At 68.6% G+C, this 55516-nt stretch carries 61 protein-coding genes; 10 read left to right on the forward strand and 51 right to left on the reverse strand.

Annotated elements, in window-relative coordinates; genetic code table 11:
* The coding region (locus tag ADK64_RS23675) for an NAD(P)H-hydrate epimerase (protein WP_107093065.1) at positions 1-909 on the reverse strand (909 nt) is incomplete at its 3' end.
* Positions 910-955: 46 nt separating this feature from the next.
* Positions 956-1327, reverse strand: coding sequence for a holo-ACP synthase (locus ADK64_RS23680; protein ID WP_053661869.1), 372 nt, complete (start codon positions 1325-1327; stop codon positions 956-958).
* 85 nt (positions 1328-1412) lie between these two features.
* Here ADK64_RS23680 and ADK64_RS23685 point away from each other — a divergent pair, with 85 nt between their 5' ends.
* Complete coding sequence (locus ADK64_RS23685; RefSeq protein ID WP_053661870.1) at positions 1413-2192, forward strand: SDR family NAD(P)-dependent oxidoreductase; 780 nt, start codon at positions 1413-1415, stop codon at positions 2190-2192.
* A gap of 11 nt (positions 2193-2203) precedes the next feature.
* On the opposite strand, the gene glmS is transcribed toward ADK64_RS23685, so the two are convergent.
* Positions 2204-4051, reverse strand: a complete 1848-nt coding sequence (glmS, locus tag ADK64_RS23690; RefSeq protein WP_078992800.1) for a glutamine--fructose-6-phosphate transaminase (isomerizing) — start codon at positions 4049-4051, stop codon at positions 2204-2206.
* A 219-nt stretch (positions 4052-4270) separates the two neighbouring features.
* Here glmS and coaA point away from each other — a divergent pair, with 219 nt between their 5' ends.
* Entirely contained in the window at positions 4271-5239 is a 969-nt protein-coding gene (coaA, locus tag ADK64_RS23695; RefSeq protein WP_053661930.1) for a type I pantothenate kinase, read from the forward strand.
* Positions 5240-5311: 72 nt separating this feature from the next.
* Here the strand turns inward: coaA and glmM are convergent, their stop codons facing one another.
* From glmM to rplM, 3 genes are all read right to left on the reverse strand, one after another.
* A complete protein-coding gene (glmM, locus tag ADK64_RS23700; RefSeq protein WP_053661872.1) occupies positions 5312-6670 on the reverse strand; it encodes a phosphoglucosamine mutase in 1359 nt (452 codons plus the stop codon).
* 151 nt (positions 6671-6821) lie between these two features.
* A complete protein-coding gene (gene rpsI / locus ADK64_RS23705) occupies positions 6822-7334 on the reverse strand; it encodes a 30S ribosomal protein S9 (RefSeq protein WP_053661873.1) in 513 nt (170 codons plus the stop codon).
* 42 nt (positions 7335-7376) lie between these two features.
* Complete coding sequence (rplM, locus tag ADK64_RS23710; RefSeq protein ID WP_053661874.1) at positions 7377-7820, reverse strand: 50S ribosomal protein L13; 444 nt, start codon at positions 7818-7820, stop codon at positions 7377-7379.
* A gap of 298 nt (positions 7821-8118) precedes the next feature.
* On the opposite strand from rplM, the gene ADK64_RS23715 reads away from it, so the two are divergent.
* Positions 8119-8994: a hypothetical protein gene (locus tag ADK64_RS23715; protein ID WP_053661875.1), complete on the forward strand. Its 876-nt coding sequence runs from the start codon at positions 8119-8121 to the stop codon at positions 8992-8994.
* 1 nt (position 8995) lies between these two features.
* On the opposite strand, the gene truA is transcribed toward ADK64_RS23715, so the two are convergent.
* The 36 genes from truA to ADK64_RS23895 form a co-directional block, all read right to left on the reverse strand.
* Positions 8996-9850 (reverse strand): tRNA pseudouridine(38-40) synthase TruA, encoded by an 855-nt coding sequence (gene truA, locus ADK64_RS23720; RefSeq protein WP_053661876.1) that lies wholly within the window; start codon positions 9848-9850, stop codon positions 8996-8998.
* A gap of 74 nt (positions 9851-9924) precedes the next feature.
* Entirely contained in the window at positions 9925-10419 is a 495-nt protein-coding gene (gene rplQ, locus ADK64_RS23725) for a 50S ribosomal protein L17 (RefSeq protein WP_053661877.1), read from the reverse strand.
* A 117-nt stretch (positions 10420-10536) separates the two neighbouring features.
* Complete coding sequence (locus ADK64_RS23730; protein ID WP_053661878.1) at positions 10537-11559, reverse strand: DNA-directed RNA polymerase subunit alpha; 1023 nt, start codon at positions 11557-11559, stop codon at positions 10537-10539.
* A gap of 144 nt (positions 11560-11703) precedes the next feature.
* A complete protein-coding gene (gene rpsK, locus ADK64_RS23735; RefSeq protein WP_003956432.1) occupies positions 11704-12108 on the reverse strand; it encodes a 30S ribosomal protein S11 in 405 nt (134 codons plus the stop codon).
* A gap of 67 nt (positions 12109-12175) precedes the next feature.
* Positions 12176-12556, reverse strand: coding sequence for a 30S ribosomal protein S13 (gene rpsM, locus ADK64_RS23740; RefSeq protein WP_053661879.1), 381 nt, complete (start codon positions 12554-12556; stop codon positions 12176-12178).
* Between the two features lie 194 nt (positions 12557-12750).
* Complete coding sequence (gene rpmJ / locus ADK64_RS23745) at positions 12751-12864, reverse strand: 50S ribosomal protein L36 (RefSeq protein ID WP_003998809.1); 114 nt, start codon at positions 12862-12864, stop codon at positions 12751-12753.
* A 59-nt stretch (positions 12865-12923) separates the two neighbouring features.
* A complete protein-coding gene (gene infA, locus ADK64_RS23750; protein ID WP_003948620.1) occupies positions 12924-13145 on the reverse strand; it encodes a translation initiation factor IF-1 in 222 nt (73 codons plus the stop codon).
* Between the two features lie 162 nt (positions 13146-13307).
* Positions 13308-14144, reverse strand: a complete 837-nt coding sequence (map, locus tag ADK64_RS23755) for a type I methionyl aminopeptidase (RefSeq protein ID WP_053661880.1) — start codon at positions 14142-14144, stop codon at positions 13308-13310.
* Positions 14145-14244: 100 nt separating this feature from the next.
* Positions 14245-14907 (reverse strand): adenylate kinase, encoded by a 663-nt coding sequence (locus ADK64_RS23760; RefSeq protein ID WP_053661881.1) that lies wholly within the window; start codon positions 14905-14907, stop codon positions 14245-14247.
* A complete protein-coding gene (gene secY, locus ADK64_RS23765) occupies positions 14907-16220 on the reverse strand; it encodes a preprotein translocase subunit SecY (protein ID WP_053661882.1) in 1314 nt (437 codons plus the stop codon). The genes ADK64_RS23760 and secY overlap by 1 nt, the downstream gene beginning before the upstream one ends.
* A 244-nt stretch (positions 16221-16464) precedes the next feature.
* Entirely contained in the window at positions 16465-16920 is a 456-nt protein-coding gene (rplO, locus tag ADK64_RS23770) for a 50S ribosomal protein L15 (RefSeq protein ID WP_023547373.1), read from the reverse strand.
* A 2-nt stretch (positions 16921-16922) separates the two neighbouring features.
* Positions 16923-17105, reverse strand: a complete 183-nt coding sequence (rpmD, locus tag ADK64_RS23775; protein WP_003974250.1) for a 50S ribosomal protein L30 — start codon at positions 17103-17105, stop codon at positions 16923-16925.
* Positions 17105-17710, reverse strand: coding sequence for a 30S ribosomal protein S5 (gene rpsE, locus ADK64_RS23780; protein ID WP_015658456.1), 606 nt, complete (start codon positions 17708-17710; stop codon positions 17105-17107). Before rpsE ends, rpmD begins: the two co-directional genes overlap by 1 nt.
* A 39-nt stretch (positions 17711-17749) precedes the next feature.
* Positions 17750-18133, reverse strand: coding sequence for a 50S ribosomal protein L18 (rplR, locus tag ADK64_RS23785; protein ID WP_053661883.1), 384 nt, complete (start codon positions 18131-18133; stop codon positions 17750-17752).
* A 3-nt stretch (positions 18134-18136) separates the two neighbouring features.
* On the reverse strand, positions 18137-18676 hold the full coding sequence (rplF, locus tag ADK64_RS23790; protein ID WP_053661884.1) for a 50S ribosomal protein L6: 540 nt from the start codon (positions 18674-18676) through the stop codon (positions 18137-18139).
* Positions 18677-18700: 24 nt separating this feature from the next.
* A complete protein-coding gene (rpsH, locus tag ADK64_RS23795) occupies positions 18701-19099 on the reverse strand; it encodes a 30S ribosomal protein S8 (RefSeq protein WP_007384075.1) in 399 nt (132 codons plus the stop codon).
* Positions 19100-19309: 210 nt separating this feature from the next.
* Positions 19310-19495 (reverse strand): type Z 30S ribosomal protein S14, encoded by a 186-nt coding sequence (locus ADK64_RS23800; RefSeq protein WP_003948630.1) that lies wholly within the window; start codon positions 19493-19495, stop codon positions 19310-19312.
* 5 nt (positions 19496-19500) lie between these two features.
* Positions 19501-20058, reverse strand: a complete 558-nt coding sequence (gene rplE, locus ADK64_RS23805) for a 50S ribosomal protein L5 (RefSeq protein ID WP_053661885.1) — start codon at positions 20056-20058, stop codon at positions 19501-19503.
* A complete protein-coding gene (rplX, locus tag ADK64_RS23810) occupies positions 20058-20381 on the reverse strand; it encodes a 50S ribosomal protein L24 (RefSeq protein WP_030671805.1) in 324 nt (107 codons plus the stop codon). The genes rplE and rplX overlap by 1 nt, the downstream gene beginning before the upstream one ends.
* A 2-nt stretch (positions 20382-20383) precedes the next feature.
* On the reverse strand, positions 20384-20752 hold the full coding sequence (gene rplN, locus ADK64_RS23815; protein ID WP_003998823.1) for a 50S ribosomal protein L14: 369 nt from the start codon (positions 20750-20752) through the stop codon (positions 20384-20386).
* Between the two features lie 98 nt (positions 20753-20850).
* Entirely contained in the window at positions 20851-21138 is a 288-nt protein-coding gene (gene rpsQ, locus ADK64_RS23820) for a 30S ribosomal protein S17 (protein WP_003992363.1), read from the reverse strand.
* The gene (gene rpmC, locus ADK64_RS23825; protein ID WP_003974259.1) at positions 21138-21362 is read right to left on the reverse strand and encodes a 50S ribosomal protein L29; all 225 of its coding nucleotides are present in this window, start codon (positions 21360-21362) and stop codon (positions 21138-21140) included. Before rpmC ends, rpsQ begins: the two co-directional genes overlap by 1 nt.
* The gene (rplP, locus tag ADK64_RS23830) at positions 21362-21781 is read right to left on the reverse strand and encodes a 50S ribosomal protein L16 (protein WP_007443989.1); all 420 of its coding nucleotides are present in this window, start codon (positions 21779-21781) and stop codon (positions 21362-21364) included. The genes rpmC and rplP overlap by 1 nt, the downstream gene beginning before the upstream one ends.
* 5 nt (positions 21782-21786) lie before the next feature.
* The gene (rpsC, locus tag ADK64_RS23835; RefSeq protein WP_003998826.1) at positions 21787-22608 is read right to left on the reverse strand and encodes a 30S ribosomal protein S3; all 822 of its coding nucleotides are present in this window, start codon (positions 22606-22608) and stop codon (positions 21787-21789) included.
* Complete coding sequence (gene rplV, locus ADK64_RS23840) at positions 22608-22955, reverse strand: 50S ribosomal protein L22 (protein ID WP_003974262.1); 348 nt, start codon at positions 22953-22955, stop codon at positions 22608-22610. Before rplV ends, rpsC begins: the two co-directional genes overlap by 1 nt.
* 44 nt (positions 22956-22999) lie before the next feature.
* The gene (rpsS, locus tag ADK64_RS23845; protein ID WP_003948639.1) at positions 23000-23281 is read right to left on the reverse strand and encodes a 30S ribosomal protein S19; all 282 of its coding nucleotides are present in this window, start codon (positions 23279-23281) and stop codon (positions 23000-23002) included.
* A 12-nt stretch (positions 23282-23293) separates the two neighbouring features.
* Positions 23294-24130, reverse strand: a complete 837-nt coding sequence (gene rplB, locus ADK64_RS23850; RefSeq protein WP_018543909.1) for a 50S ribosomal protein L2 — start codon at positions 24128-24130, stop codon at positions 23294-23296.
* Positions 24131-24170: 40 nt separating this feature from the next.
* Positions 24171-24590, reverse strand: a complete 420-nt coding sequence (rplW, locus tag ADK64_RS23855; RefSeq protein WP_053661886.1) for a 50S ribosomal protein L23 — start codon at positions 24588-24590, stop codon at positions 24171-24173.
* A complete protein-coding gene (gene rplD / locus ADK64_RS23860) occupies positions 24590-25243 on the reverse strand; it encodes a 50S ribosomal protein L4 (protein ID WP_053661887.1) in 654 nt (217 codons plus the stop codon). Before rplD ends, rplW begins: the two co-directional genes overlap by 1 nt.
* Positions 25244-25251: 8 nt before the next feature.
* Positions 25252-25896: a 50S ribosomal protein L3 gene (gene rplC, locus ADK64_RS23865; RefSeq protein WP_020135811.1), complete on the reverse strand. Its 645-nt coding sequence runs from the start codon at positions 25894-25896 to the stop codon at positions 25252-25254.
* Positions 25897-25913: 17 nt separating this feature from the next.
* On the reverse strand, positions 25914-26222 hold the full coding sequence (rpsJ, locus tag ADK64_RS23870; RefSeq protein ID WP_003948644.1) for a 30S ribosomal protein S10: 309 nt from the start codon (positions 26220-26222) through the stop codon (positions 25914-25916).
* Positions 26223-26662: 440 nt separating this feature from the next.
* The gene (locus ADK64_RS23875) at positions 26663-27628 is read right to left on the reverse strand and encodes a hypothetical protein (protein ID WP_159046320.1); all 966 of its coding nucleotides are present in this window, start codon (positions 27626-27628) and stop codon (positions 26663-26665) included.
* Positions 27629-27749: 121 nt separating this feature from the next.
* Complete coding sequence (locus tag ADK64_RS23880; RefSeq protein ID WP_159046321.1) at positions 27750-28286, reverse strand: hypothetical protein; 537 nt, start codon at positions 28284-28286, stop codon at positions 27750-27752.
* Positions 28286-30442: a hypothetical protein gene (locus ADK64_RS23885; protein WP_053661890.1), complete on the reverse strand. Its 2157-nt coding sequence runs from the start codon at positions 30440-30442 to the stop codon at positions 28286-28288. The genes ADK64_RS23880 and ADK64_RS23885 overlap by 1 nt, the downstream gene beginning before the upstream one ends.
* A gap of 47 nt (positions 30443-30489) precedes the next feature.
* Positions 30490-30897: a hypothetical protein gene (locus tag ADK64_RS23890; RefSeq protein ID WP_234384683.1), complete on the reverse strand. Its 408-nt coding sequence runs from the start codon at positions 30895-30897 to the stop codon at positions 30490-30492.
* Between the two features lie 194 nt (positions 30898-31091).
* Positions 31092-32330 carry a hypothetical protein gene (locus ADK64_RS23895; RefSeq protein ID WP_053661891.1) on the reverse strand — a complete coding sequence of 413 codons (1239 nt, stop codon included), beginning with the start codon at positions 32328-32330 and terminating at the stop codon, positions 31092-31094.
* A gap of 183 nt (positions 32331-32513) precedes the next feature.
* Here ADK64_RS23895 and ADK64_RS23900 point away from each other — a divergent pair, with 183 nt between their 5' ends.
* On the forward strand, positions 32514-33521 hold the full coding sequence (locus ADK64_RS23900; protein WP_063789943.1) for a hypothetical protein: 1008 nt from the start codon (positions 32514-32516) through the stop codon (positions 33519-33521).
* 85 nt (positions 33522-33606) lie between these two features.
* Here the strand turns inward: ADK64_RS23900 and tuf are convergent, their stop codons facing one another.
* From tuf to rpsL, 4 genes are all read right to left on the reverse strand, one after another.
* The gene (gene tuf, locus ADK64_RS23905; RefSeq protein ID WP_053661892.1) at positions 33607-34800 is read right to left on the reverse strand and encodes an elongation factor Tu; all 1194 of its coding nucleotides are present in this window, start codon (positions 34798-34800) and stop codon (positions 33607-33609) included.
* Positions 34801-34958: 158 nt separating this feature from the next.
* Positions 34959-37085 carry an elongation factor G gene (fusA, locus tag ADK64_RS23910; RefSeq protein WP_053661893.1) on the reverse strand — a complete coding sequence of 709 codons (2127 nt, stop codon included), beginning with the start codon at positions 37083-37085 and terminating at the stop codon, positions 34959-34961.
* A gap of 39 nt (positions 37086-37124) precedes the next feature.
* The gene (rpsG, locus tag ADK64_RS23915; RefSeq protein ID WP_003992340.1) at positions 37125-37595 is read right to left on the reverse strand and encodes a 30S ribosomal protein S7; all 471 of its coding nucleotides are present in this window, start codon (positions 37593-37595) and stop codon (positions 37125-37127) included.
* Positions 37596-37597: 2 nt separating this feature from the next.
* Complete coding sequence (gene rpsL / locus ADK64_RS23920; protein WP_003948652.1) at positions 37598-37969, reverse strand: 30S ribosomal protein S12; 372 nt, start codon at positions 37967-37969, stop codon at positions 37598-37600.
* Between the two features lie 455 nt (positions 37970-38424).
* On the opposite strand from rpsL, the gene ADK64_RS23925 reads away from it, so the two are divergent.
* From ADK64_RS23925 to ADK64_RS23950, 6 genes are all read left to right on the forward strand, one after another.
* On the forward strand, positions 38425-39237 hold the full coding sequence (locus ADK64_RS23925; RefSeq protein WP_078992801.1) for a Crp/Fnr family transcriptional regulator: 813 nt from the start codon (positions 38425-38427) through the stop codon (positions 39235-39237).
* Between the two features lie 640 nt (positions 39238-39877).
* Positions 39878-40744 (forward strand): hypothetical protein, encoded by an 867-nt coding sequence (locus tag ADK64_RS23930; protein WP_053661894.1) that lies wholly within the window; start codon positions 39878-39880, stop codon positions 40742-40744.
* The gene (locus ADK64_RS23935) at positions 40741-42933 is read left to right on the forward strand and encodes a hypothetical protein (RefSeq protein WP_053661895.1); all 2193 of its coding nucleotides are present in this window, start codon (positions 40741-40743) and stop codon (positions 42931-42933) included. Before ADK64_RS23930 ends, ADK64_RS23935 begins: the two co-directional genes overlap by 4 nt.
* 29 nt (positions 42934-42962) lie before the next feature.
* The gene (locus tag ADK64_RS23940) at positions 42963-44411 is read left to right on the forward strand and encodes a hypothetical protein (protein WP_053661896.1); all 1449 of its coding nucleotides are present in this window, start codon (positions 42963-42965) and stop codon (positions 44409-44411) included.
* Entirely contained in the window at positions 44408-44944 is a 537-nt protein-coding gene (locus tag ADK64_RS23945) for a Pycsar system effector family protein (protein ID WP_053661897.1), read from the forward strand. The genes ADK64_RS23940 and ADK64_RS23945 overlap by 4 nt, the downstream gene beginning before the upstream one ends.
* A gap of 52 nt (positions 44945-44996) precedes the next feature.
* A complete protein-coding gene (locus ADK64_RS23950; protein ID WP_053661898.1) occupies positions 44997-46130 on the forward strand; it encodes a M48 family metalloprotease in 1134 nt (377 codons plus the stop codon).
* 56 nt (positions 46131-46186) lie between these two features.
* Here the strand turns inward: ADK64_RS23950 and ADK64_RS23955 are convergent, their stop codons facing one another.
* The 5 genes from ADK64_RS23955 to rplJ all read right to left on the reverse strand — a co-directional run bounded on the left by ADK64_RS23955 (position 46187) and on the right by rplJ (position 55295).
* Complete coding sequence (locus tag ADK64_RS23955; protein ID WP_053661899.1) at positions 46187-50086, reverse strand: DNA-directed RNA polymerase subunit beta'; 3900 nt, start codon at positions 50084-50086, stop codon at positions 46187-46189.
* Positions 50087-50188: 102 nt separating this feature from the next.
* A complete protein-coding gene (gene rpoB, locus ADK64_RS23960; protein WP_053661900.1) occupies positions 50189-53677 on the reverse strand; it encodes a DNA-directed RNA polymerase subunit beta in 3489 nt (1162 codons plus the stop codon).
* 258 nt (positions 53678-53935) lie between these two features.
* Positions 53936-54100, reverse strand: coding sequence for a hypothetical protein (locus tag ADK64_RS46080; protein WP_159046322.1), 165 nt, complete (start codon positions 54098-54100; stop codon positions 53936-53938).
* A 158-nt stretch (positions 54101-54258) separates the two neighbouring features.
* Positions 54259-54648 (reverse strand): 50S ribosomal protein L7/L12, encoded by a 390-nt coding sequence (gene rplL, locus ADK64_RS23965; protein WP_053661901.1) that lies wholly within the window; start codon positions 54646-54648, stop codon positions 54259-54261.
* 116 nt (positions 54649-54764) lie between these two features.
* A complete protein-coding gene (rplJ, locus tag ADK64_RS23970; RefSeq protein ID WP_053661902.1) occupies positions 54765-55295 on the reverse strand; it encodes a 50S ribosomal protein L10 in 531 nt (176 codons plus the stop codon).
* Positions 55296-55516 lie beyond the last annotated feature (221 nt).

Genomic DNA, 55516 nt, shown 5'->3' on the forward strand with positions numbered 1-55516 from the left:
CCCCCCCCCCCCCCAGGCCTCCCCCCGCCCCGCCTTCGCCGGCCCCTGATCGGACACGAGCGTCTCCGGGAAGCGGGCGATGACCGCGTCCCCGGCCGGACCGACGTACCGTACGGCCCCCGCCCCGCCCCGCAGCGCCCCGGACACGGCGAGCACGGCCGCCCCCGGATAGCGCGCGGACCCGGCCGCGATCCCGACGACGCCCCGCCGGTACTTGTCGCTCTCCGCGCCCGGCACGGGCAGCAGCCGCGCCACATCGGCGTGCTGCAAGGCCTCCAGCTCGCCCTCGCCCGGCGGTTCCAGCCCGATGTCGACCAGCCGTACGACACCTGCGTACTCCCGCGCCGGATCGACCAGCAGTCCGGGCTTGTACGCGCCGAAGGTCACGGTGAGGTCGGCCCGGACCGCGGCCCCCCGCACCTCCCCGGTGCCGGCCTCGACCCCGCTGGGCAGATCCACCGCCACCACGGCGGCCCGCGCGCGCCCGGCGGCATCGGCCAGGGCCGCCGCCTCGGGCCGCAGCCCGCCCCTGCCGCCGATCCCGACGATCCCGTCCACGACGAGGTCGGCCCGCTCGATCGCCTCCTCGACGGCGGCGCGGGCCACGACACCGCCCGCCCGGCGCAGCGCCGCCAGCCCACCGGCGTGCGCGCGCTCGGGCGCGAGCAGGACGGCCGTCACGCCGGCCCCGCGCCGGGCCAGCCGCGCCCCCGCGTACAGGGCGTCCCCGCCGTTGTCCCCGCTGCCGACGAGCAGCACCACCCGGCTGCCGTACACCCGCCCGAGCAGCTCCGCACAGGCAGCGGCCAGCCCCGCGGCGGCCCGCTGCATCAGCGCGCCCTCCGGCAGCCGCGCCATGAGGGCCCGTTCGGCCGCCCTTACCGTCTCCACGCTGTACGCAGTACGCATGGCACCGAGTCTGCCCCGCAACCCCCGCCCGTTACACCCGGACCGCTCACCCCTCGGCGACCACCACCGCCGAGGCGACACCGGCGTCGTGACTCAACGACACGTGCCAGGACCGCACGCCCAGTTCCGCGGCCCGCTCGGCCACGGTCCCACGCACCCGCAACCGGGGCTGCCCGCTGTCCTCGACGTACACCTCGGCGTCGGTCCAGTGCAGCCCGGGCGGCGCCCCCAGGGCCTTCGCCAGCGCCTCCTTGGCCGCGAACCGGGCCGCGAGCGAGGCGATCCCGCGCCGCTCCCCGCTGGGCAGCAGCAGCTCCGCCGCCACGAACAGCCGGTCGGCCAGCCCGGGCGTACGCTCCAGCGACGCCCGGAACCGGTCGATCTCGGCGACATCGATCCCCACTCCGATGATGCTCATGCCGGGCAGCCTACGGTCGCCCGGCGGGACCGCGTCCCTCGTTCGCCCCTGTGCCGCCGGTCGCGTGCCGTCTACGCTCCGGCCCATGACATCCCAGACCTATCTCCGCGACCTGTTCTCGCTGGACGACCGCACCGCCCTGGTGACCGGAGGCAGTTCCGGCATCGGCCGGGCCATCGCCGGGGCGCTGGCGCGGGCCGGCGCCCGGGTGGTGGTCGTGGCCCGGCGGAAGGAACAACTCACCGACACGGTCGACGAGTTGAGAGCCGCCGGCGGGCGGGCGGCCTGGGTCGCCGGCGATCTGGGCAGCCGGGACGGGGTGCGTGCGGCGGCCGAGGAGGCGGCCGAGGTCTTCGGGGAGCCCGACATCCTCGTCAACTCCGCCGGAATCAACCTCAGGCCGCCGATGAGCGAACTGGGCGAGGACGTGTGGGACGCCACCCTGGCCGTGAACCTGGAGGCGCCCTTCCTGCTGGGGCGGCGGTTCGGGCCCGGCATGGCCGAGCGGGGCTTCGGCCGGATCATCCACGTCACCTCGCAGCAGGCCCACCGCGCCTTCGTGCAGAGCGGTGCCTACGGCGTCTCCAAGGGCGGGCTGGAGTCGCTGGCCCGCTCGCAGGCGGAGGCCTGGTCGCCGTACGGCGTCACCGTCAACACGCTGGTGCCGGGCTTCGTGATGACGCCGTTGAACGAGCGGCTGGCCGTCGACCCCGAGAAGGTGGCGGCGCTGGCCGCGCGCACGATGACCGGCCGCAACGGTCTCGCCGAGGACTTCGAGGGCGCGGCCGTGTTCCTCGCGAGCCGCGCCTCCGCCTACGTCACCGGCCACTCGCTCTTCGTGGACGGCGGCCTGTCGGTGCACTGAGCCGCGGGGGCTCACTCCACCGTGACCGACTTGGCCAGGTTGCGCGGCTGGTCCACCTCGTTGCCCCGCGCGGTGGCCAGCTCGCACGCGAAGACCTGGAGGGGGACGGTGGCGACCAGGGGCTGGAGCAGGGTCGGGGTGGCCGGGATACGGATCAGGTGGTCGGCGTAGGGGACCACCGTCTCGTCGCCCTCCTCCGCGATCACGATCGTGCGCGCCCCGCGGGCCCGGATCTCCTGGATGTTGGAGACGATCTTGTCGTGCAGGACCGAGCGGCCGCGCGGGGAGGGTACGACCACGACCACCGGCACGTCCTCCTCGATCAGCGCGATCGGCCCGTGCTTCAGCTCGCCCGCGGCGAAGCCCTCGGCGTGCATGTAGGCGAGTTCCTTGAGCTTGAGCGCGCCTTCGAGGGCGACCGGGTAGCCCACGTGCCGGCCGAGGAAGAGCACCGTGTCCTTCGACGCCAGCGTCCGCGCGAGCGCCCGCACCGGCTCCATGGTCTCCAGGACCCGCTCGACCTCCACCGAGATCCGGGAGAGGTCCTTGATGACGGCCTGGATCTCGTCGCCCCACTTGGTGCCGCGCACCTGGCCCAGATACAGCGCCACCAGGTAGCAGGCCACCAGCTGGGTCAGGAACGCCTTGGTGGAGGCGACGGCGACCTCGGGGCCGGCGTGCGTGTACAGCACCGCGTCCGACTCGCGCGGGATGGTCGAGCCGTTGGTGTTGCAGATGGCCAGCACCTTGGAGCCCTGCTCACGGGCGTGCCTGAGCGCCATCAGGGTGTCCATGGTCTCGCCGGACTGGGAGATGGCGATCACCAGGGAGCGGCCGTCCAGGATCGGGTCCCGGTAGCGGAACTCGCTGGCCAGCTCCACCTCGCACGGGATGCGCGTCCAGTGCTCGATGGCGTACTTGGCGATCAGCCCGGCGTGGAAGGCCGTACCGCAGGCGACGATGACGACCTTGTCGATCTCGCGCAGCTCGGAGGGCGAGATCCGTACCTCGTCCAACGTCAGCGAGCCCGACGGATCGATCCGGCCGAGCAGTGTGTCGGCGACCGCCTTGGGCTGCTCGGCGATCTCCTTGAGCATGAAGTAGTCGTAGCCGCCCTTCTCGGCGGCGGAGGCGTCCCAGTCCACGTGGTAGCTGCGGACCTCGGCCGGGCTGCCGTCGAAGCCCGTCACCGTCACGCCGTCGCGGCGCAGTTCCACCACCTGGTCCTGCCCCAGCTCGATCGCGGAGCGCGTGTGCGCGATGAACGCGGCGACGTCGGAGGCCAGGAACGCCTCGCCCTCGCCGACGCCCACGACCAGCGGCGAGTTGCGGCGCGCGCCCACGACCACGTCCGGCGCGTCGGCGTGCACCGCGACCAGCGTGAACGCTCCCTCCAGCCGCCGGCACACCAGCCGCATGGCCTCCGCCAGGTCGGCGGTCGCCGAGAACTCCTCGGCGAGCAGATGGGCGACCACCTCGGTGTCCGTCTCGGACGTCAGCTCGTGGCCCCGCTCGGCCAGTTCGCCGCGCAGGAGCGCGAAGTTCTCGATGATGCCGTTGTGAACGACGGCGACCCGGCCCGCGTTGTCGAGGTGGGGATGGGCGTTGCCGTCGGTGGGGCCGCCGTGTGTGGCCCACCGGGTGTGGCCGATGCCGGTCGCGCCCGCCGGCAACGGCCGTTCGAGCAGCTCCTTCTCCAGGTTGACCAGCTTCCCGGCCCGCTTCGCCGCGGCCAGCCCGCCGTCCGCCGGCACGGCGACTCCGGCCGAGTCGTACCCCCGGTACTCCAGCCGCTTCAGCCCGGCCATCACGACATCGAGCGCCGACTGCGACCCTACGTATCCCACGATTCCGCACATGCGCCGCAGCCTACGACCCCGGAACGGCCCGATCAGGCCTCCGCCTGCCCGAAATCGGAATTTCCCACCGTCGTACGAACCTCTTCTTGCGCTCGAACCGCTCCGCACGCTCGAACGCCCCTCGACACCCGGTCGGCCGGACCGGGCGCGTGACGGACCCCACCCGCCACCGAGTTCAAACTCCGTTAACAATGGAATGTGATCTCACCGGTCTCCTCGATGCCCCGGAGCGCCCACCGGCACAGGCCGGAGGCGACTCCCTACGTCGATCTCACCCGCGCCGAGTGGAGCGCGCTGCGCGAGAAGACGCCGCTGCCGCTCACCGCCGAGGAGGTGGAGAAGCTGCGCGGTCTGGGCGATGTCATCGACCTGGACGAGGTGCGGGACGTCTACCTCCCGCTCTCCCGGCTCCTCAACCTCTACGTCGGCGCCACGGACGGACTCAGAGGGGCGCTGAACACGTTCCTCGGCGAAAAGGGCTCCCAGTCGGGCACCCCGTTCGTCATAGGTGTCGCCGGCTCCGTGGCCTGCGGCAAGTCCACCGTCTCCCGCCTGCTGCAGGCCCTGCTCTCACGCTGGCCCGAACACCCGCGCGTGGAGCTGGTCACGACGGACGGCTTCCTGCTGCCCACCCGGGAGCTGGAGGCCCGCGGCCTGATGTCGCGGAAGGGATTCCCCGAGTCCTACGACCGCCGGGCCCTGACCCGTTTCGTCGCCGACATCAAGGCCGGCAAGGACGAGGTGACGGCGCCCGTCTACTCCCACCTGATCTACGACATCCTCCCGGACCAGCGCCTGACCGTCCGCCGCCCGGACATCCTGATCGTCGAGGGCCTGAACGTCCTCCAGCCCGCCCTGCCCGGCAAGGACGGCCGCACCCGGGTCGGCCTCGCGGACTACTTCGACTTCAGCGTGTACGTCGACGCGAGCGCCGAGGACATCGAGCGCTGGTACCTCAACCGCTTCAAGAAGCTGCGCCAGACGGCGTTCCAGAACCCGTCGTCGTACTTCCGCAAGTACACCCAGGTCTCCGAGGAGGAGGCCCTCGACTACGCCCGCACCCTCTGGCGGACGATCAACAAGCCCAACCTGGTCGAGAACATCGCCCCCACCCGCGGCCGGGCCGCCCTGGTGGTCCGCAAGGGCCCCGACCACAAGGTGCAGCGACTGAGGCTGCGCAAGCTGTAGTTGACCGGAAGGGGTGCGGGGAACCGTGCGACGAGCCACGCCGCGCGGTTCCCGGCACCCCCTGCCCGAACATCAGCCCAATGCCGACTTCACCGCATCGGCGAGCCGCCCGGCGACAGACCGAGCCTGATCGATGTCCGCGGCCTCCACCATCACCCGCACCAACGGCTCGGTACCGGAAGGCCGCAACAACACCCGCCCGGTCGCCCCGAGTTCCCGCTCGGCCTCGGCAACGGCAGCGGCAAGGTCGGCAGACGTACCCACACGCGACTTGTCCACGTCCGGGACGTTGATCAGCACCTGCGGCAGCCGCTCCATGACAGACGCCAGCTCCCGCAGCGTACGACCGCTCTGGGCGACCCGCGCCGCCAGCAGCAGCCCGGTCAGCGTGCCGTCACCGGTGGTGGCGTGGTCGAGGATGATCACGTGCCCGGACTGCTCGCCGCCCAGGGCGTACCCGTGCTCCTTCATCTCCTCCAGCACGTACCGGTCGCCCACGGCGGTCTGCACGAGCCGGATCCCGGCCCGCTCCATGGCCAGTTTGAAGCCGAGGTTGGACATGACCGTCGCCACGACCGTGTCGGACCGCAGAGCGGAACGCTCCCGCAGGTCCAGCGCGAGCACGGCGAGGATCTGGTCGCCGTCGACCTCCTCGCCGGTGTGGTCCACGGCCAGGCAGCGGTCGGCGTCGCCGTCGTGGGCGATGCCGAAGTCGGCGCGGTGCTCCAGGACGGCGGCCTTCAGCTGGCCCAGGTGGGTCGAGCCGCAGCCGTCGTTGATGTTGAGCCCGTCGGGCTCGGCACCGATGGTGACGACCTCGGCGCCCGCCCGGGAGAACGCCTCCGGCGAGACCCCCGAGGCCGCGCCGTGCGCTTCGTCCAGGACGATCTTCAGCCCGTCGAGCCGGTTCGGCAGCGCGCCGAGAAGGTGGCTGACGTACTGCTCGAAGCCCTCCTCGTACGACCGCACGCGCCCGACGCCCGCGCCGGTGGGCCGCTGCCAGGGCTCGCCGTGCCGGTGGGACTCGTACACCGCCTCGATGCGGTCCTCCAGCTCGTCGGCGAGCTTGTGGCCGCCGCGGGCGAAGAACTTGACGCCGTTGTCCGGCATGGCGTTGTGGCTGGCGGAGAGCATCACGCCGAGATCGGCGCCGAGCGCGCCGGTCAGATACGCCACCGCGGGGGTCGGCAGGACGCCGACGGTCAGGACGTCCACGCCGGCGCTCGCGAGGCCCGCGACCACGGCCGCCTCCAGGAACTCACCGGACGCGCGCGGATCCCGCCCGACCACCGCCTTCGGCCGGTGGCCCGCGAAAGTGCCCGCCTCTGCCAGCACGTGCGCCGCGGCCACGGAGAGGCCGAGCGCCATCTCGGCGGTCAGATCCGCGTTGGCGACACCGCGCACACCGTCCGTGCCGAAGAGTCGTCCCACTTGTCCTCCTGAGGAAACATGCGATCACACAAGCCGCTGAGCGGCTGAGCGTCTTGTGTCGTTATACGCCCTTGGCTGGGATAAACGAACGCCCCGACGGCACATGTGGCGTGCCGCCGGGGCGTTCGGAGTACGAGCAGGCAGCTGCTGTTTAGCGCTTGCTGTACTGCGGGGCCTTGCGGGCCTTCTTCAGACCGGCCTTCTTGCGCTCGACCGCACGGTCGTCGCGCTTGAGGAAGCCGGCCTTCTTGAGCGCGCCGCGGTTGTTGTCGACGTCCGCCTCGTTCAGCGCACGGGCGACACCGAGACGGAGCGCACCGGCCTGACCGGAGACACCGCCACCCGCGATGCGGGCGATGACGTCGTAACGGCCCTCGAGCTCGAGCACCTTGAAGGGCTCGTTGACTTCCTGCTGGTGCACCTTGTTCGGGAAGTAGTCCTCGAGGGTGCGACCGTTGATCTTCCACTTGCCGGTGCCCGGGACGATCCGGACGCGGGCGATGGCGTTCTTGCGACGACCCAGGCCGGCGGCCGGCTGGGGCTCGCCGAAGCGGGAGGCCATGGACTCCGAGGTGTACTCACCCTCGACGGGGACCTCGGACTCGGTGGTGTAGCTCTCGATGTCGATCTCTTCGATCGGCTGCTCGGCAGTGGTCTCGGCCACGATTCTCCTCAGATTCTCTTCAGTCTTAGGGGGTGGCCGGACTTACTGCGCGACCTGGGTGATCTCGAACGGCACCGGCTGCTGCGCAGCGTGCGGGTGCACGTCACCCTTGTAGACCTTCAGCTTCGAGAGCATCTGACGGCCCAGCGTGTTCTTGGGGAGCATGCCCTTGACGGCCTTCTCGATGGCCTTCTCGGGGTTCTTGTCCAGCAGCTCGTCGTAGCGGACGGAGCGCAGACCGCCCGGGTAGCCGGAGTGGCGGTACGCCATCTTCTGGGTCCGCTTGTTGCCGGAGAGGTGCACCTTGTCGGCGTTGACGATGATGACGAAGTCACCGGTGTCGACGTGGGGCGCGTAGATCGGCTTGTGCTTGCCCCGCAGGAGGGACGCGGCGGTGGTGGCGAGACGGCCCAGGACAACGTCCTGAGCGTCGATGACGTGCCACTGGCGCGTCACATCGCCGGGCTTGGGGCTGTACGTACGCACGGTTCGTAGCCTTCGCTTCGAGTGAATGGTCCTGAACAGGTCACCGAAACGATCACGACAGCCTCGACCGCACCGCGGTGACGCAAACCGCGTGCTGATCGCTGGTCATCGGCCCGGTGGACCGGTGTAAGGGCCCGTCCCGTGAGAATGAGCAAGCCAATACACAACGAAGAAGCAGGTTACCTGCCAGCCCCCGGACGGGTCAAAACGAGTCCCTTCCCCCACATGTCGACGGACAAACGCGGCATGCCGCCCGACGCGCTCCGGCACCCCACGGCCCCCGTCTAAGATGCGCCCCATGAGTTACGGGCAGGGGGGACCCCAGTCTCAGTGGGATCCCTGGAAACCTAATTCCCAGCAGCCATGGACCAACGGCGGCGACGACGGGACTCCGGACTGGGCCGCGCTCGCCGAGGCCTCCGAGACCCGGAACAAGCGCCGCAAGCTGCTGTTCATCGGCGGCGGCGCGCTGGCCACCGTCGCCGTCGGCACCGCCGTGGCCCTGGCCGTCGTGTCCGCGAACGGGGACAACCACGCCTCGGGCAACCCGACCAACCTGCCCGCCAGCGCCTCCGTGCCGAGCGGCTCGGCCACGCCGTCCTTCGCACCCACCAGCGCCCCGCCGCCGCTGGACCCGAAGGACTTCATATCCAGCTCCAAGAAGGACACCGCCCCGCTCAGCGCCGGCACCCTCTTCCCGGGCACCCAGCTGACCATGGGCGACACCGTGTACAAGAAGGGCGCCACGGCCGACACCACGAGCTGCGCCACCGCGGCCGGCGGCAAACTGCCGAAGATCCTCACCGCCAACGGCTGCACCCGGCTGATCCGCGCGACCTACACCCACGGCGGTGTCGCGGCCACCGTCGGAGTCGCCGTCTTCGACTCCCAGGCCGAGGCCACGAAGGTCAAGGCCCAGGCCGCCAAGAACGCCATGGTGCGCGCCCTGCCTGGCAAGGGCGTCAAGGACTTCTGCAACGCCGCGGTCTGTCTGACCACCACGAACGCCGTCGGCCGCTACGCCTACTTCACGACGGTCGGCTTCACCGACGGCAAGAACGTCACCGGCAAGGACACGCAGGTCTTCACCACCGGCACCAACCTGCAGGATTTCATCTTCAACCAGATCTACCGCCGGGGGCAGGCCCAGGCGTCCGCGGCGGCGAACCAGTAGCTCAGCAGCACCCCGCCGACGGAAGCGAGCGCTTGTTCCGCGCCTCCTTGTTGCGCGCGGCCAGCAGCTCGTCGGCGGGGTAGCCGACCTCCTCCAGGGTCAGCCCGTGCGGCCGTACGACATGGACGGCGGAGTCCCGCACACCCGCGGCCAGCACCTTGCCGGGCCACTCGGGCCCGCGGTGCCCGTCCCCGACGAACAGCAGCGCGCCGATCAGCGAGCGCACCATGTTGTGGCAGAAGGCGTCGGCGCGCACGGTCGCGGTGATGATCCCGTCGGACCCGCGCACGAGGCTCAGCTCCTGCAGCGTACGGATCGTGGTCGCACCCTCACGCCGCTTGCAGTAGGCGGCGAAGTCGTGCTCGCCGAGCAGCGCCCGCGCGGCCTCGTTCATGGCGTCCACGTCGAGCGGCCAGTCGTGCCACAGGACGTGGCCCCGCAGCAGGGGGTCCACTCCCCCGGGACTGTCGGTGACCCGGTACGCGTAGCGCCGCCAGATCGCCGAGAAGCGCGCGTTGAAACCCTCGGGAGCCTCCGTCAGGCTCCAGACCCGTACGTCCTTGGGCAGCCGCCCGGCGAGCCGCTTCAGCAGCTTCTCCCGGTGCTCCGCCCACAGCTCGGCCGGCAGATCCACATGGGCCACCTGCCCGCGCGCGTGCACACCCGCGTCGGTCCGCCCGGCCACGGTCAGCTCGTACGTCGTGTCCTTCGTACGCGTCACCGTCCGCAGGGCGTCCTCGATCTCCGCCTGCACGGTCCGCTTGCCGCCGGCCTGCTTGGCCCAGCCGTGGAAGTCGGCGCCGTCGTAGGACAGGTCGAGGCGGATACGGACGTGTCCGGGCTGTACTTCACTCACTCCTGGATCCTCTCAGGTACGCAAAAGCGGGCCCGCCCGGTGAAGGGCGGACCCGCTCAGCTCAAGGCAGAGCCTCAGGCGTCCTTGGACTCCTCGGCAGCGGCCTCCTCGGCCGGAGCCTCGGTGGTCTCCGCGGCCTTGGCCTCCTCGGCCTCCTTGACCGCACGCTTGGTGGCGGCCTCGGCCTCGCCGGTGGCCTGCTGCTGCACCGTCAGCGCCTCGACCAGCTCGATGACGGCCATGGGCGCGTTGTCGCCACGGCGGTTACCGATCTTGGTGATGCGGGTGTAGCCACCCGGACGGTTCTCGTAGCGCGGGCCGATCTCGGTGAAGAGCGTGTGCACGATGCTCTTGTCCGTGATCACCTGGAGCACCTGACGGCGGTTGTGAAGGTCGCCCTTCTTCGCCTTGGTGACCAGACGCTCGGCGTACGGACGCAGCTTGCGCGCCTTCGCCTCGGTGGTGGTGATGCGGCCGTGCTCGAAGAGGCTCTTCGCGAGGTTCGCGAGGAGCAGCTTCTCGTGCGCGGCGCTGCCGCCCAGACGGGCACCCTTGGTGGGCTTCGGCATGGTTCTTCTCCTGTGTGTCTGCCCCGGCCGTATCAGGTACCGAAGTCAGTATCCGAGCAGGCGGTCGCCTGTCGGAGATCCGGGGTCCGTCGCAGCGGACCCCGGAGTGGGTGGAGATCAGTACTGCTCGGTCTCCACGAAGCCCGCGTCCGCGTCGTCGTCGGCGCCGAAGGCGTCGGCAGCGGCCGTGGGGTCGAATCCGGGCGGGCTGTCCTTGAGCGCCAGGCCCATGCCGGCCAGCTTCGCCTTGACCTCGTCGATGGACTTCGCACCGAAGTTGCGGATGTCCAGGAGGTCGGCCTCGGAGCGGGCGACGAGCTCACCCACGGAGTGGATGCCCTCACGCTTGAGGCAGTTGTAGGAGCGGACCGTGAGCTCCAGCTCCTCGATCGGCAGCGCCAGGTCGGCGGCAAGGGCGGCGTCCGTGGGGGACGGGCCCATGTCGATGCCCTCGGCGTCGATGTTCAGCTCGCGGGCGAGACCGAACAGCTCGACCAGGGTCTTACCGGCGGAGGCCATGGCGTCACGCGGACGCATCGCCTGCTTGGTCTCGACGTCGACGATCAGCTTGTCGAAGTCGGTGCGCTGCTCGACACGCGTGGCCTCGACCTTGTACGTGACCTTGAGAACCGGCGAGTAGATCGAGTCGACCGGGATACGGCCGATCTCCTGGCCCACCTGCTTGTTCTGCACGGCGGAGACGTAACCGCGACCGCGCTCGACGGTCAGCTCCATCTCCAGCTTGCCCTTGCCGTTGAGCGTGGCGAGGACGAGGTCGGGGTTGTGCACCTCGACACCGGCCGGGGGCGCGATGTCGGCGGCGGTGACCAGACCCGGGCCCTGCTTGCGCAGGTACATCACGACCGGCTCGTCGTGCTCCGAGGAGACGACCAGCTGCTTGATGTTGAGGATCAGGTCGGTGACGTCCTCCTTGACGCCCGGCACGGTGGTGAACTCGTGCAGGACGCCGTCGACGCGGATGCTGGTGACAGCAGCGCCGGGGATCGACGACAGGAGCGTACGGCGGAGGGAGTTGCCGAGGGTGTAGCCGAAGCCCGGCTCCAGCGGCTCGATCACGAACCGGGAGCGGAACTCGTCGACGACCTCTTCGGTCAACGAGGGACGCTGAGCGATCAGCATGTGTGGATCAGATCCTTCTTTCGTGGACGCCCGCTATTTGACGCCCGACGGAAACCGCACCCCTGAAAAGTGCGGGTATTGCAAGGGTACGGGCGGCACGGCCCGAAGGAGCCGTACCGCCCGAATCCGACAAGCAGCCAGACCTCAGACGCGGCGGCGCTTGGGCGGACGGCAGCCGTTGTGCGGGGTCGGGGTGACGTCCTGGATGGAGCCGACCTCGAGGCCCGTGGCCTGCAGGGAGCGGATCGCGGTCTCACGACCGGAACCCGGGCCCTTGACGAACACGTCGACCTTGCGCATGCCGTGCTCCTGGGCGCGGCGGGCAGCCGACTCGGCGGCCATCTGCGCGGCGAACGGCGTGGACTTCCGGGAGCCCTTGAAGCCGACGTGGCCGGCGGAGGCCCAGGAGATCACGTTGCCGGACGGGTCCGTGATCGAGACGATCGTGTTGTTGAACGTGCTCTTGATGTGCGCGTGGCCGTGAGCGACGTTCTTCTTTTCCTTGCGGCGCACCTTCTTGGCAGCGCCCTGACGACCCTTGGGGGGCATCTATAACTCCTACAGGGAGGTGGTCGGTCCTACAGCGAAGACCGCTGGACGGCGAGTCCGCTGCGGACTACTTCTTGCCCGGCTTCTTCTTGCCGGCGATGGCGCGACGCGGGCCCTTGCGGGTACGAGCGTTCGTGCTGGTGCGCTGACCGCGGACGGGCAGACCGCGACGGTGACGCAGACCCTGGTAGCAACCGATCTCGACCTTGCGGCGGATGTCGGCCTGGATCTCGCGACGAAGGTCACCCTCGGTCTTGATGTTGCTGTCGACGTACTCGCGGATCGCGACCAGCTGCTCTTCAGTCAGGTCACGGACGCGGGTGTTCGGGTCGACGCCGGTCGCAGCCAGCGTCTCCTGCGAGAGGGTCCGGCCGATGCCGAACACGTAGGTGAGGGCGACCTCCACGCGCTTTTCGCGCGGGATGTCAACACCGGAAACGCGTGCCATTCAATGGCTCCTGGTGATCTTCGGAGGTCTTCCGCAGAACCGGTTCCCAGCCGCCGTATCAGGTACGAACTGGGTCCTCGGCCTCCGAACCGAGGGTGTCGAGCCGCGTCGGGCTCGGGTTCTGCGTATGAACAAATTCAGCTCGCGTCGCGCGAAGACTCTGCGATAGCGGTGCAGAGGGAGATGGTCGTGCGTCAGCCCTGGCGCTGCTTGTGGCGCGGGTTCTCGCAGATGACCATGACCCGGCCGTGACGGCGGATCACCCTGCACTTGTCGCAGATCTTCTTGACGCTCGGCTTGACCTTCATTGGTGAGGTTCTCCGGGTCAGTGCCATCGCTCCGGGCGGGCCCGGGGCGCGGGCAAGATCTACTTGTACCGGTAGACGATCCGGCCACGCGTCAGGTCGTACGGAGACAGCTCCACCACGACCCGGTCGTCAGGGAGGATACGGATGTAGTGCATACGCATCTTGCCGCTGATGTGTGCCAGGACCTGGTGACCGTTCTGGAGCTCGACCTTGAACATGGCGTTCGGCAGAGACTCGACGACAGTGCCCTCGATCTCGATGGCACCTTGCTTCTTGGCCACGCTTCGCCCTTCGAATCGACTACCTTGATCGACTCTCTCACTCACCCCGGGAGGCGAGTGCGCAAGCATGCGGACATGCGGGTGCACGAGAGCCGACGAGTCAGTCTACGTCGGCGCACCCGGAAAGGCGAATCGAGGAAGTCTGCCCCAGGCCGGAGATCATTACGCCAGCGGGTCCGGCGCGGCCGTGATGCCGTACTCGGCGAGCTTCGCCTTGCCGCCGTCGGGAGCGGTGAGGACCAGGGGGCCCTCCGCCGTCAGGGCGATCGAGTGCTCCCAGTGGGAGGACCAGGTGCCGTCCGTGGTGATGACCGTCCAGTCGTCCGACAGGACCTCCGTACGCGGGGTGCCGAGGGAGACCATCGGCTCGATCGCGAGGCAGATGCCGGGGACCAGCTTGGGGCCCTTGCCGCGGCGGCGGTCGACGTAGTTCAGCAGATGCGGGTCCATGTGCATCTCGGTGCCGATGCCGTGGCCGCCGTAGTCCTCGATGATCCCGTACTTGCCGCCGCCGGGCTTCGGCTGGCGGCGGATGTAGGTCTCGATTGCCCGGGAGATGTCGACCAGGCGGCTGCCCTGCTTCATGGCTGCGATGCCGGCCCACATCGACTCTTCGGTGACCCGGGACAGCTCGACCAGTTCCGGAGCGTGGCCGGAGCCGACGAAGGCGGTGTAGGCCGCGTCGCCGTGCCAGCCGTCGATGATCGCGCCGCAGTCGATGGAGATGATGTCGCCGTCCTTCAGGACGACGTCGTCGGAGGGGATGCCGTGGACGACCACGTCGTTGACCGAGGTGCAGATCGTCGCGGGGAAGCCGCCGTACCCCAGGAAGTTCGACTTCGCACTGTGCTCGGCGAGGACCTTGCGGGCGACGTCGTCCAGGTCCTTGGTGGTGGCGCCGGGGACCGCGGCCTCACGGGTGGCCGCGTGGATGGCGGCGACGACCAGGCCCGCCGCACGCATCTTGGCGATCTGCTCCGGCGTCTTGATCTGCACCATGGGGGGCCTGCGCTCTCCGTCACTCACGTGGGCTGGGTTATCTGTACAACAGTACGGCCGCGGCACCCCGGAGGGCACCGCGGCCGGAAGGGGCCGAATTCTACTGCTCGGCCTTCTCGCGCTTGAGGGCCTCCAGCGCCCGCTGCGTGATCTCGTCCACGGGGCCCAGGGAGGAGATGGTCACGACCAGGCCCTGTGCCTTGTAGTAGTCGATGATCGGCTCGGTCTGCGTGTGGTAGACCTCGAGCCGCTTGCGGACGGTGCCCTCGGAGTCGTCGTCGCGCTGGTACAGCTCACCGCCGCAGACGTCGCAGACGCCCTCCTTCTTCGGCGGGCTGTACGTCACGTGGAACACGTGCGACGAGTCGTTGCGGCAGATGCGACGGCCGGCGATCCGCTTGACGACCTCGTCCTCCGGGACCTCCAGGTCCAGGACGGCGTCCAGCTTGATGGCCTCCGTCGTCAGCAGCTCGTCCAGCGCCTCGGCCTGCGAGACATTCCGCGGGAAGCCGTCCAGCAGGAAGCCGTTCTCCGCGTCCGGCTGCTCCATGCGGTCCTTGGCCATCGCGATGGTGACCGAGTCCGGCACCAGCTCGCCCCGGTCCATGTAGGACTTCGCGTCCATGCCCAGCTCGGTCTGCCGGCTGATGTTGGCCCGGAACAGGTCGCCCGTCGAGATGTGCGGGATTTTCAGCTCTTCTGCGAGGCGGACGGCTTGCGTTCCCTTACCGGCACCCGGCGGCCCGACGAGGACGATACGCATCAGCGGAGGAACCCTTCGTAATTGCGCTGCTGGAGCTGGCTCTCGATCTGCTTCACCGTCTCGAGACCGACACCCACGATGATCAGGATGCTGGTACCGCCGAACGGGAAGTTGTTCGTCGCCCCGAACCCGACCAACGCCATTGTTGGCACGAGAGCAATCAGACCCAGATACAGCGAACCCGGCCAGGTGATCCGGTTGAGTACGTAGCTGAGGTACTCAGCGGTCGGTCGGCCAGCCCGGATGCCCGGGATGAAGCCACCATACTTCTTCATGTTGTCGGCGACTTCCTCGGGGTTGAAGGAGATCGCCACGTAGAAGAACGCGAAGAAAACGATGAGCAAGAAGTACAGAGTGATGTAAATCGGGTGGTCGCCCTTGGTCAGGTTGTTGGTGATCCAGGTCTTCCAGCTCGAGTTGCCGCCCGCGAACTGCGCCACGAGTGCCGGGATGTAGAGCAGCGAGGAGGCGAAGATGACGGGAATCACACCCGCCTGGTTCACCTTGAGCGGGATGTACGTGGACGTACCGCCGTAGGAACGACGGCCGATCATGCGCTTCGCGTACTGCACCGGGATGCGGCGCTGGGCCTGCTCGACGAAGACGACGAGCGCGACCATCACCAGGCCGACCAGGATCACGGTGCCGAACTCGATCCAGCCGCCGGCCAGCGTGCCCTGCTTCTTGATCGCCCACAGCGCGGACGGGAAGGTCGCGGCGATCGAGATGAACATCAGGATCGACATGCCGTTGCCGATGCCGCGGTCGGTGATCAGCTCACCGAGCCACATCACGACACACGTACCGGCGGTCATGCAGATGACCATGGTGATCGTCTGGAAGATCGCCTGGTCCGGGACGATGCTCGACGCGACCGAGCAGCCGTTGAAGAGCGCGCCGCTGCGGGCGGTGGCGACCAGACCGGTGCCCTGGAGGATGGCGAGCGCCACGGTCAGATACCGGGTGTACTGCGTGATCTTCGCCGTGCCCGCCTGGCCCTCCTTCTTCAGGGCTTCCAGGCGCGGGATGACCACGGTCAGCAGCTGAAGAATGATGCTGGCCGTGATGTACGGCATGATGCCGAGCGCGAAGATCGTGATCTGGAGCAGCGCACCACCGCTGAACATGTTCACGAGACCGAACAGGCCCTGGTTGGCCCCCGCCTCGCTCACACACTGCTGGACGGCCTTGTAGTTGACGCCGGGGATCGGGATGTGGGTACCGACCCGGTAGACCACGATGATGCCCAGCGTGAAGAGCAGCTTCTTGCGCAGGTCGGGCGTCCTGAACGCCCGGGCGAACGCGGTGAGCACGGTGCCTCCTGCGACCCCCGCGCAAGTGCGTCAAGGGTGACGGTCTTGAGGTTCGACGGATACAGACGAATATCTAACGGCCAACTGCCGCCCAGGGTGCCCCATGGGAAGCACCCAGTGAAAGTAGGCAGTGCTGGCCACCTTACCGGCGAGAGCACCACCCGTGGAACGACCGACCGGGGATACCCCTTTTGTGGGGTATCCCCGGTCGGGATCGCTCACGTCATCGAGACGTCCGAGAGACTCAGACGAGCTCGGTGACCGTACCGCCGGCGGCGGTGATCTTCTCCTTGGCGGAGCCGGAGACGGCGTCGACCGTCACCTGCAGCGCCACGGAGATCTCGCCCTGGCCGAGGACCTTGACGAGGCTGTTCTTGCGAACGGCACCCTTGGCCACCAGACCCTCGACGGTGACTTCGCCACCCTCGGGGTAGAGCGCGGCCAGCTTGTCGAGGTTCACGACCTGGAACTCGGTCTTGAACGGGTTCTTGAAGCCCTTCAGCTTCGGAAGACGCATGTGGAGGGGCATCTGGCCACCCTCGAAGCGCTCCGGAACCTGGTAACGAGCCTTCGTACCCTTGGTACCACGACCGGCCGTCTTACCCTTCGACGCCTCACCACGACCGACACGGGTCTTGGCGGTCTTGGCGCCCGGGGCGGGACGGAGGTTGTGGATCTTGAGCGGGTTCTGCTCCGCCATGATCAGTCGACCTCCTCGACCGTCACGAGGTGGCGGACGGTGTGCACCATGCCGCGGAACTCGGGGCGGTCCTCCTTGACGACCTGCGTGTTGATGCCCTTGAGACCAAGGGAACGCAGGGTGTCACGGTGGTTCTGCTTGCTGCCGATGTAGGACTTGACCTGCGTGATCTTGAGCTGAGCCATCACGCACCCGCCCCGGCACGCGCACGCAGCAGAGCCGCGGGAGCGACGTCCTCGAGCGGCAGACCACGGCGGGCCGCGACCTCCTCGGGACGCTGCAGACCCTTCAGGGCCTCCACGGTCGCGTGCACGATGTTGATCGCGTTGTCGGAGCCGAGCGACTTCGACAGGATGTCGTGGATACCGGCGCACTCGAGCACGGCACGCACCGGACCACCGGCGATAACACCGGTACCCGGGGACGCGGGCTTGAGCAGCACGACGCCGGCAGCCTTCTCACCCTGGATGGGGTGGGGGATGGTGCCCTGGATACGGGGGACCTTGAAGAAGTGCTTCTTGGCCTCCTCAACACCCTTGGCGATGGCGGCCGGCACCTCCTTGGCCTTGCCGTAACCGACACCCACGGTGCCGTCACCGTCGCCCACCACGACCAGCGCGGTGAAGCTGAAGCGACGACCACCCTTCACAACCTTGGCGACGCGGTTGATCGCGACAACGCGCTCAACGTACGCGGTCTTCTCGGCGGCAGCAGCGCCGCCGTCACGGCCCTTCCGGTCCCGCCGCTCGCCGCCACCGGCACCGCCACCGCGGCGCTGGGGTCCAGCCATTGGAATTACCTCTCTCTTTTTCCGCTAGCTACGGCAGGCTCAGAACTTGAGCCCGGCTTCGCGGGCGGCGTCCGCCAGGGCGGCGATGCGCCCGGCGTACTGGTTGCCACCACGGTCGAACACGACAGCCTCGACACCGGCGGCCTTGGCACGCTCGGCGACCAGGGCGCCGACCTGCTTGGCCTGCGCGGACTTGTCGCCCTCGCCACCGCGCACGGACGCGTCCAGAGTGGACGCGGACGCCAGGGTGTGGCCCTTGAGGTCGTCGATCACCTGCGCCACGATGTGGCGGTTGGAGCGGGTCACGACCAGACGGGGACGCTCCGCCGTACCGGAAAGGTTCTTGCGGATCCGGATGTGACGGCGCTTGATCGCGGCGCGCTTGTAAGCGTCGCCCTTGAGGATCTTCTGCCCGTATGCCATGGCTTACTTACCCGCCTTTCCGACCTTGCGGCGGATGACTTCGCCCTCGTACTTGACGCCCTTGGCCTTGTACGGGTCAGGCTTGCGCAGCTTGCGGATGTTGGCCGCAACCTCGCCGACCTTCTGCTTGTCGATGCCCTCGACCGAGAACCGGGTGGGGGCCTCCACCTTGAAGGTGATGCCCTCGGGGGCCTCGACGGTGATCGGGTGGCTGTAGCCGAGAGCGAACTCGAGGTTCGAACCCTTGGCGGTCACGCGGTAACCGACACCACTGATCTCGAGCTTCTTCACGTAACCCTGGGTCACGCCGGTGATCATGTTCGCCACCAGCGTGCGGGACAGGCCGTGCAGGGCCTTGTTCTGACGCTCGTCGTTCGGGCGCGTCACCTCGAGGGTGCCGTCCTCGCCCTTAGCGATGTCGATCGGCGCGACGACGGTGTGGGTCAGCGTGCCCTTGGGGCCCTTGACCGAGACCGTACGGCCGTCGATGGTGACGTCCACGCCGGCGGGAACCGTGATGGGGAGCTTGCCAATACGCGACATAGCTGTTTCCTCCGTTCCCTTCCGTTACCAGACGTAGGCGAGGACTTCCCCACCCACGCCCTTCTTGCCGGCCTGCTTGTCGGTGAGGAGCCCGTGCGACGTGGAGATGATCGCCACGCCCAGGCCGCCGAGCACCTTCGGCAGGTTGGTGGACTTCGCGTACACCCGGAGACCGGGCTTGGAGATCCGCTTGATGCCCGCGATGGAGCGCTCACGGTTCGGGCCGAACTTCAGCTCGAGAACGAGGTTCTTACCGACCTCGGCGTCCTCGACCTTCCAGCCCGTGATGAAGCCCTCCTGCTGGAGGATCTCCGCGATGTGAGACTTGATCTTCGATGCCGGCATCGTCACGGAGTCGTGGTATGCCGAGTTCGCGTTCCGCAGACGCGTAAGCATGTCTGCGATCGGATCAGTCATGGTCATGAATTGGCCTTCGGCCTCTCTCGCCGGGGTTTCCTGGTGCGCCATCCCTCTCCCCGATCCGAGACGGGACGGGTGCGGCGCGGTGGACCTACGGCGTAGTAAGTCGTACGGGCGGCAGACGCCCAACCCCACAAGCCTAAGGCATGCGGAGAAGGGCCCCTGCCGACCCAGATGCTTACCGAGAGCTTCAGGAATCCCTAAAAACAGGGATTACCAGGAGCTCTTGGTCACGCCCGGCAGCTCGCCACGGTGAGCCATCTCACGAAGGCACACGCGGCACAGGCCGAACTTGCGGTACACGGAGTGCGGGCGGCCGCAGCGCTGGCAGCGGGTGTAGCCACGCACACCGAACTTGGGCTTGCGAGCAGCCTTAGCGATCAGAGCCTTCTTCGCCATCTCGCTCACGCCTCCTTGAACGGGAAGCCGAGGTGACGAAGGAGCGCGCGGCCCTCAGCGTCGTTGGTCGCCGTGGTGACCACGGTGATGTCCATACCCCGGACACGGTCGATCTTGTCCTGGTCGATCTCGTGGAACATGACCTGCTCCGTGAGACCGAAGGTGTAGTTGCCACGGCCGTCGAACTGCTTGGGGGACAGGCCACGGAAGTCGCGGATGCGCGGCAGCGCGAGCGACAGGGTGCGGTCCAGGAACTCCCACATGCGGTCGCCACGGAGCGTGACGTGGGCACCGATCGGCTGGCCCTCACGCAGCTTGAACTGCGCGATGGACTTACGGGCCTTGGTGACGGCCGGCTTCTGACCCGTGATCGTGGTGAGGTCGCGGATGGCGCCCTCGATCAGCTTGGAGTCGCGGGCGGCGTCGCCCACACCCATGTTGACCACGATCTTGACGAGGCCGGGAACCTGCATGACGTTCTCGTACTTGAACTCGTCACGCAGCTTGCCCGCGATCTCCTCGCGGTACTTCGTCTTCAGACGCGGAGTGGTGGTGGTAGCCATCAGATGTCCTCACCCGTCCGCTTGGCAACGCGGATCTTGTTGCCTTCGTCGTCGAAGCGGTAACCGACACGCGTGACAACCTTGTTGCCGTCCTTCTCAACGACCAGCTGGACGTTGGAGACGTGGATCGGCGCCTCGGTCGTGACGATGCCGCCGGCCTGGGAACCGCGAGCGGTCGGGCCGGCCTTGGTGTGCTTCTTGACCCGGTTGACACCCTCGACCAGGACACGGTCCTCGCGGGGGTAGGCCGCGATGACCTTGCCCTGCTTGCCCTTGTCCTTACCGGTGATGACCTGGACCAGGTCGCCCTTCTTGATCTTCATGCTTACAGCACCTCCGGCGCGAGCGAGATGATCTTCATGAACTTCTTCTCGCGCAGCTCACGGCCGACCGGGCCGAAGATACGGGTGCCGCGAGGGTCGCCGTCGTTCTTCAGAATGACGGCGGCGTTCTCGTCGAAGCGGATGTACGAGCCGTCCGGACGGCGGCGCTCCTTGACGGTGCGAACGATGACCGCCTTGACGACGTCACCCTTCTTCACGTTGCCACCGGGGATCGCGTCCTTGACGGTGGCGACGATGACGTCACCGATGCCCGCGTAGCGGCGACCGGAGCCACCGAGCACACGGATGCAAAGGATCTCCTTCGCACCAGTGTTGTCGGCGACGCGCAGTCGCGACTCCTGCTGGATCACGTCTATCTCCTGTTTGTCTGCCGGTTCCCGGCAGGGGCCTCAGTACGAGTGCCCCTGCCGAGCCTGGCGGAACTGACCTGCGGGTTTGCCCGCAGGAATTACTTGGCCTTCTCGAGGATCTCGACGACGCGCCAGCGCTTCGTCGCGGACAGCGGCCGGGTCTCCATCAGGAGGACACGGTCGCCGACACCCGCGGCGTTCTGCTCGTCGTGCGCCTTGAGCTTGTTCGTACGGCGGATGACCTTGCCGTACAGCGCGTGCTTGACGCGGTCCTCGACGGCGACGACGACGGTCTTGTCCATCTTGTCGCTGACGACGAGACCCTCGCGGGTCTTGCGGAAGCCGCGGGCCTCTGCAGTCTGCTCAGTCACGTTGCTCTCACTCATCAGGCGCTCTCCACCGTCTCGATGCCCAGCTCGCGCTCACGCATCAGGGTGTAGATCCGCGCGATGTCCTTACGGACGGCCTTGAGCCGACCGTGGTTCTCGAGCTGACCAGTCGCCGCCTGGAAGCGGAGGTTGAACAGCTCTTCCTTGGCCTCGCGGAGCTTCGCCAGAAGCTCCTCGTTGCCCAGCTCGCGCAGCTCGGACGCCTTGGTACCGGCCGACATCACGCTTCACCTGCCTCGCGCTTGACGATCCGGCACTTCATCGGCAGCTTGTGGGCTGCGCGAGTCAGGGCCTCACGGGCGATCTTCTCGTTGGGGTAGGACAGCTCGAACATGACCCGGCCCGGGTGCACGTTCGCGATCCACCACTCCGGAGAACCCTTACCGGAACCCATGCGGGTCTCGGCCGGCTTCTTCGTGAGCGGGCGGTCCGGGTAGATGTTGATCCAGACCTTGCCGCCACGCTTGATGTGGCGGGTCATCGCGATACGGGCCGCCTCGATCTGGCGGTTGGTCACGTACGCCGGCGTGAGGGCCTGGATGCCGTACTCGCCGAACGCAACCGTGGTACCACCCTTGGCCATACCGCGGCGCTTGGGGTGGTGCTGCTTGCGGTGCTTGACCCTACGGGGGATCAGCATTTCGGTCAGGCCTCCGTTCCGGTGCTCTCAGCCGGAGCGGACGCGGGAGCCTCGGCCTTGGGGGCCTCGGCGCCGGCAGCCTGCTGCGGCTTGCGACCGCGCCGCTCGCCACCACGGCCACCACGGGCCGGGCGGTCGGCACCACCACGGGCCGGGCGGTTACCCGCACGGGCCGCAGCGTTCTCGGCGCGGACCTCGGCGATGTTCTTCACGTCGCCCTTGTAGATCCAGACCTTCACACCGATGCGGCCGAAGGTCGTCTTGGCCTCGAAGAAGCCGTAGTCCACGTTCGCGCGGAGCGTGTGCAGGGGCACACGGCCCTCGCGGTAGAACTCCGAGCGGGACATCTCGGCGCCGCCGAGGCGGCCGCCGCACTGGATCTTGATGCCCTTGGCGCCGGCCTTCATCGCCGACTGCATGCTCTTGCGCATGGCACGGCGGAAGGAGACGCGGGAGGAGAGCTGCTCGGCAACGGCCTGGGCAACCAGCTGAGCGTCGGTCTCGGGGTTCTTGACCTCGAGGATGTTCAGCTGGACCTGCTTGCCCGTGAGCTTCTCGAGGTCACCGCGGATGCGGTCGGCCTCGGCGCCACGGCGGCCGATGACGATGCCCGGACGAGCGGTGTGGATGTCCACCCGCACGCGGTCACGGGTGCGCTCGATCTCAACCTTCGAGATGCCGGCGCGCTCCATGCCGGACGTCATCATCCGACGGATGGCGACGTCTTCCTTGACGTAGTCCTTGTACAGCTTGTCGGCGTACCACCGGGACTTGAAGTCCGTGGTGACACCGAGCCGGAACCCATGCGGGTTAACCTTCTGGCCCATTACCGGGTTCCTTCCTTGCTGCTGACGACCACGGTGATGTGGCTGGTCCGCTTGCGGATCCGGTAGGCACGGCCCTGGGCACGCGGCCGGAACCGCTTCAGGGTCGGGCCCTCGTCGACGTAGGCCTCGGAAATGAAGAGGCTGTCGGCGTCGGTGTGGTCGTAGTTGTGCGCGGCGTTGGCGATGGCGCTGTCGAGCACCTTGCCGACCGGCACGGAGGCTGCCTGCGGAGCGAATCGCAGAACAGCCTGAGCCTCCGTGGCGTCCATGCCACGGATCAGGTCCACCACGCGGCGGGCCTTCATGGGCGTGACGCGGATGTACCGCGCCTGGGCCCTGGCTTCCATGGTTGTCCCTCTCAGTTACTTACGTGTCTGAATGCGATCCGCTACTAGCGGCGCTTCGACTTCCGGTCGTCCTTGACGTGGCCCCGGAAGGTGCGGGTCGGCGAGAACTCGCCGAGCTTGTGGCCGACCATCGACTCGGTGACGAACACCGGGATGTGGGTCTTGCCGTTGTGCACCGCGATCGTGTGGCCGAGCATGGCCGGGACGATCATCGAGCGACGGGACCAGGTCTTGATGACGTTCTTGGTACCGGCTTCGTTCTGGACGTCCACCTTCTTGATCAGGTGGTCGTCGACGAAGGGTCCCTTCTTCAAGCTACGAGGCATCTCAACCCGTCCTTAGCGCTTCTTGTTCGTCTTGCGGCGGCGGACGATGTACTTGTTCGACGCCTTCTTGGGCGAACGAGTACGGCCTTCCTTCTTGCCCCACGGGGACACAGGGTGGCGACCACCGGAGGTCCGGCCCTCACCACCACCGTGCGGGTGGTCAACCGGGTTCATGACGACACCACGGACGGTCGGGCGAACGCCCAGCCACCGCTTACGGCCGGCCTTACCCCAGTTGATGTTGCTCTGCTCGGCGTTGCCGACCTCACCGACGGTGGCGCGGCAGCGGACGTCGACGAGACGGATCTCGCCGGACGGCATGCGCAGGTGGGCGTAGGCGCCCTCCTTCGCGAGCAGCTGCACGGAGGCACCGGCGGAGCGGGCGAACTTGGCACCGCCACCGGGACGGAGCTCGATCGCGTGGATCGTGGTACCGACCGGGATGTTGCGGAGGGCCAGGTTGTTGCCCGGCTTGATGTCGGCCCCGGGACCGTTCTCGACGCGGTCACCCTGCTGCAGGTTGCGCGGGGCGAGGATGTAGCGCTTCTCGCCGTCGGCGTAGTGCAGCAGCGCGATGCGCGCGGTGCGGTTGGGGTCGTACTCGATGTGCGCGACCTTCGCCGGCACGCCGTCCTTGTCGTGACGACGGAAGTCGATCACTCGGTAGGCGCGCTTGTGTCCGCCACCCTGGTGGCGAACGGTCACACGACCGGCGTTGTTACGGCCGCCCTTGCTGTGCAGCGGGCGGACCAGCGACTTCTCCGGCGTGGACCGCGTGACCTCGACGAAGTCGGCGACGCTGGCGCCACGACGGCCCGGCGTAGTCGGCTTGTACTTGCGGATTCCCATTTCTCAGTCCTCGTCCGATATCGGACGATCCGGACCGCCCTTAGGCGGTCGGACCGCCGAAGATGTCGATACGGTCGCCCTCGGCGAGGGTCACGATCGCGCGCTTGGTCGCGGCACGCTGACCGAAGCCCGTCTTCGTGCGCTTGCGCTTGCCCTGGCGGTTGATCGTGTTGACCCCGGTGACCTTGACGTCGAAGACCGCCTGGACGGCCTGCTTGATCTGGGTCTTGTTGGCGCCCGGGGCGACGACGAACGTGTACTTGTTCTCGTCGAGGAGCGCGTAGCTCTTCTCCGAGACGACCGGCTTGACCAGCACGTCGCGGGGGTCCGTGAAGGACTTGCTCAGCGGGGTCTCGACGGTGTTCTTGCCCTCGGCGGCGTGGCGGCGCGCCTTGGCGACGCGCGCGGCCTTGGCGGCCTTGGCCGCCTTCGAGGCGATAGCGGGGTGACGGATAGCCATCAGGCCTCGCTCCCTTCGGTGTCATTGGCCTTCGGGCCGGACACGAAGGACTCGAACGCGGACTGGGTGAAGACCACGTCGTCCGAGACGAGAACGTCGTACGTGTTCAGCTGGCCCGGCTCCAGGATGTGGACCTGGGGCAGGTTGCGGGCGGACAGCCACGCGGCCTCGTCGGCGCGCTCGACGACCAGGAGCAGGTTCTTGCGCTCGCTGATCTTGCCGAACAGGCTCTTCGCGGCCTTGGTGGAGACCCCGCCCTCGACCACGCCGGAGACGACGTGGATGCGGTTGTGACGCGCCCGGTCGGTGAGGGCGTGGCGCAGGGCCGCGGCCTTCATCTTCTTCGGGGTGCGCTGCGAGTAGTCACGCGGCACGGGACCGTGCACGACGCCACCACCGGCGAACTGCGGCGCGCGGGTCGAGCCCTGACGGGCGCGGCCGGTGCCCTTCTGGCGGTACGGCTTCTTGCCGCCACCACGGACTTCGCCACGGGTCTTGGTCTTGTGCGTGCCCTGACGGGCAGCGGCCAGCTGCGCGACGACGACCTGGTGGATCAGCGGAATGCTGATCTTCTCCACGTCGAAGATCTCCGCGGGGAGCTCGACGGAACCGGCCTTGTCGCCCGCCGGCGAAAGGATGTCAACAGTGCTCATCGGTTACCTCAGGCCCCCTTGGCCGCGGTGCGGACCAGGACGAGGCCGCCGTTCGGACCGGGAACCGCGCCCTTGATGAGCAGCAGACCCTTCTCCGCGTCAACGGCGTGGACGGTCAGGTTCTGGGTGGTGACCCGCTCGTTGCCCATGCGACCCGCCATGCGGAGGCCCTTGAACACGCGGCCCGGGGTGGCGCAGCCACCGATGGAACCGGGAGAGCGGTGCTTGCGCTGGGTGCCGTGTCCGGCGCCGAGGCCCTTGAAGTTGTGACGCTTCATGACACCGGCGAAGCCCTTGCCCTTGCTCTTGCCGGTCACGTCGACCTTGATCCCGGCCTCGAACACCTCAGCGGTGATCTCCTGGCCGAGGGTGTACTCGGAGGCGTCCGCGGTGCGGATCTCAACGAGGTGGCGACGCGGCGTGACATCGGCCTTGGCGAAGTGGCCCTTGAGGGGCTTGTTCACCTTGCGCGGGTCGATCTCGCCGAAAGCGATCTGGACGGACTCGTAGCCGTCGACATCGTTCGTACGGACCTGGGTGACGACGTTGGGGCCGGCCTTGACGACGGTGACCGGAACAACACGGTTGTTCTCGTCCCACACCTGCGTCATGCCGAGCTTCTCGCCCAGGATGCCCTTGATCTGCTTAGCCATTCTCAGCTCACCGACCCTCAGAGCTTGATCTCGATGTCGACACCGGCCGGGAGGTCGAGTCGCATCAGAGAGTCAACGGTCTTGGGGGTGGGGTCGAGGATGTCGATCAGGCGCTTGTGCGTGCGCATCTCGAAGTGCTCGCGCGAGTCCTTGTACTTGTGCGGCGACTTGATGACGCAGTACACGTTCTTCTCAGTGGGCAGCGGCACCGGGCCCGCGACCGACGCACCAGTGCGGGTCACCGTCTCGACGATCTTCTTCGCCGAGGAGTCGATGACCTCGTGGTCGTAGGCCTTGAGCCGGATGCGGATCTTCTGTCCCGCCATGGCTACTCCGTAGTCCTGTCTCTGGAACGCTCTGGAACCCGGTGTTCCGTACTTCCGTCTCCGACCCACGCGGTCGGGCGTGTCGCTCTCCCGCTGACACGGATGTCCCTTGTTCGAACATCCCTGCGGGGAATGCGCACGGCCCTTCCGGAACCGCAAGCCGGGGGCGAAGGCCCACCGGGTGCCTGGCCGGTGCCGCACCGCACTTCCCGAAAGATTCCCGTACGTCCGCCCCAGCGCTGCCGCGAAGGCAGTTAGGGCGACGAGTACTGTGGGACTCGCTTTCAGTCCTCCCGGCGGGAGGCGCGCAGCATCAACACTCGACCGAGCAACTCGGACAGTCTGCCATATGGGGCGGGGGGCTGGCCAATCGGGGCGTAGAGATTACCCCTCGGGTGACGTAGGTCAAACTGGTGCGCCGGATTCCTCGGCTCCTGCGGTCACCGGAGCGTGTCGAGCGCGTCGCTCCGAGCGGAGGCCGCGTTGTCCCTGGATCCGTATGCCAGTGAGTCCTGCAGCCCGCCGTCAGCACCGAGCGCCTTGCCCCAGATACGGCTCATGTCCATGCTCTGGGCCTCCAGCCGCGCGAGCGCGTCCGCGGCGTCGACACCCTTCAGCTCCTGCTTCCACGAGTCGATCAGATGGCCGGCGGGGTCCTGGCCGTAGGCGGGCGGGGCGGACGCGTGTGCCGACAGACGAGTGGCGACGTCCCCGCCCCACTTCCGCGCCCCGGTCCGTCCCACGCTCCCTGTCACCTTTTCCGCCACCCCGTCCAGCGAGCCGAGCACCCGCCCGCAGAGCTTCGCCCGCAGAGTGAGCGTCTCCTTCCCGGCCGTGACGGGGGTGGCGGCGAGATCGGCGGCGGCCTGCCGGGTGGCGGCGTCACGGACCGTGGCGTAGGCCTCGGGGCTGTCGGACACCGCCCGTACGACATGGAGCACGGTGTCCACCGACATGGACATGTGGACGCCGGTCCGGTCCTGCCAGGGCGAGGTGGACGACGTGTCCGCGCGGATGTAGTCCACGTTCACCGAGGTCAGGATCTGGTCCGTGTCATCCGCGTAATCGGCCAGCGCCTGGGCGAGGGGAACGGCGAGGGCGGGATCCACTGTCCGGTCGCCCGTTCCGACCGTGTCGTCCACGGCCGTCAGCAGGTTCTGCATGGCTCGCGCCTGCTGGAGGGTGTGCTTGCCCGGCGTCGTTCCCATGGTGACGTGCTTGACGGCCGCGCCCAGCGCCGGGCAGCTGAGATCACTCCGGTACTCCGCCCCGAGGGCCGACCGCACCCTCTTGTCCGCCAGGAGCTGCTTCTGGCATGCCCCGGAGTCCTTGGCGGAGCCGACCCACAGCCAGGCCCCGACGGCACCGGCCGTGATCACACCCGCAGCGCCGACTGCGACCGTCAAGAGCAGGACACGCCATTTCGCCCTGTCGGCGGTCACGGCCACCCGTCTTCAGCGGCACGGCCGTCTCGGCCCTCGTTTCCCGCCCGTCGGTCGCGCGCGTTCCTCCCCGCCGGAACACTTTTCACTTGGTGCAGCCGAATTTCTTGGTTTCCTTCGGCACGAGAGCGTCGACGAACCGTTGCAGCTTCTTGTAACCAGTGGGAGTGTTCTCGACTCGGTCGCCGAAGAAATAGACCCCGAACATCATGTACGCGTTCCGGGAGGTGCAGTTCGCCTGGACCACGGCGCCGTCGCTTCCGATCGCCGCATGTCCCGGGAAGGACACGGCCCGCTCGGCGGCGAACTTGTACGTCGAGCCCTCTGTTTTCCAGTTCACCGGATCCGGGGCCCGGTCCCAGCTCGTAATGTCGACGTACAGCACCCGGTGACCGTCGGCGCTCAGGGCGCAGGCCGCGCCCGGCTGTCCCTCAAGGGCCGCGTACGTCTGCTTCACCGGTCCGTCCTTCGGGATGAGCGGTGACAGGGCCTCCTTCGGCACCGGGACCTTGCAGAACTCCGTGGGGACGGTGGCGTGGGTGCTGCTGCTGCAGCCGGCCGCCGCTGCCAGGACGGCGGTGCACATCAGGGCCACCGCCCCACGCCTCGGTCCTGTCGTCATCACTGCGCTCCCGCCATGCCACGGGCGCGTTCGTTGCCGTTGTTGGCCGCCCCGTTGATCTGGTCGTATATGCCCTGGTCGTGAGAGTAGTCGGTGTGGCTGTCGGCCCATTCCGGGTTGGCCGCGTACCACGTGCGGGCGATCTCGTTGAGCTGGTTCTGGCGCAGGTGATACGTGGCCTGGCTGTCGCTGGTCAGCTTGGCGGCCTGGTCGCGCTGTTCGTCCATGACCCACGCGGTGGTGAGCGCGTCGGTACCGCGCTGGGCGATGTCGCCGTACACCGGAATGAAATTGAGCAGCGCTCCAGACGCGTGGTAGCTCCACGTCTTGTCCCAGGTGTAGTCGTGCTGGTCTCCCTTGAGCGCCAGGTACCGGCCCTCCTCCATGAAGCCGATCGCGGTGCCGGCCGAGTGGAGGGTGTCCTCCGGGTGACGTGAGGGGTCGTTTATGTCAGCCGTGATCGCGTAGTTCATGCCCTCGTGCAGCATGTTGTACGAGTCCTGACTCCGCGAGATCTGCTTCGTCATCTCCAGGACCTGGTCACGGTTCAGGTCCGGGCCGTCGGCGAGGTGCCGACCGCCGCTCAGATCACTCATCGCCACGTACGTCTCGCGGCCGTGATTGACCATGATCTTCGCCATGTCGTCGCGCAGCGAGGCCGGCATGTCGTCACCTTGCTTGGACAGGACGTCCAGCGCGTGCACGAACACCCGGTTGTTGGCGTCGGTGTGCGGTGTCGGGGCCATGGGGCGCTGGCCGTCCGGGTCGATGCCGGTGGCCGCCGCGGCCAAGGCGTCTCCGAAGCCCTTCCGGTCGTCCCCGTCCGCCGCCATGACCGGCATGCCCGTGGTGGTCCCGCCGGGCGGGGTCGCGTAGTGGTCGATGACGGTGTCCCAGTCCCGCCCGTGGAGCAGGTAGTCCAGGTTGTCGGTGTGTGCCGGGTCCAGGTACTCGGCGCTGGTCTTCGGGTCGTGGGACATGATCCCGAGCACGCCGTCGAGCGGGTCGTTGGCGAACCAGCCCCGGTCCTTGCCGCTGAACTTGTCCCGCAGGGCCCAGATGGACTCGGTATGGCCCTGGGCCGTGTACGACTCCTCCGCGTGCCGGATGTCGTCGGCCGTGTCTTCCAGGAACTGCCCGTTGTAGCCGTTCCCCTGCTGCATCAGCGTGACGAGGCTCTGGTAGCCGCGGACCTTCTCGTCCGGGATGGGGCTGAGGCCGTCGACCTTGAACTGCTCGGTCCCGGCCTTCTGCATGTCCTCGCGGAAGTGCTTGTAGAAGGACGAGCTCGGATCCTGGGTCGCGGTCGCCAGTGTGGTGGCGAGCCCCTTCTGGATGTCCAAGTACTGGTCGCTGTGCTGCTTGTCGCCGTGGTAGGCGAGACCGTCAAGGCTGTTGGAGAGCTGCAGTGTGCCCTTGGCACCCAGCTCGTCCAGCAGGGTCTGGCCGAAGGCCTTGTCGCCGGAGTTGTCGTGGAAGAGCCTCTGCAGCTCCTGGTAGTCGGCCGCCGAGGCGTCACCGGAGTTGACGCGCTGCGCGATGTCCCTGGCCTCGTCCGCCTCGTACTTCTCGATGTCGCCCTGCGCCTTGCCGTTGAAGTCGGGGACCGTGCCGAAGCCCTGGTCGGGACCCTTCACAACGGCCGTGAAGGCGACCTCGACACCCTTGTCGGCATCGTCCACGTCCTGCACGCACTGGTCGATGCGGGTCTGCCAGGAAGCGACGTCCTTGCGGATGCTGTCCTGGTAGTCGGGGTCGTGCGCCAGCGCCTGCTTGTCCCCCTGGCTCAACTTGCCGGTGTCGTAGGAGACCACACCCTGGTCCGAAACCTTCATCCCCTTGGCGATGGCGTCGTCCCGTGCCGACTCCAGCTTCTTGCGCAGGTCCACGAACTGGGTGTGCGCGTCACGCAGGAGCGAGGCGATCGCCTTGGCCTCGGTCTGGGCGCTCTGGAACTCCGTGAGCCTGATGCCGAAGCGCGCGTTGGCGGCCGACTGGCTCTCACCCACGAAGGTCGGGCGCAGGGTGATGTCGTGTACGTCCCGCCGGTACGCGTCCTCCTGCTTGTTGAGCTCCTTCGCCATGCCGTCCCAGCGTTCGGCGGCCGTGGTGAGCGCGGACAGGTCGGTCGTCAGAATCTCGTGATACGTCGGCATGGTTCCCCCGTTGACTCCAGTGGCGTGCGAATGGGCTCGACTGCTCGTCACTGCCCGGGCGGCGGTGAGTACGCGTCGAACACCGACACCTTGCGCGCCGAGTCGCTCACTCCGAAGTCCGTTCCCATCAGGAGCGTGTTGTTGTTCCGGAGGGCCGATTCGTCGCCTGACAGCTTGTTCACAAGACTCTGCATCTGCTCGCCCCAGACGGTGTGCGCCTTGCCCACGGCACCCGAGGTCAGCCAGCCGTGCCCGTCCTTCGCGGCGAACGCCTTCACCACGGCGCCCGTCTCGTCGTCCGCCCAGGCCCCCGCCGTCTTGGTGTCCCCCTCGATGTGGTTGTGGAGGGTGTTCGCCGCGGCCTGCTTCTCGGCGGGAGAGGACGCGAGGCCCGGCTGGCCACCGCCCGTTGGTCCGCCACCGCCCAGACCGTCCGGCAACTGATTGAGCCGCATTCCCACGGCGTGCTCGCCGCCACTTCCTGTCACGATGCCAACCCCCGTTTTATCGCTCTGGCGTGCCCGCGTCACGCTAGCAAACCAGTCCGGAATCGTCAGACAGCTGAGCTGTGGGACTTGGCTTTTGGGCTTTCCCGGCGACAGGAGCGGCGCCGGCGGGCGCGCTGTTCCTCTCGCGGGTACGCATCTCGTCAGGTGCGGGTGACGGTGCCGCAGCCCTTTTGGTGGTCGGCCGTCAGGGACTTGCTGCGGTCGTAGGGGTCGGCGGCGGGGCCCATGGCCGGGGCGCCGGTGGGGTCGGCGTCCGGGAAGACGGGGTGGTAGTAGCCGTCGTAGACGCCGCACTCGGAGTTGTAGAACTCGCTGTCGGACGAGCGGACTCCGAGTCTGCCCTCGGTCGCGATCCACTGGTGCGGGTCGAGCAGGACCATGGTCAGGTCGCGGCGGATGATCGTCCGCGCCACGACGCCTTCGCCACCGCCCCTGTGGCCCTTCCCTCCGGTCCGGACCATCGGGTAGACGAAGGTGTAGTCCGCATGCACGCGCACCTCGCCCGCCGCACCGGCGGAGAACGTCATACGGCCGCGCACCTTCACCACGTCGCCGGCGAGGGCCACCTGTGCCGGGTCGAAGCGCGTCACCAACTGCAGGGGGTCATAGTGGCGGTTCGGGGCGCGCAGCGAGCGCTGCAGGCCGGACAGTGTGTGGGGCTGCCGCGGGTCGAGCAGGGCCAGCGCCGCGTCGGGCTGCCCGCCGCGCAGCACGGCCGGGTCCAGGTTGGTGTCGACCAGGAACTCCTTGGTACGGCGCAGGGCGAGGGCCACGTCCTCCTGGCTCATCCCCGCCACGGCCTTCGCCTGCGGCACCTCGATGGCGTCCGCCCCGTCGGCCCACCGCTGGGCGGGCGAGCCGCGGAAGGGGTCCTTGCGGGTGGGCGGTCCGTCCTGGTCGACCGCGCCCGGGGCACCGGTCGGCGGCGCCGTCTCGGCGGGCAGCGGTGAGGTGGCCGACGCTCCGGAGCCGTGGTCGTGGCCGGGCAGCCGGTCCAGCAGCAGCGACGGCCGTACGGCCACGACGGCGAGCGCCGCCGCCAGCACCACACCGATCGCCGAGCCCACGGTGCGACGTCGGCTGCTGCGCCCGTTCATCTCCCGCCAGGCCGGACCGGTGCGCCAGCCCGGCGGCACCGACGGCTGCGGCTGCTGGGCCCGCTTGCGCCGCCACGGGCGCCGGGCGTCACCCTCGGCCGCCCGGTCCGGCACCGCCGCATCCTGCTCCCGCAGCCGACGGGTCACCATCCGCGCCCGCGCGGACGGCTCCTTCGGCGCGTTCCTGCCACCGTCCTCCACGGCTTCGCGCAGGAACGCGTCCCACTGCTCGTCGGGTATGGGGGACTCGTCGGGGAGCTCAGGGGGTTGGACGGCGGTCACGGGTTCGCTTTCGGTCGCACAAGATCACTGGTGGGGGCAGTGTTCTTCGCCGGCGGGGGCATTGCACAGAGGGTGTGTCGGATTCTGCGCAAGCCGTGATCGAACCGGTATGGGTCCCGTCAGACCCCCTCGAGCGATGCCGCCTACATCCTCGCTGTCAGACCCTCCCCCTACCCTCCAGCCATGACCCGTACGACCCCGCCCCGGCCGCTCGACATCGCCGCCGTCTTCCCCGAACTGGCCCCGCTCGCCCGCTCCGCCGTGCGCCTGCACCCCCGCGCAGGCGCGCCCACCGCGGCGGACAGCTCCGTCGGCGGGCCCCTGCTGTGGCCGGCCGAGGAGCCGTGGCCCACCTGTCCGGAGCACGCCGGGCCCTGGCAGCACGGTGTGGCGCCGGACGACGTGCATATCGGCCGGCGCGTTCTGCGCGAGGCCTGGGCCCGGCCGCGGGCGGAGGGCGCCGACCTGCTGGCCGACGAGGAGCGCGCGCTGGTCGACCGCGGGACCAAGCCGTACCGGGCGGCCCAGGACGGGCCGGTGCCGATGGTTCCGGTCGCCCAGATACGCGCCGCCGACGTGCCCGCGCTCCCCCGGCCCGACGGCACCGATCTGCTGCAGGTTCTGTGGTGTGCGTTCGACCATCCGGAGGACGGCTACGTACCGAGGGTGGAGGTGCGCTGGCGCCGGGCCGCCGATGTCGTCACCCCGCTCGCCGCTCCCCCGCGGCCCGCGGTGATCGGCAGTGACGACTATCTGCCCGAACCGTGCGTGCTGCACCCCGAGGCCGTCGTCGAGTACCCGGCCCCGCACGAACTGCCGGCGGAGCTGGCCGACCGGATCGAGGAGTGGGAGGAGGCGATCGAGGAAGAGTCCGGGGTCTGCTACCAGTTCGATCTGGCCGTCGCCCCGGGGTGGAAGCTCGCCGGGCACGCGCCCTGGAGCTTCTCCGACCCGTTCCCCATGGCCTGCGCCGAGTGCGGCTCCCGGGTGCGGCCCCTGCTGACCATCGACGGCACGGAGTGGGACGGCGGCAGCGGCAGCTGGCGGCCGCTCGAGGACGCGGGGTACACCGGGTACCACTTCCTCGGGCCCGCGCTCGACACGCAGATCACCATCGGCCGGAGCTACAGCCTCCAGGTATACGTGTGCGAGGCGTCGTACGACCATCCGCCGGTGCAGAACATGCAGTGAACCCCCGCGCGAACGCCGAAGAGGCCCGTACGACCGAAGTCGTACGGGCCTCCCCTTGGGTCGATCGACCTCAAGCAGGCGGAACCTACTTGACGATCTTGGTGACCTGGCCGGCGCCCACCGTGCGGCCACCCTCACGGATGGCGAACTTCAGGCCCTCTTCCATGGCGACGGGCTGGATGAGGTCCACCTTCATCTCGGTGTTGTCACCCGGCATGACCATCTCGGTGCCCTCGGGGAGGGTCACAACGCCGGTCACGTCCGTCGTACGGAAGTAGAACTGCGGACGGTAGTTGTTGAAGAACGGCGTGTGGCGGCCACCCTCGTCCTTGGACAGGATGTAGGCCTGCGCCTCGAACTCGGTGTGCGGGGTGACCGAGCCCGGCTTGATGATGACCTGGCCGCGCTCGACGTCCTCGCGCTTGATGCCGCGGAGCAGCAGACCGACGTTCTCACCGGCCTGGCCCTCGTCGAGCAGCTTGCGGAACATCTCGATGCCGGTGACCGTGGTGGTGGTCTTCTCGGTCTTGATGCCGATGATGTCGACGGTCTCGTTGACCTTGAGGACACCACGCTCGATACGGCCGGTGACGACCGTACCGCGACCGGTGATCGTGAAGACGTCCTCGATCGGCATGAGGAACGGCTTGTCGACGTCACGCTCGGGCTGCGGGATCGACTCGTCGACGGCGGCCATCAGGTCCAGGACCGACTTGCCCCACTCGGCGTCGCCCTCGAGCGCCTTGAGCGCCGAGACCTTGACGACCGGGACGTCGTCGCCCGGGAACTCGTACTCGGAGAGGAGCTCACGGACCTCGAGCTCGACGAGCTCCAGGATCTCCTCGTCGTCCACCATGTCGGCCTTGTTCAGGGCGACGACGATGTACGGAACGCCGACCTGGCGGGCCAGGAGCACGTGCTCCTTGGTCTGCGGCATCGGGCCGTCGGTGGCGGCGACCACGAGGATGGCGCCGTCCATCTGCGCCGCACCCGTGATCATGTTCTTGATGTAGTCCGCGTGACCGGGGCAGTCGACGTGGGCGTAGTGACGCGTCTCCGTCTGGTACTCGACGTGCGCGATGGAGATGGTGATACCGCGCTGGCGCTCTTCGGGAGCCTTGTCGATCTGGTCGAAGGCCGAGGCCTCGTTCAGGTCCGGGTACGCGTCGTGCAGCACCTTGGTAATGGCGGCCGTGAGGGTCGTCTTACCGTGGTCGATGTGACCGATGGTGCCGATGTTGACGTGCGGCTTAGTCCGCTCGAACTTCGCCTTCGCCACTGGGGTCCTCCTGTGGAGTGGTTCTGAACGCCTTGCTTCATCGGCGCCAGGTGATCTTTGCTGAAAAGGCCCGGAACCCGGGGGCATTCCGTCCGCGATTGCGGTGGAATGCCCCAGGAGGCTCCGGAGTCAAGCCTACGGCGTGTGAACGGAGTGCGTTACTCGCCCTTGGCCTTCGCGATGATCTCCTCGGCGACGTTCCGCGGAACCTCGGCGTAGGAGTCGAACTGCATCGAGTAGCTTGCGCGACCCGAGGTCTTGCTGCGGAGGTCGCCGACGTAGCCGAACATCTCCGAGAGGGGCACGAGGCCCTTCACGACGCGGGCACCGGCCCGCTCCTCCATGGCCTGGATCTGGCCACGGCGGGAGTTGATGTCGCCGATGACCTCACCCATGTAGTCCTCGGGCGTGGTGACCTCGACGGCCATCATCGGCTCGAGCAGCACGGGGCTGGCCTTGCGCGCGGCCTCCTTGAAGGCCTGCGAACCGGCGATCTTGAAGGCGAGCTCGGAGGAGTCCACCTCGTGGTAGCCACCGTCGATGAGCGTGACGCGAACGCCCGTCATCTCGTAGCCGGCGAGGATGCCGAACTGCATGGCCTCCTGCGCACCGGCGTCGACCGAAGGGATGTACTCCTTCGGGATACGGCCACCGGTCACCTTGTTCACGAACTCGTACGAGGCGTCGCCGCCCTCGATGGGCTCGATCGCGATCTGCACCTTGGCGAACTGACCGGTACCACCGGTCTGCTTCTTGTGGGTGTAGTCCACGCGCTCGACGGCCTTGCGGATCGTCTCGCGGTACGCGACCTGCGGCTTGCCGACGTTGGCCTCGACCTTGAACTCACGGCGCATACGGTCGACCAGCACCTCGAGGTGCAGCTCGCCCATACCACCGATGATGGTCTGGCCGGTCTCCTCGTTGGTGTGGACCTGGAAGGACGGGTCCTCCTCGGCCAGGCGCTGGATCGCGACGCCGAGCTTCTCCTGGTCGCCCTTCGACTTGGGCTCGATGGCGACCTGGATGACCGGCGCCGGGAAGTCCATGGACTCCAGGATGACCGGGTTCTTGTCGTCGGACAGCGTCTCACCGGTGGTGGTCTGCTTCAGGCCCATGACGGCGACGATGTCACCGGCGCCCACCGACTCGATCTCCTCACGCTTGTTGGCGTGCATGCGGTAGATCTTGCCGATGCGCTCCTTCTTGCCCTTGACGGAGTTCAGCACCGAAGAGCCGGACTCCAGGCGGCCCGAGTACACCCGGACGAAGGTGAGCTTGCCCAGGTGGGGGTCGCTCATGATCTTGAACGCGAGCGCGGACAGCGGCTCGTCCTCGGACGGCTTGCGCTTGACGACGACCTCGGGGTCCTTGACGTCGTGGCCCTCGATGGCCTCGACGTCGAGCGGGGTCGGCAGGTAGCGCACGACCGCGTCGAGCAGGGGCTGGACGCCCTTGTTCTTGAACGCGGTGCCACAGAACACCGGGGTGACCGTGGTGCCGTCGGACTTGCCGGACGCGATGGTGATACGACGGATCGCGGCGTACAGCTGCTCCTCGGTGGGCTCCGCGCCCTCCAGGTACAGCTCCATGATCTCTTCGTCGTTCTCCGCGACGGCCTCGACCAGCTTGCCGCGCCACTCCTCGGCGGCCTCGGTGTGCGTGGCCGGGATGTCGACGACGTCGTACATCTCGCCCTTCGCCGCCTCGGCGGACCACACGAGCGCCTTCATGCGGACCAGGTCCACAACGCCCTTGAAGTCGGCCTCGGCACCGATCGGCAGCTGCATGACGAGCGGCTGGGCGCCCAGGCGGTCCGAGATCATGTCCACGCAGCGGTGGAACTCGGCACCCGTACGGTCCAGCTTGTTCACGAAGCAGATGCGCGGCACGCCGTAACGGTCGGCCTGACGCCACACCGTCTCGGACTGCGGCTCGACACCGGCGACACCGTCGAACACCGTGACGGCACCGTCGAGGACGCGCAGCGAGCGCTCCACCTCGACCGTGAAGTCGACGTGGCCCGGGGTGTCGATGATGTTGATCGTGTAGTCGTTGTCCTCGAGCGGCCAGTGACAGGTCGTCGCAGCAGAGGTGATCGTGATGCCACGCTCCTGCTCCTGCTCCATCCAGTCCATGGTGGCAGCGCCGTCGTGGACCTCACCGATCTTGTAAGACACACCGGTGTAGAACAGGATCCGCTCGGTGGTGGTCGTCTTGCCCGCGTCGATGTGGGCCATGATCCCGATGTTGCGGACCTTGGCCAGGTCAAGTGAAGTGGTAGCCATAAGGCTTCAGTCTTCTCTCGGTCTCGATGTGGGTAGCGACTACCAGCGGTAGTGCGCGAAGGCCTTGTTGGACTCGGCCATCTTGTGGGTGTCCTCGCGCTTCTTGACGGCCGCACCGAGGCCGTTCGAAGCGTCGAGAAGCTCGTTGAGCAGACGCTCGGTCATGGTCTTCTCGCGACGGGCGCGGGAGTAACCGACGAGCCAGCGCAGCGCGAGGGTGTTGGCGCGACCGGGCTTGACCTCGATCGGCACCTGGTACGTCGCACCACCGACACGGCGGGACTTGACCTCGAGGGTCGGCTTGATGTTCTCCAGCGCGCGCTTCAGCGTGATGATCGGGTCGTTGCCCGTCTTCTCACGCAGACCCTCCATGGCGCCGTAGACAATGCGCTCGGCGGTGGAGCGCTTGCCGTTCAGCAGCACCTTGTTGATCAGGGAGGTCACCAGAGGAGAACCGTAGACCGGGTCGATGATGACCGGGCGCTTCGGGGCGGGGCCCTTACGAGGCATTCTTACTTCTCCTTCTTGGCGCCGTAGCGGCTGCGGGCCTGCTTGCGGTTCTTGACACCCTGGGTGTCAAGCGAACCTCGGATGATCTTGTAGCGAACACCCGGCAGGTCCTTCACACGGCCGCCGCGCACGAGCACGATGGAGTGCTCCTGCAGGTTGTGTCCCTCACCCGGAATGTAAGCGGTGACCTCGATCCCGCTGGTCAGACGCACACGCGCGACCTTACGCAGGGCCGAGTTCGGCTTCTTCGGGGTGGTCGTGAACACACGCGTGCAGACGCCACGACGCTGAGGGGAACCCTCGAGTGCGGGCGTCTTGTTCTTCTCGACCTTGTCCTGCCGGCCCTTGCGGACCAGCTGCTGGATCGTAGGCACTACTTCTCCGGTTTCTGTGTGCCGATAGGTACAGCTAACCTGGGACGTCGCCGACCCACGCGGTCGGGTGTGTCGAATCCCGCAGACTCCCGCCGGAAGACGGAGAGGGCGCAGATTACGGTGGCCGATCACGGCTCGCCATGCGGTTGAAGGCACGCACGAGAGCCAGGGCACACCCCAGGCACAAGGTCTGAGCGTACCTACCTCACGGACTTCGGTCAAAACAAATGGAGCGGCCCCCGACACGCCGGACTTCTCACCTCGTAGGCCGGGATTCGTCCCAGTTGTCCGCCACCCGCGCGGCGGCCGACGCGGCGCCGCATCGCACCTGGTCAGAGCGGTCGCCGATGTTCTTCGGACATTTCTGGCCGATTTCCACTCTTGCCGGGGATACGTCCGGTGCGCATTCAGTACGTTGATCCGTCCGCTGCGGGTGAACAGTTCGGGGGACCGCCATGACAGGCACGTGGACGACCGCGTATGCACGGGACGACGGCGGCCTGGACGACCGGGTGCCCTTCCTGGCCCGGCTGGAGGCCGAGGACCGGGAGGCGTTGCTCGCGCTCGGCCGGGAGCTGACCTACACCGCCAGGACCGTGCTGATCCACCAGCACGAACCGTCCTCGCATGTGATCTTTCTCCTCACGGGCTGGACCAAGGTGACCGCGGCGGCCGCCAACGGCTACGAGGCGCTGCTCGCGCTGCGCGGGCCCGGTGACATCGTCGGCGAGTCGGCGGCGCTCACCGGCCGGCCGCGCTCGGCCACGGTGACCGCGCTGGAGCCGGTGCGCTCGCTGGCCGTGGAGCACGAGCGGTTCCGGCGTTTCCTCGGGCAGTCCCCCGCGGCCTCCTTCGCCCTGCTGGGCCTCACCGCCGACCGCACCCGCGCGGCCGACCGGCGCCGGCTGGAGTTCGCCTCCATGAACGTGCGCGAGCGGCTCGCCGTCCTGCTGCTGGAGCTGGCCCGCACCCACGGCCGCCGCACCGAGGAGGGCATCGAGGTCTCCGTCCCGCTCAGCAAGCAGGAACTGGCCGGCTCGGTCGGGGCCTCACGCGAGATGGTCCAGCGCCTGCTGAAGGAACTGCGCGACAAACAGGCGGTCACCACGGGCCGCCGGGCCCTGCTGATCCACCGCCCCGAGGTACTGCGCCGCATAGCGGCCGCGGTCGCGGCCTCGGCACCGGAGGTACCGGGGACGCCTGGGGTGCCGGAGGTGGTGCCGGGGATCCCGGGAATTCCCTCGCCGCCAGGGCCGTCTGAGGGGTGACACGGGGGCCGGGGCGGCCGAGGGGTGACGTGGGCCCGGCTGGCTGGGCTGGCTGGGCGGGCCCGGCTGGCTGGGCGGGCCCGGCTGGCTGGGCGGGCCCGGCTGGCTGGGCGCCCGAACGGTGAGACCGTTCGAGGCGGGACATGGCGCGGGCGCCGGGGACGCCTGAGGGGGGCACGGGCCGGGTGGGCCGCCCGTAGGGGCACCCGGACACCGGGGCCGCCCGAGGGGGATGACGGCGGCCACCGGGCCCCTACGGGCGGCGGCCAGCGGGGCGCTGGGGGTGATGGTGGCCAGGCAGCGGTCGAGACGGCGGCGGCCATCGGGGCCACACCAAGCCGACAGCAGCCGGCCGGGCCACCCGACGGTGACACCGGCCGACGCCGCCTCTCAGGGCACGACACCGGCCACCGGGACCGCCCGGAGACGACAGCTGCCACCGAGGTCGCCCCGAGGCGGCGGTGGCCCTCCAGGTGCGTGTAACCGACAGCAACCATCGGGCGCGCCCGTGGCCGACGGTGACCCCCGGATTCACTCTGTGCACACCGTCACACTTCGACTGCGTCATCCGCCCTCACGGCCCTCGCCGTCGCCCCGCCACTCTGCTGCTCTGCACGGCGGAACCCCCCGAGAGGCGACCATGACCGACCCCGTGAGCCGAACGATCCTGCTGCTGGACATCGAGAGGTTCAGTGACCGAGACGACGTGGAGCAGGCCTATCTGCGTCGGATGCTCTACGACATCGCCGACCGAGCCCTGGAGCGCGCGGGCATCGAGGAGACCCGGCGGATGCGGGCCGACCGCGGGGACGCGGTGATGGAGCTCATCGACGCGAACGCCTCGGTCACCGCGCTGCTGCGGGTCCTGCTCACGGAGGTCCCGGCCGAACTGCGCGCCGTCAACCGCATGGCGTCCCGCTCCGCGCAGATCCGGCTGCGCGGCGTCGTCGCCACCGGCTACGTCGCCGTCGACGAGCACGACGGCTGGGTCGGCTCCGATCTGAACCACGCCTGCCGCCTGCTCGACGCCGGCCTGCTGCGCCGGGCCCTGCGGGAGCGGCCCGACGACTTCGCGCTGTGCGTCTCGGACGCCGTGTACGCCGGTGTGGTGCGCCACGACCACCCGGGCATCCCCGCCGCCGACTTCCGCCCGGTGACGGTGGAGAGCAAGAACGGCGCGCTGAAGGCCTGGCTGCACGGACCGCTGCCGGTCGGCGTCCATCGGCCGGCGGACGAGGACCATGGTGGGACGGGGGAGGTGCCGGGCGGTTCGGGGGACCGCCCGGCACCGCGGCAGCCCGCGCCCGCCTCCCCCACCGAGTCCGTCGAGAAGGGCCCGGCGCCGGGCCCGGTCGTCCACATCCAGGGCGGCACCTTCAACGGCGGACTGATCGGCGGCAACCAGTACGGCGGCATCAGCGGCGGCCACTTCACCGGCGACGTCGTCCTCGGCGACGGTGACGCCCGCGGCGGACGTGAGGGACGGCGGCGGGGTGAGGACGCGTGAGCACGCCGGAGGCGCAGGCGCCGCCCCGCCCGGCCACCGCGCCGGCGCCCGACCCGGCCACGGACGAACCCGGGCCCCCGGAGGACGGCGCGGACGCGCCCGAGGAGCGGGACCAGCCGCAGACCGCCTGGTCGGCGCGGCGCGACCTGGTCGACCACAGTCCGCGCACCATGAACGTCGGAGCGCAGGCCCGCTTCAGCGGCGGCCTGCTCGGCGGCGACCAGCACGGCGGGATCAGCGGCGGCCGCTTCACCGGCGACGTCTTCCTCGGCAGCAAGACGGAGGTCTACCAGCTCGCCGCACCGGGTGCCGCCGCACCGGCCTCCGGCGAGGTGCCCGAGGCCACCCTGAAGGAGCTGGAGCACGGCTTCGCGGCCGACGAGCAGCTCATGGACCGGCTGCTGCGACGGCTGCGCGAGGACCGGGTCCTGGTGCTGTCCGGCGGCCGGTTCACCGGCCGCCGCACTGCCGCGCTGATGCTGCTGCGCCGCCTCGGCGCCCTGCCGGTGCGCACCCTGGTCCGCGACACCGCCGCCGCCGGCCTCGCCGAACAGTTCGGCGGTGAGCAGGGCGAGCAGAAGGCCCGCGGCCATGTGCTCTGCGACCTCGCCCCACGCCGCGACCAGCCGCTGCGCTGGACCCATCTGCTCGCCGCCCGCGAACGCCTCGCCGAACAGGACGCCTACCTCGTCGTCACCCTCGACCCCGGCGCCGCGCTGGACGACGTCACCCCCGAGGAGTGGCAGCCGCCGGCCGCCGCCGACGTACTCGCCGCCCGGCTGCGCGCCCGCACCGACGCGGAGGGGGCCGTCGAGCTGCTCGGCCTGCCGCAGGTGGCCGATTTCCTCCAGCACAGCCACCAGCCGCGCGAGGCCGCCGCGTTCGCCCGGCTGCTCGCCCGGTACGCGGGCGGAGAGGTCGCCGAGGAGGCCGTAGGACAGTTCTCGCTGGTGTCGCTGGAGAACCAGGTCCAGGAGTGGTTCGAGGCGCGGGAGGCCGCACTCCACCTGCGGGACAAGGCCTTCCTCGTCGCCCTCGCCGCCTTCGACGGCGGGCCGTACGCGCTCACCGCCGAGCTGAGCGACCTGCTCTACCGCTTCCTGCAGGAGACCGAGAACCCGGCCCGCGTCCCCGAGGTCCCCGTCTTCGGCACGCACGTCGGCAAACGGCTGCAACTGGCGCGGGCGCACACGTACTGGGAGCCCGAGCACACCGAGTGGGGCCCGGTCGACCAGCAGAAGGCCGCGTTCCGCGACGAGCGCGCCTCCCTGGTGCTGCTGCGCGAGGTGTGGACCGGCCACCCCTCCGCCCGGCCCGCGCTGATCCGCTGGCTGCGCCGGCTCGCGGACGACGGCCGCCCGCTGGTGCGCACCCGGGCCGCCTCCACCGCGGCGGTCCTCGCCCGCACCGATCTGCCGTCCGCGATGGCACTGGTCATCGAGCCGTGGGGCACCTCCAAGCGGTACCGGCAGCGGCTCGTGGCGGTCAACGCGCTCGCCCTGTCCCACCTGGTCGGCACGCCCAACATCCCGCGCATCCTCGACACCTGGTGCGAGGGCGACGACCCGCGGCTGCGCTGGGTGGCCGTACGGGCCTACGGGCTGATCGGGGCCGAGCGCCCGGAACAGGCCCTGGCCGCCCTGCGCGGCGCCGTACGACGGCTGTACGAGGACACGCCCGACGACACCGACGGCGCGCTGGCCCGCGAACTGGCCGAGGCCGTCGAGCTGTTGCTGCTGTCGGCGGCGAGCGACCGCGTCCTCGGCGAGCTGCGCGCCCACATCGACGACGACCGTGCCGTACGCGACCTGACGCTGAGCGGGTTCGTCGGGGCGTGCGAGCACACCGAGGACGACGAGCGCTACGGCCGTCCGCTCGTACTCGCCTGGTTCGCCCGCGCGGCAGCCGACGGCGGGGCCGCCGCACAGGGCGTGCCGTTCCTGTGGCGGGCCGCGCTGGGCCATCTGGGCATCACCCAGCAGGCACTGAAGGTCCTGCGCGCCTGGGTGCTGATCGCCGACCGGTCGACGGCCGTCGAGTGGGCCCTGGCCGCACTGCTGCCGAGGCTCGTCACCACGGCCACCGAGCACGAGCGGCTGAGCCATCTGCTGCGCACGATGCCGGGCGAGGACGGCACTCCCCCGCCCGAGGTCACGGCCCGCCTGCTGACCGCACTTCCCATCCTCTGACCGATCCCCGGACCCCTGGACGAGACACCATGCCCTCCTTCCGGCAACCCGAGTGGCAGCAGCCCGCCGACCGGCACACACAGCTGGTCGACCCGGTGCTCACCGTGCGGCAGCTGTCGCGCTTCGAGTTGAACTTCCGATCCCTGGTCCGTATCGACCACGCGCTCGTCTTCTCCACCGCGAAGGGCTCCTACGAGGCCTATCTGCCGCCGCACCGGCCGACGCGCGCCGAGCTGACGGCCAAGCGCTACTCCGCCGTCTACGAGGTGGACATGGGCGTCCACCCCTGCACGTCGACGCTCGCGCTGCCGAGCGACAACGACGCCTTCGAGTTCACCGCCGAGGTCGACCTGTCCTGGCAGGTGCTGGATCCGGCCCGGTTCGTGGCGAGCGGGCACCGGGACGTGCCCGCGCTGGTGCTCGGCGAACTCCAGCAGGCGGCCCGCCCGGTGACCCGGCGTTTCCCGGTGGCGCGGAGCGCGTCGGCCGAACAGGAGCTGCTCCGGGCGGTGACCGTGCTGGGGCCGCTCGGGGCGACCGCCGGGCTCCAGGTCACCTGGACCCTGCGGCTCAGGCGCGACCAGGCCGACATCGAGCACCAGCAGCGGCTGCGGTCCATCGACCACTCCGCCACCGAACAGGCCTACGCGGCCCAGCGCGGCATGGACGTCGACGTCGAGGTCGACCGCCGGCTGCGCCAGCAGGACGCCCTGCAGATCGAGCGGGCCGTCTCGTACGGCGCCCAGCAGCACGAGCTGCTCCTGCAGCAGCAGCGCCAGCAGCACGAACTCGCTCTCCAACAGGGCCACCAGCAGGTGGAGTTGCAGCAGATCGAGGCCCAGAAGATCGCGTTCTACCAGTACCACCTCCAGCAGGGCGGTGTGCACACCTGGGCCCTCCATCTCGCCCAGCACCCGGAGGACTCCCAGCTGGTGATGTCCAGCATGCGCGAGGACCAACTCCGGATGATCCAGGCCCAGATGGACCTGGTGAAACAGTTGCTGAGCGGCGACACGGCCGAGAGCTACGAGCTGGAGGGCCCCAAGCAGCTGGCCCTGCGCACGGTCAGCGACATCCTCAACCAGCGCCTCCCGGGCGTCCCGCAGAACCCGCCCCTGCTGCCCGGGGCGCCGGGCTACGGCCCACCGCCGCAGGCGACTCCACCGGCACAGGCGCAGGCACAGGCACAGGCACCGGGAGCGATGCCGGTGGAGCCCGCGCCGCAGACGCAGCACCCCGCTCCTCCGGCGGCACCCGCTCCTCCGGCGCCCGCGAGCCCCCCGGGGATGCCCGGGCCGTACGCCACCCCCGCCTTTCCGCCGCTGCCGCCCCTGCCGCCCCAGCCCGCCTACGCCCCACCGCCCCCGGCCTGGCAGCCGCCTCCCGGGTACGGCACCACCCCGACGGTGCCGGAACCGGACGGCCCGAAGACGCCGGAGGCACCCGGCGCCGACGACACCGAGGGGAGCGCTCCATGACCGCCACGGATCCGGCACCGTCCCGCACCCCCACCACCTCCGACGCCGCTGCGCAGCTCTGTGCGCGGCTGCTCGCCGAGACGCGGAGCGAGATCGCGCACGCCGACAGCAAGGCCTCCGTCCTGGTCGCCGCGCTCGGGATGACCGCCGGGGTGTTCAGCGGTCTGCTCGCGGGGCGGAAGTGGACGCCGTCCGCGCTCTCCGGGCCGGGCACCGTCATGTGGTGGGCCGGGGCCCTCTCGCTGCTGCTCTCGCTGTTCGCCCTGCTGCTCGCCGTACTGCCCCGCTACCGGCTGGGCACATGGACGCCCGGGGAACCGCTGTCGTACTTCGGCGACATCCAACAGGCCGTCAGGCAGGGCCGGTTGGACGACGCCCTCGCCGACACCGAGCGCCGCCCCTCGGTCGCCCTGGCCCGTGCCCTCACCGAGAACAGCCGCATCGCCGCACGCAAACACCAGTGGATCCGCACCGGACTCATCGCCTTCTGCGCCGGCACGGTCCTGCTGCCCGCATCCCTGCTGATGGGCTGATCCGCCCCGCCCGCAACCGTCCCCACCGCCTGTGAAGGAACGAACCACTGCCATGACCCAGCCACCGCCGGACCGTCCCGAGCCACCACCGCCGTACCCGCAGACGCCTCCGCCGTACCCGCAGACCTCCGCTCCCCCGTACCCGCAGGCGGCACCGCAGTACCCGCAGGCAGCCCCGGCAGCTCCGCAGTACCCCACGTCGACGCCCCCCGTGCCGCCGGTCCCGGCCCAGCACCCGCACCACATCGACACCGACCGGGGCCGGGTCTTCCTCTCCGACAAGCAGCGCCGTACCGATTCCACGGCCGTGGGAAACCTGCTGCTGCACGTGCCCAACTTCCTGTGCAGCCTGTTCGTCGTCGCCCTGGTCTCGCTGTTCTTCGGCGACCTCGGCTTCGTCGTGGTGCTCGCCTGGCTCGTCAGCGGCGCACTCGTGTTCCACCGGCCCACCGAGAGCGCCCTCGCGCGCCATATGCTCCGGCTGCGCCACCCCACTCCGCAAGAACGCGCCACGCTCGAACCGGTCTGGCGTGAGGTCACGGCCCGCGCCGGAATCGAGGGCCGTACCTACGAGTTGTGGGTGGAGGACAGCGACAGCCTGAACGCGGTCGCGGCCGCCGGCCACATCGTCGGCGTCACCCGCTTCGCCATGAACCAGCTGCCCAACGGCGAACTGGCCGCCGTCATGGCGCACGAGCTGGGCCACCATGTCGGCGGCCACGCCTGGTCCTCGCTGCTCGGTTACTGGTACGCCCTGCCCGGCCGGGTCGCCTGGCGGGTACTGAAGGCCTGCTCCGGCCTGATGTTCAAGGTGTCGCGCGCCTTCGGCTGCTTCGGCGTCGGCTTCCTCGTACTGACCGTCGGCGCCGTCGCGCTGGCCACGGTCACCACGTTCTACGGCCTGCCGCTGCTGATCCTGGCCGTGCCGTACGCCCTGGCCGCCGTGGGCCGCCAGTCCGAGCTGCGGGCCGACGAGCACGCCGCCGCGCTGGGCTTCGCCCCCATGCTGGCGGCCGTACTCGACAAGATGCACCGGCAGGAGCAGTGGGAGCGGGCCCAGCTGGCCGCGCGCAGCGGTGGACGGCCGGCCGAGGAGAGCGCACTGGCCCGGCTGCTGTCGTCCCACCCCGACCACTGCACGCGGCTGCACCGTCTGCAGCCGTACCTCCAGCCACCGAGCAGCTGAACATGCCGAAGGGCGGCCACCCCGCAGTGGGAGTGGCCGCCCTTCATGCTGCTCGCTTACTGGTTGTACGGACCGTAGTCGTAGTCCTCCAGCGGAACGGCCTGGCCGGAGCCGGTGCCGAACGGCGAGTAGTCGATGTCGTCGTAGCCGACGGCCGAGTACATCGCGGCCTTGGCCTCCTCGGTCGGCTCGACCCGGATGTTGCGGTAGCGGGACAGGCCCGTACCGGCCGGGATGAGCTTACCGATGATGACGTTCTCCTTGAGGCCGATGAGGCTGTCGGACTTGGCGTTGATCGCCGCATCCGTCAGGACTCGGGTCGTCTCCTGGAAGGAGGCGGCCGACAGCCAGGACTCCGTCGCCAGCGAGGCCTTGGTGATACCCATCAGCTGCGGACGACCGGAGGCCGGGTGACCGCCCTCCTGGACCACGCGACGGTTCTCGGTCTCGAACTTGGAGCGCTCGACCAGCTCACCGGGCAGCAGCTCGGCGTCGCCGGACTCGATGATCGTCACACGGCGGAGCATCTGCCGGATGATGATCTCGATGTGCTTGTCGTGGATCGACACACCCTGCGAGTTGTACACCTTCTGGACCTCGCCGACCAGGTGGACCTGGACGGCACGCTGACCCAGGATGCGCAGCACGTCGTGCGGGTTGGTGGCACCCACGGTGAGCTGCTGGCCCACCTCGACGTGATCGCCCTCGCGGACCAGGACCTTGGCGCGCTTCGAGATCGGGAACGCCGTCTCGTCGCTGCCGTCGTCCGGCGTGACGATGATCTTCTTGGTCTTCTCGGTCTCCTCGATCCGCACGCGGCCGTTGGCCTCGGAGATCGGGGCGACACCCTTCGGGGTACGGGCCTCGAAGAGCTCGACGACACGCGGCAGACCCTGGGTGATGTCGTCACCGGCCACACCACCGGTGTGGAAGGTACGCATCGTCAGCTGGGTACCGGGCTCACCGATGGACTGGGCGGCGATGATGCCGACCGCCTCACCGATGTCGACCAGCTTGCCGGTGGCCAGCGAACGGCCGTAGCACATCGCGCAGGTGCCGACGGCGGACTCGCAGGTCAGGACCGAGCGGGTCTTGACCTCCTCGACGCCGTGCTTGACCAGCTCGTCGATGAGCACATCGCCCAGGTCGGTGTTGGCCGGGGCCAGCACCACACCGTCGACGACGATGTCCTCGGCCAGCGCACGTGCGTACACGCTGGTCTCGACGTCGTCCGCCTTGCGCAGCACGCCGTCCGCGCCGCGGTCCGCGATCTTGAGCTTGAGACCACGCTCGGTGCCGCAGTCCTCCTCGCGGATGATGACGTCCTGGGAGACGTCGACCAGACGACGGGTGAGGTAACCCGAGTCGGCGGTACGCAGGGCGGTGTCCGCCAGACCCTTACGGGCACCGTGCGTGGAGATGAAGTACTCCAGCACGGACAGGCCCTCACGGAAGGACGCCTTGATCGGACGCGGGATGGTCTCGTTCTTCGCGTTCGACACCAGACCACGCATACCGGCGATCTGCCGCATCTGCATCATGTTTCCTCGGGCACCCGAGTCAACCATCATGAAGATGGGGTTCGTCTTGGGGAAGTTCTCGTTCATCGCCTCGGCGACCTCGTTGGTCGCCTTGGTCCAGATCGCGATGAGCTCCTGCGTGCGCTCTTCCTTGGTGATCAGACCGCGCTCGTACTGCTTCTGGACCTTCTCGTCCTGCGCCTCGTAGCCCTTGACGATCTCCTTCTTCGCCTCGGGAACGACGACGTCGGAGATGGCCACGGTGACACCGGAACGGGTCGCCCAGAAGAAGCCGGCCGCCTTCAGGTTGTCGAGCGTCGCCGCCACGATGACCTTGGGGTAGCGCTCGGCCAGGTCGTTGACGATCTCGGAGAGCTGCTTCTTGCCCACCGAGTAGTCGACGAACGGGTAGTCCTCGGGCAGCAGCTCGTTGAAGAGCGCGCGGCCCAGGGTCGTGCGCAGCCGGAACGAGTCACCCTGCTGCCACTCGGGCTCGCCCTCCTCACGCGCCGGCGGGGTCCAGCCGCGCGGCGGGATGGTGCCCACCGGGAAGCGGATGTCCACGGCCGACTGGAGCGCCAGCTCGCCGGCGTCGAACGCCATGATCGCCTCGGCCGTGGAGCCGAACGCACGGCCCTCGCCCTTGACGTCACGCAGCTCGCCGTCGGTGGTGAGGAAGAACAGACCGAGGACCATGTCCTGGGTCGGCATCGTCACCGGGCGGCCGTCGGCCGGCTTGAGGATATTGTTCGAGGACAGCATCAGGATGCGGGCCTCGGCCTGCGCCTCCGCGGACAGCGGCAGGTGCACGGCCATCTGGTCACCGTCGAAGTCCGCGTTGAACGCGGTGCAGACGAGCGGGTGGATCTGGATGGCCTTGCCCTCGACCAGCTGCGGCTCGAAGGCCTGGATGCCGAGGCGGTGCAGCGTGGGCGCACGGTTCAGCAGCACCGGGTGCTCGGCGATGACCTCTTCGAGGACGTCGTACACGACGGTGCGGCCGCGCTCCACCATGCGCTTGGCGCTCTTGATGTTCTGCGCGTGGTTCAGGTCGACCAGGCGCTTCATCACGAACGGCTTGAAGAGCTCCAGCGCCATGGCCTTGGGCAGACCACACTGGTGCAGCTTGAGCTGCGGGCCGACGACGATGACGGAACGCGCCGAGTAGTCGACTCGCTTGCCGAGCAGGTTCTGGCGGAAGCGACCCTGCTTACCCTTCAGCATGTCGCTGAGGGACTTCAGCGGGCGGTTGCCCGGGCCGGTGACCGGACGGCCACGACGGCCGTTGTCGAAGAGGGCGTCAACAGCCTCCTGAAGCATGCGCTTCTCGTTGTTGACGATGATCTCCGGGGCACCGAGGTCCAGGAGCCGCTTCAGACGGTTGTTGCGGTTGATCACACGGCGGTACAGGTCGTTCAGGTCGGAGGTCGCGAAGCGGCCACCGTCCAGCTGCACCATCGGACGCAGGTCCGGCGGGATGACCGGGACGCAGTCCAGGACCATGCCCTTGGGGCTGTTGGACGTCTGCAGGAACGCGGAGACGACCTTGAGCCGCTTGAGGGCACGGGTCTTCTTCTGGCCCTTGCCGGTGCGGATGATCTCGCGGAGACGCTCGGCCTCCTCGTCGAGGTCGAAGGACTCCAGGCGCTTCTGCAGCGCCGCGGCACCCATCGAGCCGTCGAAGTACGTGCCGAAGCGGTCACGCAGCTCGCGGTAGAGCAGCTCGTCGCCCTCCAGGTCCTGGACCTTGAGGTTCTTGAAGCGGTTCCACACCTCGTCGAGACGGTCGATCTCGCGCTGCGCACGGTCGCGCAGCTGCTTCATCTCGCGCTCGGCGCCCTCGCGCACCTTGCGGCGCACGTCGGCCTTGGCGCCCTCGGCCTCCAGCTCGGCCAGGTCGGTCTCGAGCTTCTTGGCGCGGGCCTCCAGGTCGGAGTCGCGGCGGTTCTCGATGTGCTGACGCTCGACCGAGACGTGCGCCTCCAGGGAGGGCAGGTCGCGGGTGCGGCGCTCCTCGTCGACGTACGTGATCATGTACGCCGCGAAGTAGATGACCTTCTCGAGGTCCTTCGGCGCCAGGTCCAGCAGGTAGCCGAGGCGCGAGGGGACACCCTTGAAGTACCAGATGTGCGTGACGGGCGCGGCGAGCTCGATGTGGCCCATCCGCTCACGGCGCACCTTGGCGCGCGTGACCTCGACGCCACAGCGCTCGCAGATGATGCCCTTGAAGCGGACTCGCTTGTACTTGCCGCAGTAGCACTCCCAGTCCCGGGTCGGACCGAAGATCTTCTCGCAGAAGAGTCCGTCCTTCTCGGGCTTGAGGGTGCGGTAGTTGATGGTCTCGGGCTTCTTGACCTCGCCGTGGCTCCACTGACGGATGTCGTCAGCGGTGGCCAGGCCGATCCGGAGCTCGTCGAAGAAGTTGACGTCGAGCACTATGCGTCAATCCCTCTCAGGGTCGAAAGTCTGTGGTCTGAAACGGGGGCCTGGGGGTCGGCGGGGGCCACGCACGGTGGCGAGGCCCCTGCCGGACTCCCGTCAGACCTCTTCGACGCTGCTCGGCTCGCGCCGGGACAGGTCGATACCGAGCTCCTCCGCAGCGCGGAAGACGTCCTCGTCGGTGTCGCGCATCTCGATGGACATACCGTCGCTGGACAGCACCTCCACGTTCAGGCAGAGCGACTGCATCTCCTTGATGAGCACCTTGAAGGACTCGGGGATGCCGGGCTCGGGGATGTTCTCGCCCTTGACGATGGCCTCGTAGACCTTCACGCGGCCGGTGACGTCGTCGGACTTGATGGTCAGCAGCTCCTGGAGGGCGTAAGCGGCGCCGTACGCCTCCAGCGCCCACACCTCCATCTCACCGAAGCGCTGGCCGCCGAACTGCGCCTTACCACCCAGCGGCTGCTGGGTGATCATCGAGTACGGACCGGTCGAGCGGGCGTGCAGCTTGTCGTCGACCAGGTGGTGCAGCTTCAGGATGTACATGTAGCCGATGGAGATCGGGTCCGGGAACGGCTCACCGCTGCGGCCGTCGAACAGCCGCGCCTTGCCGGTCGGCTGCACCAGGCGGTCGCCGTCACGGTTGGGGATGGTGTGCTGGAGCAGACCCGCCAGCTCGTCCTCGCGGGCACCGTCGAAGACCGGGGTCGCGACGTTGGTGCGCGGGGCGACCTGGTCGGCGCCGATGGCCTGGAGACGCTGGGCCCAGTCGTCGGCGAGGCCGGAGACGTCCCAGCCGCGGCTGGCGAGCCAGCCGAGGTGGATCTCCAGGACCTGTCCCGGGTTCATTCGGGACGGGACACCGAGCGGGTTGAGGATGATGTCGACCGGGGTGCCGTCCTCCAGGAACGGCATGTCCTCGATCGGCAGGATCTTGGAGATGACACCCTTGTTGCCGTGACGGCCGGCAAGCTTGTCACCGTCGGTGATCTTGCGCTTCTGCGCGACGTAGACGCGGACCAGCTGGTTCACGCCCGGCGGCAGCTCGTCGCCCTCCTCGCGGTCGAAGACGCGCACACCGATGACCTTGCCGGTCTCGCCGTGCGGCACCTTCAGCGAGGTGTCACGGACCTCACGGGCCTTCTCACCGAAGATCGCGCGCAGCAGGCGCTCCTCGGGGGTCAGCTCGGTCTCACCCTTCGGGGTGACCTTGCCGACGAGGATGTCACCGGCGTCGACCTCGGCACCGATGCGGATGATGCCGCGCTCGTCCAGGTCGGCGAGGACCTCCTCGGAGACGTTCGGGATGTCCCGGGTGATCTCCTCGGGGCCGAGCTTGGTGTCACGGGCGTCGACCTCGTGCTCCTCGATGTGGATCGAGGAGAGGACGTCGTCCTGCACGAGGCGCTGCGACAGGATGATCGCGTCCTCGTAGTTGTGCCCCTCCCACGGCATGAACGCCACGAGCAGGTTCTTGCCGAGGGCCATCTCACCGTTCTCGGTGGCCGGACCGTCGGCGAGGACCTGGCCCTCGATGATCCGGTCGCCCTCGTTGACGATGACCTTCTGGTTGACCGAGGTGCCCTGGTTGGAGCGGAAGAACTTGTGCAGGCGGTACGTGATGTACGTGCCGTCGTCGTTGGCGGTGGTGATGTAGTCCGCGGAGACCTCCTGGACCACACCGTCCTTCTCGGCCTTGACCGCGTCGCCGGCGTCGACCGCGGAGCGGTACTCCATGCCGGTGCCGACGAGCGGCGCCTCGGACTTAATCAGCGGCACGGCCTGGCGCATCATGTTCGCGCCCATGAGGGCACGGTTGGCGTCGTCGTGCTCGAGGAAGGGGATCATGGCCGTCGCGACCGACACCATCTGGCGCGGCGAGACGTCCATGTAGTCCACGTCCTCGGGGGCGACGTAGTCGACCTCGCCGCCACGGCGGCGGACCAGGACACGAGCCTCCGCGAACCGCATCTCGTCGTTCAGCGGGGCGTTGGCCTGCGCGATGACGAAGCGGTCCTCCTCGTCGGCGGTCAGGTAGTCCACCTCGTCGGTGACCACACCGTGCTCGTCGACCTTGCGGTACGGCGTCTCGACGAAACCGAACGCGTTGACCCGGCCGTAGGAGGCGAGCGAGCCGATCAGACCGATGTTCGGGCCTTCGGGCGTCTCGATCGGGCACATGCGGCCGTAGTGCGACGGGTGAACGTCACGGACCTCGAAGCCGGCCCGCTCACGGGAGAGACCACCCGGGCCGAGGGCGTTCAGACGACGCTTGTGCGTCAGCCCCGACAGCGGGTTGTTCTGGTCCATGAACTGGGACAGCTGGCTGGTGCCGAAGAACTCCTTGATGGAGGCGACGACCGGCCGGATGTTGATCAGGGTCTGCGGCGTGATCGCCTCGACGTCCTGGGTGGTCATGCGCTCGCGCACGACGCGCTCCATACGGGCGAGACCCGTACGGACCTGGTTCTGGATCAGCTCGCCGACGCTGCGGATGCGGCGGTTGCCGAAGTGGTCGATGTCGTCGGTCTCGACCATGATCGAGCGGCCGGACTCGCCGGTCGTCTCGGTCTCACCGGCGTGCAGCTTCACCAGGTACTTGATGGTGGCGATGACGTCGTCGGTGGTGAGCACGCCGGCGTCCAGCGGCTCGTCCGCGCCGAGCTTCTTGTTCACCTTGTAGCGGCCGACCTTGGCGAGGTCGTAGCGCTTCGGGTTGAAGTAGAGGTTCTCGAGCAGCGTCTGCGCGGCCTCGCGCGTGGGGGGCTCGCCCGGACGCAGCTTGCGGTAGATGTCGAGCAGCGCGTCGTCCTGGCCCTGGGTGTGGTCCTTCTCCAGGGTGGCGCGCATCGACTCGTAGTCGCCGAACTCCTCGAGGATCTGCTCGGTCGTCCAGCCGAGCGCCTTGAGCAGCACGGTGACCGACTGCTTGCGCTTGCGGTCGATGCGGACACCGACCATGTCGCGCTTGTCGATCTCCATCTCCAGCCAGGCACCCCGGGACGGGATGATCTTGGCGGAGAAAATGTCCTTGTCGGACGTCTTGTCGATGGAGGAGTCGAAGTAGACACCGGGGGAACGGACCAGCTGCGACACCACGACACGCTCGGTGCCGTTGATGACGAAAGTGCCCTTGTTCGTCATGAGCGGGAAGTCGCCCATGAAGACCGTCTGGGACTTGATCTCACCGGTCTCGTTGTTGGTGAACTCGGCGGTGACGAAGAGCGGGGCGGCGTACGTGAAGTCGCGCTCCTTGCACTCGTCGATGGAGTTCTTCGGCGGCTCGAAGCGGTGGTCCCGGAACGTCAGGGACATCGACCCGGAGAAGTCCTCGATCGGGGAGATCTCCTCGAAGATCTCCTCCAGACCGGACTTGGTGGGGACGTCCTGACCGTTCTCCAGAGCCTCCTCGACCCGACTCTGCCAAGCGGTGTTGCCGAGCAGCCAGTCGAAGCTCTCGGTCTGCAGCGCGAGCAGGTTCGGAACCTCGAGAGGCTCCTTGATCTTTGCAAAGGAGATGCGCAGCGGGGCGGTGCTGGCGCCGTTGTTCGTATTCGCGGTCGAGGCATTGCGCGAGGCGGCCAAGAGGGGGTCCTTCCGAGGGCTCGGACTCACTACGCGCGTGCCGGCCCCTCTCCCACGCACAGAGACAGAAGCCCCAGGTCAGGGGAGCTTTTGTCATCGGTGCTCGAGTGAGGGCAGACCCCTGGTGACGGGCAGGGGACAGCTAACAGGCAGCGCAAAGGGTCAGTGTAGCCACTTGGCACACTGATGTCCAGTCCCGGGTTTCAGAGACCCTCGTTGTTCTCAACGCCTTCGTCAACGCCCTCGGCATGCCTGCCCTCAACGCACGTTGATACTGCCCTCTTCGTCGCCGATCCATGCCTCGGATTCGGATCCTTGTGACGACGCGTCCTGAGAATTGCGCGCTGCGTGCGGTTCGTCAAGGCCCCCCAGTCCGAAGCGGGCGGTCCGCGGACGGTCCGGAGACACGATGAAGATCACCATACCCCTCGCGGTAGCGAGTGCAAGGCAACCTCGGTCGGGCCCGCCGGAGACGCCGAAGAGCGACCACCCGGATGGATGATCGCTCTTCGGTGCGTTCGCGTTACAGCCCTACAGGGCTGCTTTCGGCGCGCCTTCGGGTCCTGCGGACCCGAGAGGTGTTACTTGACCTCGACGGAGGCGCCAGCGGCCTTGAGGGACTCGGCGGCCTTCTCAGCGGCCTCCTTGTTGACCTTCTCGAGAACCGGCTTCGGGGTGCCGTCGACGAGGTCCTTGGCCTCCTTCAGACCCAGCGAGGTCAGCTCACGCACGACCTTGATGACCTGGATCTTCTTGTCGCCGGCGCCGGTGAGGACGACGTCGAACTCGTCCTTCTCCTCGACGGCCTCGGCGCCCGCACCGGCACCAGCGGCGCCGGCAACGACGACCGGGGCGGCGGCAGCGGCGGTGACGTCGAACTTCTCCTCGAAGGCCTTCACGAACTCGGAGAGCTCGATGAGGGTCATCTCCTCGAACTGGGCAAGCAGCTCGTCCTGGGTGAGCTTCGCCATGATGGCGGTCCTTCCACTCAATCGGCAGGTGCCGGATGTACTGGATGTGGCGGGCGTACGTCGGCCCGCTGAGACCCTCGCCGCGTCATGCGGCCAGGATCAGAAAGCGAGCCGAATTACTCGGCACCGCCCTGCTCGGCCTGCTTGGCGCGAAGCGCGTCCACGGTGCGGACGAGCTTCGACGGCAGCGCCTGGAAGAGCGAAGCAGCCTGGGACTGCTTGCCCTTGAAGGCACCGGCCAGCTTGCTGAGCAGAACCTCGCGGGACTCGAGGTCCGCAAGCTTCTTGATCTCGTCGGCGGACAGCGCCTTGCCGTCAAGGACACCGCCCTTGATGACGAGATTCGGGTTGTCCTTGGCGAAGTCACGGAGACCCTTCGCCGACTCCACCGGGTCACCGGTGACGAAGGCGACAGCCGTCGGACCGTTGAACAGGTCGTCCAGCGTCGTGATCCCGGCCTCGTTGGCCGCAATCTTGGTCAGCGTGTTCTTCACCACGGCGTACTGCGCGTTCTCACCGAGCGACCGGCGCAGCGTCTTGAGCTGCGCCACGGTGAGACCGCGGTACTCGGTCAGCACGGCAGCGTTGGAGTTGCGGAACTGCTCCGTCAACTCGGCCACTGCGGCAGCCTTGTCGGGCCTCGCCATAGAGCCTCGGCCTCCTTCCGGGTGATTCTGACCGCGCGGACCCGAAGGAGGACTGGGGAAACGAAACGCCCCGGCGCAGGCGCACGGGGCGGACTCGACCGGCTGCACACACGAAGAGCGCGTGCTCCGGGAGTTCTTCCACTGACACCTGCGCGGGTCGTCCACTTTTCAGCGGATCCTTCGGCCACCGCACCCTCGTTCGAGTGCACGGCAACGACCAG

Origin of the sequence: Streptomyces sp. MMG1121 (assembly GCF_001280015.1) — a bacterium.
Taxonomy (GTDB): domain Bacteria; phylum Actinomycetota; class Actinomycetes; order Streptomycetales; family Streptomycetaceae; genus Streptomyces.

What these genes read in the sequence shown, in the direction of transcription:
- rplW (WP_053661886.1), bottom strand. Translation starts at nt 24,590, where the DNA reads ATGGCTATCCGTCACCCCGCTATCGCCTCGAAGGCGGCCAAGGCCGCC.
- rplE (WP_053661885.1), bottom strand. Translation starts at nt 20,058, where the DNA reads ATGGCTACCACCACCACTCCGCGTCTGAAGACGAAGTACCGCGAGGAG.
- rplQ (WP_053661877.1), bottom strand. Translation starts at nt 10,419, where the DNA reads ATGCCGAAGCCCACCAAGGGTGCCCGTCTGGGCGGCAGCGCCGCGCAC.
- fusA (WP_053661893.1), bottom strand. Translation starts at nt 37,085, where the DNA reads ATGGCTACCACTTCACTTGACCTGGCCAAGGTCCGCAACATCGGGATC.
- rplB (WP_018543909.1), bottom strand. Translation starts at nt 24,130, where the DNA reads ATGGGAATCCGCAAGTACAAGCCGACTACGCCGGGCCGTCGTGGCGCC.
- glmS (WP_078992800.1), bottom strand. Translation starts at nt 4,051, where the DNA reads ATGTGCGGAATCGTGGGATACGTAGGGTCGCAGTCGGCGCTCGATGTC.
- ADK64_RS23730 (WP_053661878.1), bottom strand. Translation starts at nt 11,559, where the DNA reads ATGCTGATCGCTCAGCGTCCCTCGTTGACCGAAGAGGTCGTCGACGAG.
- rplV (WP_003974262.1), bottom strand. Translation starts at nt 22,955, where the DNA reads ATGGAAGCCAGGGCCCAGGCGCGGTACATCCGCGTCACGCCCATGAAG.
- ADK64_RS23680 (WP_053661869.1), bottom strand. Translation starts at nt 1,327, where the DNA reads ATGAGCATCATCGGAGTGGGGATCGATGTCGCCGAGATCGACCGGTTC.
- ADK64_RS23950 (WP_053661898.1), top strand. Translation starts at nt 44,997, where the DNA reads ATGACCCAGCCACCGCCGGACCGTCCCGAGCCACCACCGCCGTACCCG.
- rplL (WP_053661901.1), bottom strand. Translation starts at nt 54,648, where the DNA reads ATGGCGAAGCTCACCCAGGACGAGCTGCTTGCCCAGTTCGAGGAGATG.
- ADK64_RS23900 (WP_063789943.1), top strand. Translation starts at nt 32,514, where the DNA reads ATGACCCGTACGACCCCGCCCCGGCCGCTCGACATCGCCGCCGTCTTC.
- rpmJ (WP_003998809.1), bottom strand. Translation starts at nt 12,864, where the DNA reads ATGAAGGTCAAGCCGAGCGTCAAGAAGATCTGCGACAAGTGCAGGGTG.
- ADK64_RS23715 (WP_053661875.1), top strand. Translation starts at nt 8,119, where the DNA reads ATGAGTTACGGGCAGGGGGGACCCCAGTCTCAGTGGGATCCCTGGAAA.
- ADK64_RS23945 (WP_053661897.1), top strand. Translation starts at nt 44,408, where the DNA reads ATGACCGCCACGGATCCGGCACCGTCCCGCACCCCCACCACCTCCGAC.
- rpsM (WP_053661879.1), bottom strand. Translation starts at nt 12,556, where the DNA reads ATGGCACGCGTTTCCGGTGTTGACATCCCGCGCGAAAAGCGCGTGGAG.
- rpsC (WP_003998826.1), bottom strand. Translation starts at nt 22,608, where the DNA reads ATGGGCCAGAAGGTTAACCCGCATGGGTTCCGGCTCGGTGTCACCACG.
- ADK64_RS23925 (WP_078992801.1), top strand. Translation starts at nt 38,425, where the DNA reads ATGACAGGCACGTGGACGACCGCGTATGCACGGGACGACGGCGGCCTG.
- rpsJ (WP_003948644.1), bottom strand. Translation starts at nt 26,222, where the DNA reads ATGGCGGGACAGAAGATCCGCATCCGGCTCAAGGCCTACGACCACGAG.
- rpsE (WP_015658456.1), bottom strand. Translation starts at nt 17,710, where the DNA reads ATGGCTGGACCCCAGCGCCGCGGTGGCGGTGCCGGTGGCGGCGAGCGG.
- coaA (WP_053661930.1), top strand. Translation starts at nt 4,271, where the DNA reads ATGCCCCGGAGCGCCCACCGGCACAGGCCGGAGGCGACTCCCTACGTC.
- ADK64_RS23760 (WP_053661881.1), bottom strand. Translation starts at nt 14,907, where the DNA reads ATGCGTATCGTCCTCGTCGGGCCGCCGGGTGCCGGTAAGGGAACGCAA.
- ADK64_RS23890 (WP_234384683.1), bottom strand. Translation starts at nt 30,897, where the DNA reads ATGCGGCTCAATCAGTTGCCGGACGGTCTGGGCGGTGGCGGACCAACG.
- rplP (WP_007443989.1), bottom strand. Translation starts at nt 21,781, where the DNA reads ATGCTGATCCCCCGTAGGGTCAAGCACCGCAAGCAGCACCACCCCAAG.
- ADK64_RS23800 (WP_003948630.1), bottom strand. Translation starts at nt 19,495, where the DNA reads ATGGCGAAGAAGGCTCTGATCGCTAAGGCTGCTCGCAAGCCCAAGTTC.
- rpsG (WP_003992340.1), bottom strand. Translation starts at nt 37,595, where the DNA reads ATGCCTCGTAAGGGCCCCGCCCCGAAGCGCCCGGTCATCATCGACCCG.
- rplC (WP_020135811.1), bottom strand. Translation starts at nt 25,896, where the DNA reads ATGGCTAAGCAGATCAAGGGCATCCTGGGCGAGAAGCTCGGCATGACG.
- rpmD (WP_003974250.1), bottom strand. Translation starts at nt 17,105, where the DNA reads ATGGCTCAGCTCAAGATCACGCAGGTCAAGTCCTACATCGGCAGCAAG.
- map (WP_053661880.1), bottom strand. Translation starts at nt 14,144, where the DNA reads ATGGTGCAGATCAAGACGCCGGAGCAGATCGCCAAGATGCGTGCGGCG.
- rpsQ (WP_003992363.1), bottom strand. Translation starts at nt 21,138, where the DNA reads ATGAGTGAGAGCAACGTGACTGAGCAGACTGCAGAGGCCCGCGGCTTC.
- ADK64_RS23940 (WP_053661896.1), top strand. Translation starts at nt 42,963, where the DNA reads ATGCCCTCCTTCCGGCAACCCGAGTGGCAGCAGCCCGCCGACCGGCAC.
- rpsS (WP_003948639.1), bottom strand. Translation starts at nt 23,281, where the DNA reads ATGCCTCGTAGCTTGAAGAAGGGACCCTTCGTCGACGACCACCTGATC.
- ADK64_RS46080 (WP_159046322.1), bottom strand. Translation starts at nt 54,100, where the DNA reads ATGGTGATCTTCATCGTGTCTCCGGACCGTCCGCGGACCGCCCGCTTC.
- ADK64_RS23685 (WP_053661870.1), top strand. Translation starts at nt 1,413, where the DNA reads ATGACATCCCAGACCTATCTCCGCGACCTGTTCTCGCTGGACGACCGC.
- ADK64_RS23885 (WP_053661890.1), bottom strand. Translation starts at nt 30,442, where the DNA reads ATGCCGACGTATCACGAGATTCTGACGACCGACCTGTCCGCGCTCACC.
- rpsK (WP_003956432.1), bottom strand. Translation starts at nt 12,108, where the DNA reads ATGCCCCCCAAGGGTCGTCAGGGCGCTGCCAAGAAGGTGCGCCGCAAG.
- rplF (WP_053661884.1), bottom strand. Translation starts at nt 18,676, where the DNA reads ATGTCGCGTATTGGCAAGCTCCCCATCACGGTTCCCGCCGGCGTGGAC.
- rplO (WP_023547373.1), bottom strand. Translation starts at nt 16,920, where the DNA reads ATGGCGGAGCAGAACCCGCTCAAGATCCACAACCTCCGTCCCGCCCCG.
- ADK64_RS23880 (WP_159046321.1), bottom strand. Translation starts at nt 28,286, where the DNA reads ATGACGACAGGACCGAGGCGTGGGGCGGTGGCCCTGATGTGCACCGCC.
- rplX (WP_030671805.1), bottom strand. Translation starts at nt 20,381, where the DNA reads ATGAAGATCAAGAAGGGCGACCTGGTCCAGGTCATCACCGGTAAGGAC.
- ADK64_RS23930 (WP_053661894.1), top strand. Translation starts at nt 39,878, where the DNA reads ATGACCGACCCCGTGAGCCGAACGATCCTGCTGCTGGACATCGAGAGG.
- rpsH (WP_007384075.1), bottom strand. Translation starts at nt 19,099, where the DNA reads ATGACCATGACTGATCCGATCGCAGACATGCTTACGCGTCTGCGGAAC.
- rpmC (WP_003974259.1), bottom strand. Translation starts at nt 21,362, where the DNA reads ATGTCGGCCGGTACCAAGGCGTCCGAGCTGCGCGAGCTGGGCAACGAG.
- rplD (WP_053661887.1), bottom strand. Translation starts at nt 25,243, where the DNA reads ATGAGCACTGTTGACATCCTTTCGCCGGCGGGCGACAAGGCCGGTTCC.
- rplJ (WP_053661902.1), bottom strand. Translation starts at nt 55,295, where the DNA reads ATGGCGAGGCCCGACAAGGCTGCCGCAGTGGCCGAGTTGACGGAGCAG.
- rplR (WP_053661883.1), bottom strand. Translation starts at nt 18,133, where the DNA reads ATGGCATACGGGCAGAAGATCCTCAAGGGCGACGCTTACAAGCGCGCC.